Annotated in this window: 45 protein-coding genes and 2 pseudogenes; 25 read left to right on the top strand and 22 right to left on the bottom strand. The window is 70.7% G+C overall.

The features are described from left to right. The first annotated feature begins 12 nt into the window (after positions 1-12). Positions 13-840: an arylamine N-acetyltransferase gene (locus ABZ624_RS30935; RefSeq protein WP_360096215.1), complete on the top strand. Its 828-nt coding sequence runs from the start codon at positions 13-15 to the stop codon at positions 838-840. 28 nt (positions 841-868) lie between these two features. On the opposite strand, the gene ABZ624_RS30940 is transcribed toward ABZ624_RS30935, so the two are convergent. Continuing rightward, positions 869-1327 carry an ATP-binding protein gene (locus ABZ624_RS30940; RefSeq protein ID WP_360096218.1) on the bottom strand — a complete coding sequence of 153 codons (459 nt, stop codon included), beginning with the start codon at positions 1325-1327 and terminating at the stop codon, positions 869-871. A gap of 85 nt (positions 1328-1412) precedes the next feature. Between ABZ624_RS30940 and ABZ624_RS30945 the strand changes: the two genes are divergently transcribed. Genes ABZ624_RS30945 through ABZ624_RS30955 form a run of 3 tightly spaced genes read left to right on the top strand, consistent with a single transcriptional unit; the run spans position 1413 to position 3568 of the window. After that, positions 1413-2249 (top strand): helix-turn-helix transcriptional regulator, encoded by an 837-nt coding sequence (locus tag ABZ624_RS30945; protein WP_360096221.1) that lies wholly within the window; start codon positions 1413-1415, stop codon positions 2247-2249. Beyond that, entirely contained in the window at positions 2246-2503 is a 258-nt protein-coding gene (locus tag ABZ624_RS30950; RefSeq protein ID WP_360096224.1) for a DUF397 domain-containing protein, read from the top strand. The genes ABZ624_RS30945 and ABZ624_RS30950 overlap by 4 nt, the downstream gene beginning before the upstream one ends. Before the next feature lie 45 nt (positions 2504-2548). Next, positions 2549-3568, top strand: a complete 1020-nt coding sequence (locus ABZ624_RS30955) for a DUF5954 family protein (RefSeq protein WP_360096227.1) — start codon at positions 2549-2551, stop codon at positions 3566-3568. 37 nt (positions 3569-3605) lie between these two features. Here the strand turns inward: ABZ624_RS30955 and ABZ624_RS30960 are convergent, their stop codons facing one another. Then, complete coding sequence (locus tag ABZ624_RS30960; RefSeq protein ID WP_360096230.1) at positions 3606-4049, bottom strand: gamma-glutamylcyclotransferase family protein; 444 nt, start codon at positions 4047-4049, stop codon at positions 3606-3608. A gap of 139 nt (positions 4050-4188) precedes the next feature. Between ABZ624_RS30960 and ABZ624_RS30965 the strand changes: the two genes are divergently transcribed. From ABZ624_RS30965 to nirD, 6 genes are all read left to right on the top strand, one after another. Then, positions 4189-5841, top strand: a complete 1653-nt coding sequence (locus ABZ624_RS30965; RefSeq protein ID WP_360096233.1) for a M4 family metallopeptidase — start codon at positions 4189-4191, stop codon at positions 5839-5841. Positions 5842-6098: 257 nt separating this feature from the next. Beyond that, on the top strand, positions 6099-6608 hold the full coding sequence (locus ABZ624_RS30970) for a hypothetical protein (RefSeq protein ID WP_360096236.1): 510 nt from the start codon (positions 6099-6101) through the stop codon (positions 6606-6608). A gap of 294 nt (positions 6609-6902) precedes the next feature. Continuing rightward, positions 6903-7541: a class F sortase gene (locus tag ABZ624_RS30975; RefSeq protein WP_360096239.1), complete on the top strand. Its 639-nt coding sequence runs from the start codon at positions 6903-6905 to the stop codon at positions 7539-7541. A gap of 130 nt (positions 7542-7671) precedes the next feature. Then, entirely contained in the window at positions 7672-8886 is a 1215-nt protein-coding gene (locus ABZ624_RS30980; RefSeq protein WP_360096242.1) for an FAD-dependent oxidoreductase, read from the top strand. Next, positions 8886-11507: a nitrite reductase large subunit NirB gene (gene nirB / locus ABZ624_RS30985; protein WP_360096245.1), complete on the top strand. Its 2622-nt coding sequence runs from the start codon at positions 8886-8888 to the stop codon at positions 11505-11507. The genes ABZ624_RS30980 and nirB overlap by 1 nt, the downstream gene beginning before the upstream one ends. Further along, entirely contained in the window at positions 11504-11854 is a 351-nt protein-coding gene (gene nirD / locus ABZ624_RS30990; protein ID WP_360096248.1) for a nitrite reductase small subunit NirD, read from the top strand. Before nirB ends, nirD begins: the two co-directional genes overlap by 4 nt. 200 nt (positions 11855-12054) lie before the next feature. Here nirD and ABZ624_RS30995 read toward each other — a convergent pair whose 3' ends face one another. From ABZ624_RS30995 to ABZ624_RS31005, 3 genes are read right to left on the bottom strand one after another with little or no spacing between them, the layout of a single operon-like run. Continuing rightward, a complete protein-coding gene (locus tag ABZ624_RS30995; protein WP_360096251.1) occupies positions 12055-12888 on the bottom strand; it encodes a carbohydrate ABC transporter permease in 834 nt (277 codons plus the stop codon). Continuing rightward, a complete protein-coding gene (locus tag ABZ624_RS31000; protein WP_360096254.1) occupies positions 12881-13783 on the bottom strand; it encodes a sugar ABC transporter permease in 903 nt (300 codons plus the stop codon). Before ABZ624_RS31000 ends, ABZ624_RS30995 begins: the two co-directional genes overlap by 8 nt. Then, a complete protein-coding gene (locus ABZ624_RS31005) occupies positions 13780-15057 on the bottom strand; it encodes a sugar ABC transporter substrate-binding protein (protein ID WP_360096257.1) in 1278 nt (425 codons plus the stop codon). The genes ABZ624_RS31000 and ABZ624_RS31005 overlap by 4 nt, the downstream gene beginning before the upstream one ends. Before the next feature lie 202 nt (positions 15058-15259). Here ABZ624_RS31005 and ABZ624_RS31010 point away from each other — a divergent pair, with 202 nt between their 5' ends. After that, positions 15260-15790: a DUF4232 domain-containing protein gene (locus ABZ624_RS31010; RefSeq protein WP_360096260.1), complete on the top strand. Its 531-nt coding sequence runs from the start codon at positions 15260-15262 to the stop codon at positions 15788-15790. Between the two features lie 224 nt (positions 15791-16014). Here ABZ624_RS31010 and ABZ624_RS31015 read toward each other — a convergent pair whose 3' ends face one another. The 7 genes from ABZ624_RS31015 to ABZ624_RS31045 all read right to left on the bottom strand — a co-directional run bounded on the left by ABZ624_RS31015 (position 16015) and on the right by ABZ624_RS31045 (position 26166). Beyond that, positions 16015-18306, bottom strand: a complete 2292-nt coding sequence (locus tag ABZ624_RS31015; protein ID WP_360096263.1) for an FtsX-like permease family protein — start codon at positions 18304-18306, stop codon at positions 16015-16017. Further along, positions 18303-18989: an ABC transporter ATP-binding protein gene (locus ABZ624_RS31020; protein ID WP_360096344.1), complete on the bottom strand. Its 687-nt coding sequence runs from the start codon at positions 18987-18989 to the stop codon at positions 18303-18305. Before ABZ624_RS31020 ends, ABZ624_RS31015 begins: the two co-directional genes overlap by 4 nt. 63 nt (positions 18990-19052) lie before the next feature. Then, positions 19053-19352, bottom strand: coding sequence for a hypothetical protein (locus ABZ624_RS31025; RefSeq protein WP_360096266.1), 300 nt, complete (start codon positions 19350-19352; stop codon positions 19053-19055). A 310-nt stretch (positions 19353-19662) separates the two neighbouring features. After that, positions 19663-20838 (bottom strand): CapA family protein, encoded by a 1176-nt coding sequence (locus ABZ624_RS31030; RefSeq protein WP_360096269.1) that lies wholly within the window; start codon positions 20836-20838, stop codon positions 19663-19665. A 185-nt stretch (positions 20839-21023) separates the two neighbouring features. Further along, complete coding sequence (locus ABZ624_RS31035; protein ID WP_360096272.1) at positions 21024-21371, bottom strand: DUF1036 domain-containing protein; 348 nt, start codon at positions 21369-21371, stop codon at positions 21024-21026. A 446-nt stretch (positions 21372-21817) separates the two neighbouring features. Continuing rightward, positions 21818-24538: a pyruvate, phosphate dikinase gene (ppdK, locus tag ABZ624_RS31040; RefSeq protein WP_360096275.1), complete on the bottom strand. Its 2721-nt coding sequence runs from the start codon at positions 24536-24538 to the stop codon at positions 21818-21820. 407 nt (positions 24539-24945) lie between these two features. Then, positions 24946-26166 (bottom strand): ROK family protein, encoded by a 1221-nt coding sequence (locus ABZ624_RS31045; protein WP_360096278.1) that lies wholly within the window; start codon positions 26164-26166, stop codon positions 24946-24948. 131 nt (positions 26167-26297) lie between these two features. Between ABZ624_RS31045 and ABZ624_RS31050 the strand changes: the two genes are divergently transcribed. From ABZ624_RS31050 to ABZ624_RS31060, 3 genes are all read left to right on the top strand, one after another. Continuing rightward, the gene (locus tag ABZ624_RS31050) at positions 26298-28094 is read left to right on the top strand and encodes a hypothetical protein (RefSeq protein ID WP_360096281.1); all 1797 of its coding nucleotides are present in this window, start codon (positions 26298-26300) and stop codon (positions 28092-28094) included. Beyond that, a complete protein-coding gene (locus ABZ624_RS31055; RefSeq protein WP_360096284.1) occupies positions 28091-30028 on the top strand; it encodes a glycogen debranching N-terminal domain-containing protein in 1938 nt (645 codons plus the stop codon). Before ABZ624_RS31050 ends, ABZ624_RS31055 begins: the two co-directional genes overlap by 4 nt. A 284-nt stretch (positions 30029-30312) precedes the next feature. After that, positions 30313-31935: a CDP-alcohol phosphatidyltransferase gene (locus ABZ624_RS31060; protein WP_360096347.1), complete on the top strand. Its 1623-nt coding sequence runs from the start codon at positions 30313-30315 to the stop codon at positions 31933-31935. On the opposite strand, the gene dusB is transcribed toward ABZ624_RS31060, so the two are convergent. Together dusB and ABZ624_RS31070 are read right to left on the bottom strand one after the other, a co-directional pair. Beyond that, positions 31936-33111, bottom strand: coding sequence for a tRNA dihydrouridine synthase DusB (gene dusB, locus ABZ624_RS31065; RefSeq protein ID WP_360096287.1), 1176 nt, complete (start codon positions 33109-33111; stop codon positions 31936-31938). Positions 33112-33163: 52 nt separating this feature from the next. Further along, on the bottom strand, positions 33164-34039 hold the full coding sequence (locus tag ABZ624_RS31070) for a helix-turn-helix transcriptional regulator (protein WP_360096290.1): 876 nt from the start codon (positions 34037-34039) through the stop codon (positions 33164-33166). Between the two features lie 107 nt (positions 34040-34146). Between ABZ624_RS31070 and ABZ624_RS31075 the strand changes: the two genes are divergently transcribed. The 6 genes and pseudogenes from ABZ624_RS31075 to ABZ624_RS31100 all read left to right on the top strand — a co-directional run bounded on the left by ABZ624_RS31075 (position 34147) and on the right by ABZ624_RS31100 (position 39587). Next, positions 34147-35565 (top strand): MFS transporter, encoded by a 1419-nt coding sequence (locus tag ABZ624_RS31075; protein WP_360096350.1) that lies wholly within the window; start codon positions 34147-34149, stop codon positions 35563-35565. 97 nt (positions 35566-35662) lie between these two features. Continuing rightward, complete coding sequence (locus ABZ624_RS31080; protein ID WP_360096293.1) at positions 35663-37105, top strand: MFS transporter; 1443 nt, start codon at positions 35663-35665, stop codon at positions 37103-37105. 110 nt (positions 37106-37215) lie between these two features. After that, positions 37216-38172, top strand: coding sequence for an IS481 family transposase (locus ABZ624_RS31085; protein WP_360096296.1), 957 nt, complete (start codon positions 37216-37218; stop codon positions 38170-38172). A gap of 229 nt (positions 38173-38401) precedes the next feature. Beyond that, positions 38402-38716 (top strand): annotated as a pseudogene (locus ABZ624_RS31090) (MFS transporter); the annotation flags it as partial. Positions 38717-38827: 111 nt separating this feature from the next. Continuing rightward, positions 38828-39046, top strand: coding sequence for a hypothetical protein (locus ABZ624_RS31095; RefSeq protein ID WP_360096299.1), 219 nt, complete (start codon positions 38828-38830; stop codon positions 39044-39046). Positions 39047-39164: 118 nt separating this feature from the next. Beyond that, entirely contained in the window at positions 39165-39587 is a 423-nt protein-coding gene (locus tag ABZ624_RS31100) for a hypothetical protein (protein ID WP_360096302.1), read from the top strand. On the opposite strand, the gene ABZ624_RS31105 is transcribed toward ABZ624_RS31100, so the two are convergent. Together ABZ624_RS31105 and ABZ624_RS31110 are read right to left on the bottom strand one after the other, a co-directional pair. Beyond that, on the bottom strand, positions 39568-40164 hold the full coding sequence (locus ABZ624_RS31105; RefSeq protein WP_360096305.1) for a TetR family transcriptional regulator: 597 nt from the start codon (positions 40162-40164) through the stop codon (positions 39568-39570). The genes ABZ624_RS31100 and ABZ624_RS31105 overlap by 20 nt on opposite strands. A gap of 26 nt (positions 40165-40190) precedes the next feature. Beyond that, on the bottom strand, positions 40191-41213 hold the full coding sequence (locus tag ABZ624_RS31110) for an aldo/keto reductase (RefSeq protein WP_360096308.1): 1023 nt from the start codon (positions 41211-41213) through the stop codon (positions 40191-40193). Positions 41214-41383: 170 nt separating this feature from the next. On the opposite strand from ABZ624_RS31110, the gene ABZ624_RS31115 reads away from it, so the two are divergent. Further along, the gene (locus ABZ624_RS31115) at positions 41384-42499 is read left to right on the top strand and encodes an endonuclease/exonuclease/phosphatase family protein (protein WP_360096311.1); all 1116 of its coding nucleotides are present in this window, start codon (positions 41384-41386) and stop codon (positions 42497-42499) included. Between the two features lie 109 nt (positions 42500-42608). Here ABZ624_RS31115 and ABZ624_RS31120 read toward each other — a convergent pair whose 3' ends face one another. Beyond that, complete coding sequence (locus tag ABZ624_RS31120; RefSeq protein WP_360096314.1) at positions 42609-43991, bottom strand: glycine--tRNA ligase; 1383 nt, start codon at positions 43989-43991, stop codon at positions 42609-42611. A gap of 172 nt (positions 43992-44163) precedes the next feature. Here ABZ624_RS31120 and ABZ624_RS31125 point away from each other — a divergent pair, with 172 nt between their 5' ends. The 4 genes from ABZ624_RS31125 (at position 44164) to ABZ624_RS31140 (ending at position 47301) form a co-directional block, all read left to right on the top strand. Beyond that, the gene (locus ABZ624_RS31125; protein WP_360096317.1) at positions 44164-45120 is read left to right on the top strand and encodes a metal ABC transporter substrate-binding protein; all 957 of its coding nucleotides are present in this window, start codon (positions 44164-44166) and stop codon (positions 45118-45120) included. A gap of 20 nt (positions 45121-45140) precedes the next feature. Continuing rightward, a complete protein-coding gene (locus ABZ624_RS31130; RefSeq protein ID WP_360096320.1) occupies positions 45141-45908 on the top strand; it encodes a metal ABC transporter ATP-binding protein in 768 nt (255 codons plus the stop codon). A 16-nt stretch (positions 45909-45924) separates the two neighbouring features. Beyond that, positions 45925-46827 carry a metal ABC transporter permease gene (locus ABZ624_RS31135; protein ID WP_360096323.1) on the top strand — a complete coding sequence of 301 codons (903 nt, stop codon included), beginning with the start codon at positions 45925-45927 and terminating at the stop codon, positions 46825-46827. Positions 46828-46890: 63 nt separating this feature from the next. Further along, positions 46891-47301 carry a transcriptional repressor gene (locus tag ABZ624_RS31140; RefSeq protein ID WP_360096326.1) on the top strand — a complete coding sequence of 137 codons (411 nt, stop codon included), beginning with the start codon at positions 46891-46893 and terminating at the stop codon, positions 47299-47301. Between the two features lie 20 nt (positions 47302-47321). Here the strand turns inward: ABZ624_RS31140 and ABZ624_RS31145 are convergent, their stop codons facing one another. From ABZ624_RS31145 to ABZ624_RS31165, 5 genes and pseudogenes are all read right to left on the bottom strand, one after another. Continuing rightward, positions 47322-48650 carry a histidine-type phosphatase gene (locus tag ABZ624_RS31145; RefSeq protein WP_360096329.1) on the bottom strand — a complete coding sequence of 443 codons (1329 nt, stop codon included), beginning with the start codon at positions 48648-48650 and terminating at the stop codon, positions 47322-47324. Positions 48651-48690: 40 nt separating this feature from the next. Further along, on the bottom strand, positions 48691-49539 hold the full coding sequence (locus ABZ624_RS31150; protein ID WP_360096332.1) for an isoprenyl transferase: 849 nt from the start codon (positions 49537-49539) through the stop codon (positions 48691-48693). An 18-nt stretch (positions 49540-49557) separates the two neighbouring features. Next, a complete protein-coding gene (gene recO / locus ABZ624_RS31155; RefSeq protein WP_360096335.1) occupies positions 49558-50304 on the bottom strand; it encodes a DNA repair protein RecO in 747 nt (248 codons plus the stop codon). Continuing rightward, the gene (locus ABZ624_RS31160) at positions 50301-50432 is read right to left on the bottom strand and encodes a hypothetical protein (RefSeq protein WP_360096353.1); all 132 of its coding nucleotides are present in this window, start codon (positions 50430-50432) and stop codon (positions 50301-50303) included. Before ABZ624_RS31160 ends, recO begins: the two co-directional genes overlap by 4 nt. A 30-nt stretch (positions 50433-50462) precedes the next feature. Continuing rightward, positions 50463-50562 (bottom strand): annotated as a pseudogene (locus ABZ624_RS31165) (IS481 family transposase); the annotation flags it as partial.

Genomic DNA, 50562 nt, shown 5'->3' on the forward strand with positions numbered 1-50562 from the left:
TAGGTTCGAAGCATGTCCGACTTCGAACAGTTCGACCTCGACGCCTATCTGGACCGCATCGGATGGCAGGGTGGCCGCCGGGCCGGCCTGGAGACCTTGCGGGGTGTGCATCTGGCGCACGCGCTGTCGCTGCCCTTCGAGAACCTAGACGCCGTGTCCGGCCGGGCCCCCTCGCTCGCCCCGGCCGATCTGATGGACAAGATGATCCGCGGCCGGCGCGGCGGCTACTGCTACGAGCACAACACCCTGCTCCGGCTGGCGCTTCAGGAGCTGGGGTTCGGCGTGACACCGCTGGCCGGGCGGGTGGTGCTGGGTGCCGAGACGCCCGAGAGCCGGCCGCGCACCCACGCGATGCTGCGGGTCTCGGTGCCGGGCGAGTCCCGGCCGTATCTCGCGGACGTCGGCTTCGGTGCCGAGGGTGCACTGCTGGTGCCGGTGCCGCTGGTGACCGGCGAGGAGTCCGAGGGCGGCGGGCGCCGGCACCGGCTGGTGCCGCTGCCGCACGAAGGCCCGCTGGAGCTGTGGGAGTTGCAGGCCTACGACCGCCGATCGCGGGGGTGGGTGGGTCAGTACGCCTTCACGCTGGAGCCGTTCGCCGCCACGGACCTGGAGGTGTTCAACTGGTATGTCAGCACCAGCCCGCGTTCCCCGTTCACCCGCCGCCCCTACCTCCAGCGGACCACCGCCGAGCGTCATCTCGCGCTGGACGGCGACCGGTTGACCGAGACCCGCGCCGACGGCACGGTGACCGAGCGCAAGCTGACGGACGAGGCTGAGGCGCGGCGCGTGGTGGCGGAGGAGTTCGGGATCGCGGTGCCCGAGGGACTGAGGCTGCTGTGAGGGTGGTCGGCCTGCCCGGCATCGCCCGTCACCGGCCCGCGAACTCACACCACACGACCTTCCCCGGATCCCGCTCCCCCACCCCCCACTTGTCCGCGAACTCCGACACCAGCAGCAGCCCCCGCCCACCCTCGCCCGGCTCCGGCTCCCGCTCCTGGTCCGGCCCGTCCGGCTGCGGCAGGGCCGGTACACCGTCCCCGCTGTCGTGCACCTCGACACGCACCCCGCCGTCGTACGGCAGCGGCAGCAGGCGCAGCAGGAAGCCCCGGCCGGGCGGTACGCCGTGCACGAGGGCGTTGGTGGCGAGTTCGCTGACGCACAGCACGATGTCGTACGACCGTTCGCGCATGCCCCAGTCGGCGAGCGCGTCGCGGGTGAAGGCACGGGCGGCGGGGACGGACTGGCGTTCGCGCCGGTAGAAGCGTTCGCGCGGGGAAGCGTGGGGGAATTCTGCATTCACGTGACGAGAGTCACACTCCGTGGCCATGATGGAACAGTGCGTGCGGCCGTACAAGTGGCTTGTACGGCTGTGCCGCGGTGAAGGTACGGGCGCGGGTGGGGAGTTGGACCGCATGAGCAACACGACACGGTCACGGTCGAAGTCACGCAGGAACGCCTCGGCGATGAAGATGGTGGGCGCGCTGCTCGCCCTCTACCGGGAGGCGGCCGGATACACGCAGAAGGCGCTGGCCGAGCGGTTCGTGATCAGCGAGGAGCAGATCGCCTCCATCGAGCAGGGCCGACGGCCGCTGAAGCCGGATCTCGCCGAGCAGCTGGACGAACTTCTGGAAACCAAGGGGGCGTTGGCCACCGCGCTGAGCAGGATGCCGGAGGTGGACCTCATCCCTCTGTGGGCGGAGGAGTTCCTGGACCAGGAGCGCGAGGCCATCGCGATCTCGTCGTACGAGAACCAGGTGGTGCCGGGCCTCCTGCAGACAGACGCATACGCCGAGGCCGTCTTCCGCAGCCGCGTGCCTGTCTACGAGGAGGACAAGATCACACAGTTGGTGGCGACGCGTGTCGAACGGCAGGCGATCCTGCACCGCAAGGAGCCGCCGATCACGTCCTTCGTGGTCTGGGAGCCGGTGGTGCGGGCGCCCATCGGCGGGAAGGAGGTCTGGGGCGAGCAGGTGCGGCATCTGCGTGCATGCTCCGAACTGCCGGGCCTCATGCTTCAGGTACTGCCACTCGATCGCACCACCCACGCGGGGCTCAACGGGTCGTTCGTCCTGCTGGAGACACCCGAACACCAGCGGCTCGCGTACGCGGAGAACCAGCGCGGCAGCCAACTGATCGCCGACCCGCACGAGGTGGCGATCCTCACACAGAAGTGTGCGATGCTGCGGTCACAGGCCCTTACCCCTGAGGACACGAGGGACCTGCTGGACCGTCTGTTGGGAGAGCAATGAGCGGCACCGCACTTCGGTGGTTCAAGTCGAGCTACAGCGGCGACGAAGGCGGCAATTGCATCGAAGTCGCCTACACCTGGCGCAAGTCCAGCTACAGCGGCGACGAGGGCGGCGCCTGCGTCGAAGTAGCCGCCCACCCCGCCGCCATCCACATCCGCGACTCCAAGACCCCCGCCGAACCGCACCTCACCGTCACCCCCGCCGCCTGGTCCGCCTTCCTGAAGCTGAAGCTGTCCGACAACCCCGGTTGTTGAGCCGGTTCGGCCCCCGCACCCCTGCCGGTCCGCAACAATGCGTGCATGGACGGCAACTGGAAGCGACAGCTGGACGCGCTCCGCGACGACCTCGAACGCCGGGGTGACCCCGCCGCGTGGGTGAAGGAGGTCGACGCGGCGCACGCCTCGGTGCGGTATGCCCACTTCTCGGTGCGCGGGCCGGTGTTCGGGGTCGCCGTTCAGGATCCGGCGGCGGGGCCCGGGTGGCGGCTGCTGAAACCGGTGACGGACGGCATGCCGCAGATGGCCCGTGACGGCCTGAACTCCCATCTGTTCTTCACGGCGAAGGACGACACCGAGGACCGGGCCGTGCGGCGCGAACTGCTGGCCGCCGTGGCGGTGCTGGACCGGGAGCCGGTGAACGAGGTCGAGGCGTGCGGGGTCCGCTACCGGGTGGTGCGCGGGGACGAGTTCACGCGCAGCGATGACGACGGGGGTCTGGAGCCTCCCCGGCCCACCGACCCGGAGCCGGTGGAACCCTCGTGGGACCGGCAGGCGCGCGACACCCCGTACAGAGAGATCGGTTTCGCCCTCGACCCGGAGCACACGGAGGGCCCCATGGAGGGCGCGCTGAAACTGGCGCTGCGGGACTTCTCCTACACCGGCTCCCGTTACCCGGCCCGGATGCGCGCGGACTCCGAGCGCGCGGTCCGCACCCACCCGGACATCGTGCTGCTCCCGGCCGGCTTCACGGTGGCCGAGCACGAAGAGCAGGGCTGGCGCCCGCTGACCCGGCTCGCGCCCACCCCGCACGCCGCCCGGCGCTCGCTCTACAACGGGCTGGAGGAGATCTGGGCCATGCTCTACCAGTACGACGACGCCAAGAAGGCCCGCTACGCCAAGGCGGCCGAGGAGTACCGGGCGCTCGGCCGCGCCGACGAGTTCCGCGTCGACGACCGCCTCTTCCGGATCTGCCGTATCGAACGCATGATCCGTATGGGCCCGGACGGCCCGGAGACCCCACGCCCTTCGGACCACGACGAGTACGGCCCCATGAAGATCCACCCGACGATGGACGAGGACGGCACCGTCCACTACGAGTGATCCGGCGGGACTGTCGCTGCCGCGCTGATTCCCCGGCTCAGCGGCGGGACAGCCAGTCTCCGTCCTCGATCAACTTGCCCTCGGCCCGCAGCCGGGCGGCGACCCGCGGGGCGGCCAGATAGACCCAGGCCTCGACGGCGGTGCCGTCGGTGGTGTGCAGGACCTGGCGGGCGACGCGTTCGTAGAGGTTGCGCGGGTCGCCCGGCACGTACTCCTCCAGGTGGTCCAGGGCCGCGAGCAGCTCGGGGTAGGCCTCCGGTCGGGCGGTGACCAGTTCGCCCCGGACCTCGCCGCCCGGCCGCTCGACGGCGTAGGGGTAGCCGGGGCCGTCGTAGAGCGCCGCGCCGGGCAGCCGGGCCGGTTCCTCGGAGGCGGTGCGCCCCCGCAAGTACAAGTTGTGGTTGGCCTCGCCGGGCCGGAGCGTGCCGTAGACGAAGAACGGCAGCGGGGTCCCGGACCGCTCGGGCTCCTCAGTGATCACGGAAACGATTCTGTACCCCCTTCGGCTCCTCACACATCTCCATGAAGACGCTATGGACATGACATGTCATGGCCCTTTAAATCTCTGGGGACATCAGCGCCACCCCCACGCCCAGTTCGGCGCCTCCCCGAGGAGACAGATGAGCCGGATACGCCCGCACGTCCGAGGGTCCCGTCGTCTCGCCACCACCGCCGGCGTCGCCGTCACCACCGCGACCCTGCTGACCGTCGCCCTCTCCCCCGCCGCCCACGCCGACACGAGACCCAGCCGGGCCACCGCGATCGAGAACGCGGCGTCGGCGCTCCTGGCCCATGCCACGAGCCTGGGCCTGACCTCCGCCGAGCACACCAGCGTCCGTGACGTGATCGTGGACAGGGACGGCACCCAGCACGTCCGCTACGACCGCACGTACCACGGGCTGCCCGTTCTGGGCGGCGACTTCGTGGTCCACCTTGCCCGGGACGGCGCCTACCGCAGCGCCAACCGGGCGACCCGCAGCCCGATATCCCTCAGCTCGGTCCTCCCGAAGATCTCGGCCCCCAAGGCCGCCGACCTCGCCGTGAACGCCCTGCGCGCCGCCCACCTCGGCAACCCGCTGAAGCAGGTGAAGGCCAAGCCCGAGCTGATCGTCGACGCCCTGCACGGCACCCCGAAGCTCGCCTGGCGCACCAACGCGGCCGGCCTGGACTCGCTCGGCAACCCGGTCGCCCGGACCGTGCTGACCGACGCCCGCACCGGCCGCCAGATCGACGCCTGGGACAGCATCGAGACCGCCGCCGGTGACGGCAAGTCGCTCTACAGCGGGACGGTGCCGCTGGAGACGACCCAGTCGGGATCGTCGTACCAGCTCAAGGACCCGACCCGCGGCAACACCTACACCGGGGACGCGGAGGGCAAGACCGACCTGTGCTTCTTCGGCATCTGCTTCAGCCGGGCGCCCGCGACGCTGTTCACGGACGCCGACAACCACTGGGGCAGCGGCACCACCGCCGACCGTGCCTCGGCCGCCGTCGACGCCCAGTACGGCACCAACGAGACCTGGGACTACTACAAGAACGTCCAGGGGCGGAACGGCATCGCGGGCGACGGCAAGGGCTCGTACAACCGCGTCCACTACGGCAGCAACTACAACAACGCCTTCTGGGACGACAGTTGCTTCTGCATGACGTACGGCGACGGTGACGGGACCACCTTCGGGCCGCTGGTGGCCCTCGACGTCGCCGGGCACGAGATGACCCACGGGGTCACCTCCAAGACCGCCGCGCTGACCTACTCGGGCGAGTCCGGCGGGCTCAACGAGGCCACCTCGGACATCCTCGGCACGATGGTCGAGTGGTACGCGAACAACCCCTCCGACCCCGGTGACTACCTCATCGGCGAGAAGATCGTGAAGCCCGGCTTCGGCAAGCCCGCCCTGCGCTTCATGGACAAGCCGTCCAAGGACGGCAACTCGGCGGACTACTGGAGCAGTTCGGTCGGCAACCTCGACGTCCACTACTCCTCCGGCGTCGCCAACCACTTCGCGTACCTCCTCGCCGAGGGCAGCGGGCCGAAGACGATCAACGGCGTCAGCTACAACTCGCCGACGTACAACGGCTCCACGGTCACCGGCATCGGCCACGACAAGGTCGGCAAGATCTGGTACCGGGCGCTGACGGTCTACATGACCTCCTCGACGAACTACGCCGGGGCCCGCACGGCCACCCTCAACGCCGCCAAGGACCTGTACGGCGCGGGCAGCACGGAGTACAACGCAGTGGCGGCGGCCTGGAGCGCCGTCAACGTGAACTGAACCGCGTGCCTCATGAGAGGGCCGGTGCCTGGGCGGGCACCGGCCCTCTCGTCCATTCGTGTTCTCTTCGCACCGGCCTCTCGCACGGGCCCGCGCACACCCTGTGACCTGCCCGGACCTCGTGCGGGCTAGGCCGTGTGGGGGCCGCGGACGACACCCGTTCACCGCATTTCTGACGCGCCCTCAGGGAGCGGAACTCCGGGACTGCGACTTACCTCGGTAACGAACGGACCGAGACCCGAAGCCCCGGGAGCACCATGCGCCGCACCGCCCGTCTGCTGACCGGTACCGCGCTCGTCGTGGCAGCCGCGGCACCCGCCCACGCCGTCGGCACCGGCAGCCTGGACGTGTACCCCTCCACCGTGACTCCCGGCAGCCAGGTCACGGTGAACACCGCCGCGTGCGGGGACAAGGGCTCGGCGACCGGGGACGCGGGCGCGGTCGGTGCCGGCACCTTCACACTGGCGCCCAGCTCGCACGAGGGCGAGGCGATCGGCCAGTTCCAGGTGCCGCCGAGCGCGCAGCCGGGGACGTACGAGATCGTCGCCACCTGCGCGGAGGGCGACCGGCAGGTGAAGGGCGACCTGGTGGTGGCGTTGACCGCGGCGCACGAGCAGGTGCAGCCGCGGGGAAGTGTGAAGACGGGGGTCGGCGGCGCACTCGGCCCCGGCCCCGTGCAGACCACGGCGGGTGTGGCGGCACTGGCCGTCGCCGCCGCGGGCGGTACCTGGCTCCTGCATCGCCGGGCGAGAGGCGACGGGATCTGACGGACACCCTCCGCTGTCCGTCGGCCGGTACCGCATGCCCCACCCCCTCCGGGTCCGATGCCCCTCGCGGCCCGGAGGGGGAAGGGGTCTTCGGGATCCGCCCCGGGACTCGGGGTGCGGCCCGGGACTCGGGGTCCGTCTCCGGGACTCGGGGTCCGCCCCGGGACTCGGGGCGCGGCCCGGGACTCAGGTGCGGCCCAGGACTCAGGTGCTGCCCAGGACTCGGGGTCCTGTCTCCGGGATTCGGGGTCCGTCTCCGGGATTCGGGGGTCCGCCCCCGGGAGAGGGGTTGGTATGCGCAGGAGCGCCAGGCGTGACCGGCTCGGCGACACCGCGATAGCCGCGCTCACCGTCGTGGCCCTCGGTTGCGGGGTATGGCTGCTCGGCGGGGGTGCCGGGACGGACACACCACCGCAGCCGGCCGCCGCCGAGGGCCGCCCGGATCCGGGCGAGGAGCGCCTTGCGGCCCCCGCGCTCGCGCCCTCCCCGCCCCTGCGCATCCGCATTCCCGCGATCCGTGTGAACGCCCCGCTGACGGGCCTGTCCCTCACCCCGTCCGGCAGCCTGGACGTGCCGCCCGCCCGGGAGAAGAACCTGGCCGGCTGGTACGAGTCCGGCACCATGCCAGGCGAGACGGGCACCGCGATCGTCGCCGGGCACGTCGACAACACGGAGGGCCCCGCCGTCTTCTACGACCTGGGCGCGCTCAAGCGGGGCGCCCGCATCGAGGTGGACCGCCGGGACGGCAGCGTGGCCGTGTTCACCGTGGACGCGGTGGAGGTGTACGAAGCCCGCGACTTCCCCGACGACAAGGTGTACGGCGCGGCTCCCCGCCCCGAACTCCGGGTCATCACCTGCGGCGGCGGCTACTCGAAGGCCACCGGCTACCAGGGCAACGTCGTGGTGTTCGCCCATCTGACGGGCAGCCGTTAGCGCCTCAGTGCGGTGCCGGCTCCCCGCCCGGACCCCTCACACCCCCCGCCCGCCCCCGCTGAGGGCAGCGTTCCCCACGGGAAACAGGGGTGATGCGGCCGGGTAACGTCGGGACCGCACGCTCAAGGACATGACCTCGAAAACGCGTGTGGTGGTGATCGGCGCCGGCCTCGCGGGCGTACGGCTCGCCCGGCGGCTCGGTGAGCTGGGCACGCCCGCGCTGCTCGTCGGCGAGGAGGAGCACCCGCCGTACAACCGGGTACTGCTCGCGGAGGTGCTGGCCGGCCGCTACGCCCCCGAGGTGATTGGCCTCCCGGCACCGGCGGGGCTGCTCCGGGCCCGGGTCACCGGTATCGACCGGGCCGCCCGGACCGTCGACTGCGCCGACGGCACGTCCCTCGCATACGACACGCTGGTCCTCGCCACCGGCTCCAACCCCGTACTGCCGCCGCTGCGCGGTCTGTTCACCCCCGACCACCAGCTCCCCGAGGGCGTCCACGCCTTCCGCACGATGGACGACTGCCTGGGGCTGGCCAAGGCGGTCCGGCCGGGCGTGCGCGCGGTCGTCATCGGCGGCGGGCTGCTCGGCGTCTCCGCCGCCCGCGCGCTCGCCGTGCGCGGTGCGCAGGTGGTCCTCGCCCAGCAGGCCGAGCGGCTCATGGAGCGCCAGCTCGACCCGGACGCCTCCCGGCTGGTGCTGCGGCACCTCACGGACCTGAGCGTCGAGGTGCACACCGAGTGCCGGGTGCGGGACGTGCGCTGCCTCGCGGGCGCGGTCCGCTCCGTGGAGCTGGCCGACGGATACGCCCTGGACGCCGACCTCGTCGTCCTCGCCTGCGGGGCGCGCCCGCGCACCGGACTCGCCGAGCAGGCCGGTCTCGCCGTCCATCAGGGCGTCCTCGTCGACGACGCGCTGCGCACCTCCGACCCGCACATCCACGCCGTCGGCGACTGCGTCCAGCACGACGGCACGGTCTACGGCCTGGCGGCTCCGGCGCTGGAACAGGCCGACGCGCTCGCCGAGCTGCTCGCCGGAGGCACGAACGCGCGCTACCGCGGCACCCGCTCCCTGACCCGGCTGACCCTCACCGGCGCGGGCTCCCCCTTCGACCTGGCGGCTTTCGGCGAGACCGAGGCGCGCCCCGGAGACGACGTCGTACGGCTCGCCGACGCCACCCGCGGCACCTACCGCAAGGTCGTCGTCCGCGACGACCGTCTGGTCGGCGGGGTCCTCGTCGGCGAACTCGGCACCGTCGGCGCGCTCGCCCGCGCCTGGGAGGGAGCAGAGCCGCTCCCCGACGACGGCCCCCTGCTCCACCTGCTCACCAACGACGGAGGCTCCTGATGTCCACGGACACCCGCACGGACACCCCCACGATCGTGCTCGTCGGCCACGGCATGGTCGGCCAGCGCTTCCTCGAAGCGCTCGCCGAGCGCGGCCTGACCGCCACGCACCGCGTGGTCGTGCTGTGCGAGGAGCCGCGTCCGGCGTACGACCGCGTCGCCCTCACCTCGTACTTCTCGGGCAGGACGGCCGAGGACCTGTCCATGACCGACATGGGGTTCATCGCCGACCACGGCATCGAGCTGTACGTCGGCGACCCGGCGGAGACGGTCGACCGCGCGGCGAAGCAGGTCACGGCCAGGTCCGGCAAGGTCTTCGGGTACGACACGCTCGTCCTCGCCACCGGCTCCTACCCGTTCGTGCCGCCGGTGCCGAACAAGGACGCCGAGGGCTGTTTCGTCTACCGGACCATCGAGGACCTGCTCGCGATCGAGGAGTACGCGAAGACACGGGCGACGACCGGCGCCGTGGTCGGCGGCGGGCTGCTCGGTCTGGAGGCCGCCGGTGCGCTCAAGGGCCTCGGGATGGACACCCACGTCGTGGAGTTCGCGCCGCGCCTGATGCCGGTGCAGGTCGACGAGGGCGGCGGCGCGGCGCTGCTGCGGACCATCGAGGGCATGGGCCTGACCGTGCACACGGGCGTGGGCACCCAGGAGATCGTCACGGACGCCTCGGGCGCCGTCACCGGCATGAAGCTGTCCGACGGCTCCGAACTCCCCACCGACATGGTGGTGTTCAGTGCCGGCGTCCGCCCCCGCGACCAGCTGGCCCGGGACTGCGGCCTCGCCGTCGGCGAGCGCGGCGGCATCACCGTGGACGAGCAGTGCCGTACGGTCACCGACCCGCACGTGTTCGCCATCGGCGAGTGCGCACAGGCCGCGGACGGCCGGGTGTACGGCCTGGTGGCGCCCGGCTACGAGCAGGCGGAGACGGCCGCGGCCACCATCGCCGCGGACGAGGCCGAAGAGTTGACGTTCACCGGCGCCGACCTGTCCACCAAGCTGAAGCTGCTCGGCGTGGACGTGGCCTCCTTCGGCGACGCGCACGGCACCACCGAGGACTGCCTCGACGTCGTCTACTCCGACTCCCGCGCCGGCCTGTACAAGAAGCTGGTCATCGGCGCGGACGGCACGCTGCTCGGCGGCATCCTGGTCGGCGACGCCGAGGCGTACGGCACCCTGCGCGCGCTGACCGGCTCGGTGCCCCCCATCTCCCCCGAGTCGCTCGTCCTGCCCGCCGGAGCCGACTCGGGGGCCCAGCTCGGCCCGTCCGCCCTCCCGGACGAGGCGATCATCTGCTCCTGCCACAACGTCAGCAAGGGCACCATCCGCGGGGCGGTGACGGAGCACAAGTGCACCACCGTGCCCGAGGTGAAGAAGTGCACCAAGGCCGGTACCGGCTGCGGCAGCTGTGTGAAGGTGCTGGGCCAGCTGGTCGACGCCGAGCTGGAGGCGTCCGGCATCGAGGTCGACAAGGGCCTGTGCGGCTGCTTCGCCCAGACCCGCGAGGAGCTGTACGAGATCGTCCTCGCCCTGCGCATCACGTCGTACCAGGAGCTGCTGGACCGCTACGGCCGTGAGGGCGCCCGGGACGGCGACGGCTGTGAGACCTGCAAGCCGGCCGTCGGCTCGATCATCGCCTCCCTCGCCCCGGCGATCGGCGCGAGCGGGTACGTCCTCGACGGTGAGCAGGCCGCCCTGCAGGACACCAACGACCACTTCCTCGCCAACCTGCAGAAGAACGGCTCGTACTCGGTCGTGCCACGCATCCCCGGCGGCGAGATCGCCCCCGAGAAGCTGATCGTGATCGGCGAGATCGCCCGGGACTTCGGTCTCTACACGAAGATCACCGGTGGCCAGCGCATCGACATGTTCGGCGCCCGGGTCGAGCAACTGCCGCTGATCTGGTCCCGGTTGGTGGATGCCGGCTTCGAGTCCGGGCACGCCTACGGCAAGTCGCTGCGCACGGTGAAGTCCTGCGTGGGCTCCACCTGGTGCCGGTACGGCGTCCAGGACTCGGTCAAGATGGCGATCGACCTGGAGCTGCGCTACCGGGGCCTGCGGTCGCCGCACAAGCTCAAGTCCGCCGTCTCCGGGTGCGCCCGCGAGTGCGCCGAGGCCCAGTCGAAGGACTTCGGGGTCATCGCCACCTCCAACGGCTGGAACCTGTACGTCGGCGGCAACGGCGGCGCCACCCCGCGCCACGCGGACCTGCTCGCACAGGACCTGTCCGACGCCGAACTCGTGCGCCTCATCGACCGGTTCCTGATGTTCTACATCCGCACCGCCGACCGTCTGGAGCGCACCAGCACCTGGCTGGAGCGGATCCCCGGTGGCCTGGACCACGTACGGGACGTGGTGGTGCACGACTCGCTCGGCATCTGCGACGAACTGGAGCAGCTGATGCGGGCCCACATCGCCCACTACCGCGACGAGTGGGCCGAGACCATCGACGACCCCGAGAAGCTCGCCCGGTTCGTGTCCTTCGTCAACGCCCCGGACACCCCCGACCCGGTCGTCGCCTTCGTCCCCGAGCGCGACCAGATCAAGCCCGACCTGCCGCTGCTGTCCATCGGCATGCGGCCCGCCGACGACGTCCTGGAAGGAAGCGCCCAGCGATGACCCTGACTCTTGAGACCACCGGTCTGAAGGTCCAACTCCGGCTTGCCGACGGCTGGTTCACGGCGTGCGACCTGAGCACGCTCACCCCCGGCCGCGGGGTGGCCGCCCTGCTGCCGGACGGCCGTCAGGTGGCCGTCTTCCGCGACCGCGCCGACCGGCTGTACGCCGTCGACAACCGCGACCCCTTCACCGGCGCGGCCGTCCTCTCCCGCGGCCTGACCGGCACCCACCAGGGCCGCCCGTTCGTGGCCTCACCCCTGCTGAAGCAGCGCTTCGACCTGATCAGCGGCCAGTGCCTGGACGACGAGGCGGTACGGGTGGCGGCGTACGAGGTACGGGCGCTGTAGCGGCGGCAGGGGACGCGGGGGGCGGGGCGCCGGTGCGCCGTGCGCGCCGTCACGCGGTTTCACCCGACCACATCGCCGACGGTGTGCGCATCAACGCCGTCAGCCCCGGCCCCACCGCCACGGACAGGGCCTCGGACGACGCGGCCTCGGTCGTCGGCACCGACCTGGTGGTGGACGGCGGCTCGACGGCCCGACCCGGTTCAGTCGATCCCGGACCGCTCCACCCCCGCCACGATCCACCGCTGGAAGCACAGGAACACCAGCAGCAGCGGCAGGACGGACACGACGGCCGCGACGAACAGCTCGTGCAGCCGGATGACCTGGGACGTCGTGAACGACGACAGCGCCACCTGGACCGTCCAGGCGCTCCGGTCCTGTCCGATCACCAGCGGCCACAGGAAGGAGTTCCACGCGCCGAGGAAGACGATCGTGCCCACCGCCGCGAACACCGGCCGCGCGTTCGGTACGACCACCAGCCAGTACGTGCGCCAGTACCCGAGTCCGTCGACCTGCGCCGCGTCCTCCAGCTCCCGTGGAAAGCCAACGAAGTACTGCCGGAAGACGAAGCAGGCGAACGCCGAGAACAGCGTCGGGACGATAAGCCCGCGCAGGGTGGAGATCCAGCCCAGCGACGACACCAGCACGAAGCTCGGTACGAAGGTGACGGCGGCCGGGACCAGCAGGGTGCCGAGGATGCCGTAGAAGACCTTGTTCGCGTGCCGGTACGGGATGCGGGCGAGGCCGTAGCCCGCGAGGGACGCGAGGAACAGGGTGCCCAGGGTCGTCGCGATGGCGATCAGCGCGGAGTTGAGCAGCGAGCGGGCGAACGGAACGGACGGATCGTCGAACAGCTCCCGGACGTTCCCCCACCTCAGCTCGCCGGGGAAGAGGGTCCATTCGGGCGAGGTGATGTCCTGCTCGCTGGACAGCCCGTTGCGCACCAGCAGATAGAAGGGAACGAGGAAGAGGAGAGCGAGCACGACGAGCAGCGCCAGCCGCAGCGCCCGCCCGGCCCGCACCAGGGCGTCATCCATCGGCGTCCGTCCTTCCCAGCCTCAGCCACCGCGCCTGCCCCACCGTGACGACCGCGATGACCAGCGCGAGGATCACCGCTCCGGCGCTGCCGAGCCCGAGGTTCTGCCCCTGCCCGAGGGCGGTGTAGTAGAGGTAGACGAGCGGCGGCCGGGCGTACGGCGGATACCCCCGCGCATCGGACAGCAGGTTGTAGAACTCGTCGAAGGCCTGGAAGGCGTTGATGACGAGCAGCAGTACCACCGCGACCGAGGTGGCCCGCAGCTGGGGCAGGGTGATGTGCCGCAGCACGGTCCACCCCGGCCGGGCCCCGTCCACGGCGGCGGCTTCGTACAGCACCGGATCGATCCGCTGCAGCCCGGCCAGGAACAGGACCATGTAGAACCCGGCCTGCAGCCAGAGCCGTACCGTGACGATGACCAGCCAGTACCAGGGCGGATCGGTGCCGGCCAGCCAGGCGACGGGATCACCCCCGAACCACCCGAGGACCGTGTTCGCCAGCCCGAACCGCACCCCGTTGAAGATCGACATCTTCCACACCAGCGCGGCGACCACATAACTGCACGCGGCCGGAAGGAAGAAGACCGACCGGAAGAACGCGCGAGCGCGCTTCAGCCGGTTCACCATCAGGGCGAGGGAGAGCGAGCACCCGTAGGTGACCGGCACGATGAAGGCGGTGAAGACGAGGAAGGTCCGCAGACTGCCGACGAACGCGTCGTCCCGCAGCATCGCCGTGTAGTTGTCCAGCCCCACGAAGTGCGTCGGCGTGACCGTGTTGTGGGCATCGAAGAAGCTGAGGCCCACGCTCCACAGCAGCGGAACGTAGGTGAACAGCGCGAGCCCGAGCGTGAACGGCCCCACGAACACCCAGAACCACAGGGCCCCGCGGCGCCTCACGATGTCTTCTTCGCCTTCTTCGCGTTCCTCACCCGGTCGAGCTCGCCGGCCACCTTCCGTACGACGGACCGCAGTTCACTCGCCGGATCGGCCCCGCTCGTGATGATCCGGCTGAGCGCGTCCTGGTAGGCGGTCTGCGAGGCGGGCGTCCACAGCAGGGGCTGGGCGTAGCCGTGGTCGGTGGTGAAGCGGACGGCGTCGGCGGCGGCGCCCGACCGCAGCGTGGCCGCCTTCCTGGCCAGGGAGATCCGGGCCGGGATGTGAAAGCCGTAGGACAGCGCGAAGTCCTCCTGGTAGTCGGCCCGTTCGACCCACAGCCACTTCACGAACTCCTTGGCGGCCTCCTGGTGCCGGCCGCGCGCGCTGACGGCGGCGCCGTAGGCTCCGACGGGTACGGCGGGCTTCCCTTGGCCGCCGTCCTTGGGAAACGGCAGCACGCCGAAGTCGTCACCGAGTTCCTTCTTGATCAGGGGCAGCGCCCACAGCCCGGACCACTGCATCGCGGTCAGCCCCTGGATGAAGGCGGAGGGGTCGGACCAGTCGGCGGGCGCGCCGAGGAGGAGGGACTTGTCGGCGTACAGCTGGTGCAGCTTGCCGAGGGTGCGGGCGGCGGCGGGGTCGTCGAAGCCGGCCTTGCCGTCCTCGGTGACGAGCTGGAGCCCGGCGGCGTACAGGGGCGTACCGCCGAGCACACCGGCTCCCCCGTCGTTGCCCAGGAACAGCCCCTTGACCTTGCTGCCGGTGAGCTTCTTCGCGGCGTCCACGAGGGCGTCGAGCGTGGCGGGCGGCTCGACCCCGGCGTCCTTCAGCAGGCTCTTCCGGTAATAGAGCATCTGCATGTCGATGACCTGCGGAATGCCCCAGACCCTTCCGTCGTAGGTCTTCGGCGTGAGCACGGCCGGATTGAAGTCGTCCTTGACGCCGTCGATCAGGTCGGTGAGGTCGACGACCTGACCGCCCTGGATCTGGTCGAGCGTGGGCCCGTTCACCTCGAAGACGTCCGGCCCCGAGTCGGTGAGCAGGGCGGCGGCGGTCTGCTGGTCGTAGTTTCCGGGCCGCCACTGCACCGTGACCCGTGCCTTCTGGTAGGCGGCGGCGTACCGCTCGACGGCCTGCTCGGTGCCGGCCTCGCCGTACTGGTGGTACCACTGCGACAGCTCCGTGCCGCCGGCGCCCCCGCCCCCACGCCCGGTGTTGGACCCGCAGCCGGCGAGTAATCCGGCACCTGCCGCCCCGGCTCCCGCGGCCAGCAGTGCTCTGCGGCTGATCGTCATCGTCGGTGCCCCCTGACGTCGGTCGTCTTCGTCATCGATGCACGGCCCAACGATCAACCATGCACGCCGATTACGAAAGAGGGGTTGCGGCTGTGTGTCGGGGAACGCGGGGAACGGACACCCGGGCAACTTTTCCGAGCCGGAGTGCATCCAACACAGTGACCCTTCATCCACCGATTCGCCCGATGGAAGCGGATACGACATGTATGCATCTGCGCGAGGCACGGCCGCCGCACTGACCGCCGCTCTCCTGGGACTGACGGCCGCGGGAGCCGCGTGGAGCGCGACCCCGCCGGCACCCGCGACGGCGCCCCGGGCCGCGACCGCCGTCCGGACCTGCACCACGAGTGATCTCTACCTCTCCATGGGCCGCAAGGAGGGCGCGGCGGGGTCGCTGTACTGGTCGATCCGGTTCACCAACACCGGTACGACCGGCTGCGCCCTGCGCGGCTATCCGGGCGTCAGCGTCCTGGACACCACGCACCACCAGATCGGCCCGGCCGCCACCCACAGCGGCAGCCCCTACGGCACCGTCACCCTCGCCCCCGCCCACTCGGCCTCGGCGACAGCGCGCACCACCAACGGCCCGGTGGGCGGACCCTGCCTGCGCACCGGCACCTACCTGCGGGTCTACCCACCGGCCTCCCACACCGCGACCCTGCTTCCGGCCCCCTGGCAGACCTGCTCCGGCGTCTTCCAGGTCGGCCCGGTGAACACACAGGGCAACTTCTGAGGGAGGAGTTCTGAGGGAGAAGTTCCGAGGGAGAATTCCGAGGGAGGGCTACTGAGGGAGGAGGCAGGAGAGCCGAAGGCGAGGTATCGAGCCGCTGGGCCCCCTGAACGCCGGGGGCACGTACACCTGCGGCCTTCGCCCTGCCGAACGGCCTCCTGACGACCGCCGGCCAACTCCTTGGGGCGGCGCCCACACCGGGCACCGCCCCACGCCGCTGTCGGCTCTCAGTCCCGCCGAATCAACTCCGGATCGATCCGCCGCCCGACGAGGGGCAATGAGCCCAGGGCAGCGACGACGACGGCCCCGAGCGCACAGGCGAGCAGCAGCGGCAAGCCCTTCCCGTCCCAGAAGATCGCACCGCCCCCCGTGACGAGGTAACTCGACTCGGCTGCCTTCCCGGTGACGACTGCCGACACCAGCCCCACGGTCAACGGCACCACGACCTGCACCACCTGCGCGGCCCGCAGGGTGCGGGGCCGCGCGCCGAGCAAGGCCAGCGCCGTGACCTGCGGCTTCCGTTCCATGGCCCGGTCCGTGGCCGCGACCAGGTAGGCGGCCACTCCGATGACCAGACCGAGCACCATGCCGATGGCGAGCAGGGTTTTGACGACAGCGATCTGCTGGAGGGCGGTTACGTTGATGCCGTAGGGGTCTACGGCGATGGTGGGGTCTACGGAGCCGATGCCGTCCAACACGTTTCGCACCGTCTCCGGGTCAGAACTGCTGAGAAGGATGAGAGAGGCATGCTCGGGCCGATAGCCCGTGGGCAGGAACGACGGTGGAAGCAGAACGTCGGCATCGAGCGCTGGGATACCGTCCCAGTCGCGGTAACGAAGGGTCTCTTGCGGAACCCTCAGGTGCACGAAGCGGCCATGCCCCGCCTTCTGCAGGTGGAAAGCAAAGGTGCTTCCCCGCTTACCGTCCGAGCCGCCTCCTTGGGCCCAGTTCAGGAGCCGAACGGGACGGCCGTCCACGCATCCGTCGGCATTCAACACCAACTCGTGCAACTGGCCGCACGTGGCGATCACCGCGTCCATGATGGGCTCGAATGCGTCGGAACGGGGATCCATCCAGGAGCTCATTTGAACGGCGTGCCCCCGGATGCCTGTAATGCTCTCCAAAGCATGCTGTTCCTCGGCCGTCACACCGCCGAGTTCGATGCTGTAGATCTGCACGGGGGACTCATGCTTGGACACCTGGTCGAGTTCGATCAGGACCCCTTGGACGAGCGAGGCCGCGTACACCAACAGGACTAGGCCCGTCGCCACGCGGAGAGCACCGCCGGGTTCCGCCTCGTTGCGACGCATGGCCAGGCCCAAGGACAGCGAACCACTGGAGCGGGCCACCCGGCGGGCGAGGACCTGTGAGAGCAGCGGAAGCGCCAGTACGAGACCGGCACCGACCAGTACGACGGCAAGCGGCATGAGGACGGCCGACACTCCAGTATCCCGCGGCGCATGGCCGGTCGCACCCACCACGCAGTACCCGGCGACGATGCCCAGCCCGGGAACGAGCGGGAGCAACCCCCACTTGCCGGGTGGTTTCTGTACGGCACTGCGCCGTACGGCCAGCGGGTTCGCCGCCGCCTTCCGAGCACTCGCCCGCCCCACGAACCATGCGAGGGCGGGACAGCCGAGCAGACAGACGAGGATCGTCGAGAGGCTGAGGGCGCCGTCACCCGGATACCACTTGAAGCCGGGCAGGCCCGCACGGCTGATCACTTGGTTGACCAACTCATAGGTTCCGAGACCGAGCACCGCACCGAGCAGTACGGCAGCCACCGTCTCGGCCGCATTGACCCGCTGAACAGCCTTTGTACTCAAGCCGAGCAGTCGTAGAGCGGCCAACCGCCGTACTCGGACGGCCGCGGAGAGCCTGGCGCACACGGAGAGGAAGACCGCCAGAGGCAGGAGTACGACGCCGGCGAGAGTGAACCGCACAATGTCGAGGGTCGAATTCTCCACTGTGGGGCTGGGCGGGTAGGGCTTGCCGAAGAGTGTTACAACATCGGCGTCTCTGAGCTTGTCCGGTGCGACGCCGATGTACGCGTACAGCTCATCGGGATGCGCGAGGCCCTGGGGGCCGATGATTCCTCGCTCCCGCCCTGGGAGGAGTCGGGCGAGCCCCGGCTCTCCGTGCAGCACCTCGTGCAGCCGCGGAGACAGGAAGATCTGGCCTGGGCGCGGAAGTGTCACCAGTCCCGGTGGCGGTTCGATGTGCTTGGTACCGACTGCGAGGAAGACGCGGGTCATGGGCCGGGAGCCGAGCGGATCCGTCATGGTCAGTTCCCGTGGGGCCCCCTTGGCGTCGGTGCAGTGCCCCTGTGAGTTCCTGGCGCAGGTCGGCTGACGCGCCGCCATGCGGGCGTCCTGGGCTGCCAGGATTCCCGGGATGGTCAGGACCACGGCGAGGCAGCTCACGCCGATCGCGCTGCCCAGGCTCATGAGGAGGAACCTCACCCGGTTCCCTCGCCCGCTGCCCAGGAGCAGGCGCAGCCCGAGGAACAGTTCTCTCACGTCGCCTCCCGGCCCTGGGTGGCGAGAGCGCCGTCGCACATCGTGTAGCGGGTGTCCGCTCGGGCTGCCACCTGCTGGTCGTGCGTGACGAGCACCACGGCCGTCCCCTGGGACCGCGCGAGCGCGAGGAACTCCTCCAGTACGGCCGTGGCGTTGGCGCTGTCGAGTGAGCCGGTGGGCTCGTCGGCGAACACAACGGCCGGCTGGTGGACCAACGCGCGGGCGACTGCGACGCGTTGGTTCTGTCCCCCGGACACCTGCGAGGGCCGGCGGCTCCGCAGATCCGCGAGGCCGAGCCGACCGAGTACCTCGCCGGCGGCGGCGAGCGCGGGGGCCTTGCGTTGTCCGGCCAGGCGAAGGGGCAGGGCGGTGTTCTCCTCGATGGTCAGCTCGGGGAGTAGTTCGCCGTACTGGAAGACGAATCCGAACCGCTCTCGGCGGAGGGCACTGAGTTCCTCGTCGGGCAGCTCAGCGAGGACGCGCCCCTCGAATCGGACCTCGCCGCGGGCGACGGGCAGCACTCCGGCCAGGCAGTACAGCAACGACGACTTGCCCGAGCCGCTCTGTCCGGTGATCGCCGCGACCTCACCGCGACGGAGGGAGATCTTCGCGTTCCGGACCGCGGGGGTGTCACCGTAGAAGAGTTCGACGCCCGTGGCGGACAGGACTTCTGACGTATTGATGGCTTCCCCTAGGGAGAGTGCGAGCCCGGATGCGGGGATCCGGGCTCTGCGTGTCGGTAAGTCCTAGTGGTTGGCGAAGTGCTGCCCGGGAGAGCAGTTGTCCGGACGGAGGCTTCCCCGGTCGCGGCACGCGCGCATGTACGCGTCCATGGTGTAGCGCTCAGCACCGTCCCAGTTGGAGTGGTGCATCCACACCGACTGCTTCTGCTTGCCGTAGTACCGGACCCAGTCGTGGCCCTCGACGCGGACCTGCATGTAGACGTTGTGGCCATCGCCCAAGTCGAAGTCCGAGAGCCGCCCCTGCCACTCGAAAGCTCCGTGATTGATGCCCGCCGGGTTGAACTTGTATTGCCCCTCCGTCAACCTGACACCCTCCGACTTGAGCTTCGGGATCGGTGAGCCCCAAGCCGCGGCCGCCGTCCCCGCAGCCGTGAGGATCACACCGGCCGCCGCCAAGCCCGCCAACGCCTTCTTCATCCTGATACCTCCGTCATCACCGGGCAGCTCGGACAGCCACCGCGTGATCACGGAATGTAACGCTATGAAAGCGCAAAGAAACGATCTGCCCTCCCCATCACCACCACATCAGGTGATCCGCAACCAGACACCGGCCGAAAGCCACTCCCTCGGCTGCCCGGTGAAACGCCGGAGCCGAGCCGGCGCCGGCGCCCGGCTACGGGCGCTGGATGGTCCCGTCCGCCGAGATGTGGGCGGCCTGCGAGCCGAAGTCCTCCTCCGACACGCTGGAGACGAGGTCGATCGCATCGCCGCCCGGCTCCGGCGTGCCGGGCTCCACGATCCGGGTCGGGCGCAGGCGCCCGGAGACATAGGTGCCGTCGGAGCGGAGGGTCAGTTGCAGCACGCCGCTGGTGGAGAGTGTGCCGCCGAGGCCGAGCACCTTGTAGCCGGAGAAGTTCCCCAGGCTGTAGGCGATCAGTCGGCCCTTGTAGAACTCCATTCCCCGCATCACATGCGGGCCGCTGCCCACGACGAGGTCGGCCCCTGCGTCGATCACCGCACGGCTGAAGCGGTAGCTGTCGCCGCGGTCCTCGCCGAGGAAGTACTCGGTGCCGGGCTCTACGTGGGTGCGGTCCGAGCCCTCCGCGCCGGCGTGCATCATGACGATCACGATGTCCGCCATCGTCGCGGCGCGGGCGGTGAGTCGCTTTGCGGCGGGGATGTCCGTGAGGTCGTTCGCCCCTCGGTCGGGAGCGAACCCGATCACTGCGACCCGGATGCCGTGTAGCCGCTGGATGGTGATCTGGCCCAGGCGGCCGGTGAACGGCAGGTTCACGGAGCGCAGGGCGGCGAACGTCTCGCGCCGCCCCTCCGCCCCGAAGTCGTCGACATGATTGTTCGCCGTGTTCAGGACCGTGAACCCGGCCTTCTTGAGCCAGCGGCTGTACGACGGTGGGGCGTGGAACGCGAAGCAGTTCGGGCTGTCGTTGTCGTCGCACTTGCTGGAACCGCCGGTGGTGAGTGTGCCTTCCAGGTTCCCCAGCACCACATCGCCGGCGAGCAGGTCGTCGACGGGGTCGAAGAACGAGGCGCCGCCATCCGGCGGCAGGTCGTCCGGCAGCGAGCCCATGACGATGTCTCCCACGGCGGCGATCCGCACGTTGACGGCAGGGCGCGGCGCCCCCGGCGCACCGGACGTCGTCGTCCCGGTCGCCCGCAGGGGGGCTTGGCCGGAGCCGATGGCTGCGTCCTCGGAGCCGGCGCGAAACACGAACACCGCGACAACCACCAAGCCGGTCCCGACCAGACCGAGGGCGAACAGGCGGTGACGGCGCACCGGCTTCTGCCGCTCGCGCCGCTGCTGGGGGCGCTGTTCGACGGACCCGATCATTGGCTCATGTTACGAAACGGACGCCCTTCCTCCACGGAGGGTCATCGGCTGGCGTGTTCCCGGCGGCGTTCCCGTTCGCGCACGAACGCCTGCATGGCACCCGGACGGCGAGCCCGACCAGACCACCCCGCCCACGTGGCGCGGGGGCGGGCGGTCCGGATCGGTCGGTCGCCCGGGTCTGCCGGCTACGGGTTGAAGTTGAACGTGAAGTCCGCGGCGGTCACGGTGAACTCCAGCATGAGGATCGTCCGCGAGCTCGTGTCCGAGACGTTCGAACACCACTCGAAGACAGTTTGCGGGACCGTCTCCTGGAATTTGTCCCGCCACTCGGTGCCGTCGCCTGCGTAGGCGTAGCAGTACCAGATCGGGTTGACGGCATGTGCGTCACCGCCGTAGACGACGGCGGTCTCCCCGGGGCCGATCTTCCACCAGCCCTCCTTCAGCCAGTTGCTGCTGGCCGAGCAGTTGGGCTGGTACCGCTCGAACATCGTCCAGATTTCGCGCTCGTAGTTGTTCTTGAACCTCAGTGCCACGGCGCGCCTCCTACTCCCCGCTCGGTTGCCTGCGGGCAGCCGGGCTTCCGTCGGACCGGGTCAGAGCATTGTGCGGTCTCGAATTGTCGATCCCGCCGGGCTGAGCGCCGGACCGGCCCGCTGCGATGGCACGCTCCAGTGCCTCTTCGTCCGCATCGGTTTTCGGATCGACCGTCTCGGCAGCCTCCTGCGACATGGGACCTCCTATCTCCGTCGGTCAGGTGCGCAGGAGAGGTTCCCGGGAGAAGGCACGGCGTACCGCAGCGGGCGGGGAGGTGCCCCGTACGGGGTTCCGGCATAGGGTCTGATCAGGCTAAATAGCCGCATGCACCGAGAGGCGGCACCCCCGCACAGGGTGTCGCCTCTCCTTTTCGTGCGCCGGAGCCGCCGCCGATCGGTGAGGGTCGGGGACCAGCGGCGGCTCCGGGGTCAAGGGCCCGGAGGGCCTAGCGGTGGTCGCTGCCCGCCGAGTTCGTCGCCGCGCGGCCCGCTTCGAGGCGGGCGACCGGGATGCGGAACGGGGAGCAGGAGACGTAGTCCAGGCCGACCTCGTGGAAGAAGTGGACGGACTCGGGGTCGCCGCCGTGCTCGCCGCAGACGCCGAGCTTCAGGTCGGGGCGGGTGCGCCGGCCTGCCTCCGCCGCCGACTTCACCAGGGAGCCGACGCCGTCCTTGTCGATCGTCTCGAAGGGGGAGACGCCGAAGATGCCCTTCTCCAGGTACGCCGTGAAGAAGGAGGCTTCGACGTCGTCGCGGGAGAAGCCCCACACCGTCTGCGTCAGGTCGTTCGTGCCGAAGGAGAAGAACTCCGCCGCCTCCGCGATCTGACCGGCGGTCAGGGCGGCCCGCGGGAGTTCGATCATCGTGCCGATCGCCAGCTTCAGCGCCGTACCCGTCGCCGCCTCGACCTCCGCGATGACCTTGTCGGCCTCCTCGCGGACGATCTCCAGCTCCTGGACCGTGCCGACGAGCGGGATCATGATCTCCGCGCGCGGGTCGCCCTTCGCCGCCTTGCGCTCCGCCGCCGCCTCGGCGATCGCCCTGACCTGCATCGTGAACAGGCCGGGGATGACCAGGCCCAGGCGCACGCCGCGCAGACCCAGCATCGGGTTCTGCTCGTGCAGACGGTGCACCGCCTGGAGCAGGCGCAGGTCGTTCTCGTGCGGCTCCTGGCGGGACTCGGCCAGGGCCACGCGGACGGAGAGTTCCGTGATGTCGGGGAGGAACTCGTGCAGCGGCGGGTCCAGGAGGCGGACCGTCACCGGGAGGCCGTCCATGGCCTCGAACAGCTCCACGAAGTCCTTCTTCTGGAGCGGCAGCAGCGCCTTCAGGGACTTCTCGCGCTCCTCCTCCGTGTCCGCCAGGATCAGGCGCTCGACCAGCTCGCGGCGGTCGCCGAGGAACATGTGCTCCGTGCGGCACAGGCCGATGCCCTGGGCGCCGAAGCGGCGGGCGCGCAGGGCGTCCTCCGCGTTGTCGGCGTTGGCGCGCACCCGCAGGCGGCGCTTGCGGTCGGCGAAGGCCATCATGCGGTGGACGGCCTCGACCAGCTCGTCCGCGTCGTCGGCGCCCGGGTGCATCCGGCCTTCGAAGTACTCCACCACGGGGGACGGGACGACCGGGACCTCGCCCAGGTAGACCTTGCCCGACGAGCCGTCGATCGAGATCACGTCGCCCTCCTCGACGACGTGACCACCCGGCACCGTCATCCTGCGGCGCTTGGTGTCGACCTCCAGCTCCTCGGCGCCGCACACGCAGGTCTTGCCCATGCCTCGGGCGACCACGGCCGCGTGGGACGTCTTGCCGCCCCGGCTCGTCAAAATACCCTCGGCCGCGATCATGCCGTCCAGGTCGTCGGGGTTCGTCTCGCGGCGGACCAGGATGACCTTCTCGCCCGAGCGGGACCACTTCACGGCCGTGTACGAGTCGAAGACCGCCTTGCCGACCGCCGCGCCCGGAGACGCCGCGATACCCCGCCCCACCTGCTCGACCTTCGCCTGCTCGTCGAAGCGCGGGAACATCAGCTGGGCCAGCTGGGCGCCGGTGACGCGCTGGAGCGCCTCCGTCTCGTCGATCAGGCCCTGGTCGACCAGCTGGGTCGCGATGCGGAAGGCGGCGCCCGCCGTGCGCTTGCCCACGCGGGTCTGGAGCATCCACAGCTGGCCGCGCTCGATGGTGAACTCGATGTCGCAGAGATCCTTGTAGTGGTTCTCCAGGGTCTCCATGATCTGCATGAGCTGGTCGTACGACTTCTTGTCGATCTGCTCCAGCTCCGCCAGCGGGACGGTGTTGCGGATGCCCGCGACCACGTCCTCGCCCTGGGCGTTCTGCAGGTAGTCGCCGTAGACGCCCTGGTGGCCGGAGGCGGGGTCACGGGTGAAGGCCACGCCGGTGCCGGAGTCCGGGCCCAGGTTGCCGAAGACCATCGAGCAGATGTTGACCGCCGTGCCCAGATCCCCGGGGATGCGCTCCTGGCGGCGGTAGAGCTTGGCGCGGTCGCCGTTCCAGGAGTCGAAGACCGCCTTGATGGCGAGGTCCATCTGCTCGCGCGGGTCCTGCGGGAAGTCCCGGCCGGCCTCCTTCTTGACGATCTTCTTGAAGGTGGTGACCAGCTTCTTCAGGTCGGCGGCCTCCAGGTCGGTGTCGACCGTGACCTTCTTGGCCTCCTTCGCCTTGTCGAGGGCCTCCTCGAAGAGGTCGCCGTCGACGCCGAGGACGGTCTTGCCGAACATCTGGATGAGGCGGCGGTAGGAGTCCCAGGCGAAGCGGTCGTCGCCGGCCTGCTTGGCCAGGCCCTGCACCGACTTGTCGGAGAGGCCGATGTTCAGGACCGTGTCCATCATGCCGGGCATGGAGAACTTGGCGCCCGAGCGGACGGAGACCAGCAGGGGGTTGTCGGGCTGGCCGAGCTTCTTGCCCATGCGGGACTCGAGGGCGTCGAGGTGCGCACTCACCTCGTCACGCAGTGCCACGGGCTCCGCACCGCTCTCCAGGTAGACCTTGCAGGCCTCGGTGGTGATGGTGAAGCCGGGAGGGACCGGCAGACCGAGGTTGGTCATCTCGGCGAGGTTGGCGCCCTTGCCGCCGAGGAGGTCCTTGAGGTCCTTGTTGCCCTCGGTGAAGTCGTAAACGAACTTCACTACGTGGGGTTCTTTGTTTTCCGACACGGGTCTCGACTCCTTGAGGCCACGGTGGCTGCCCTGACGGCCAGGAACATACCCAGATCGAAGGAACATGGGTACGTCCACTTGTGCGTCATGCGCCTGTAACCAGTCGTCCGCCAGCGGATCGAAAGTCAAAGCTTGGCAAGCCAAGACGGGCGCATGTTTTCATTTCTTGAACACACTCACCTCCCGCGGGGTGGGTTTTCCGCTCAGATGAGCGAGCCTCGGCACGTCTGATTTCGATCGATGAACGATCAAGGCGTGGCACTCGGTGCCACCCCTTGGAGAAGTGCAGTCGCCCAAGATCCGCTCATCTGAGCGCAGCCCTTATCAAGGGTGGCGAGAATCACGCTGCCACAGAGCGTCGGATTTCACCATGCGGACGCTGGAGCGGGGCTGAAACGCCGACGTCACACGCCCAGCGCCAGCAGTCGTTCCTCGACCCGCTCCGGCGCGTAGAGGTGTTCCACGACCAGCGCCCCCGCTCCGATGAGCGCGGCCCGCTCCCCCAGCCGGGAGGTGACGACATCGAGGTGGGCCGTGGAGCGCGGCAGCGCCCGCTGGTAGAGCAGTTCGCGCACCCCGGTGAGGAACGGGGTTCCGGCCAGGTCACCCGCGATCATCAGCACACCCGGGTTGAGCAGGGTGACGACGGTGGCCAGGACGTCCCCCACCTGCCGGCCCGCCTCCCGGGCCAGCGCCGCCGCCCCCGGATGCCCGGCGGCCAGCAGGTCCCGCACATCCGCGCCGGAGGCGGCCCGCACGCCGCTCTCCGCCAGCCGCCGGGCCACGGCGCCCCCGCTCGCGACGGCGGCGAGACAGCCGTACGAACCGCAGCGGCACAGCGCGTCCGTGCCGACCCGGATGTGCCCGATGTCGCCCGCGCCGCCGTCGGTCCCCCGGTAGACCGCGCCGTTCACGACCACTCCGGCGCCGATGCCCGTGGAGACCTTGACCAGCACGAAGGCCGCGCAGTCGGGGTGCCCGGCGCGCTGTTCGCCGTAGGCCATCAGGTTGGCGTCGTTGTCCACGAGGACCGGGACCGGGCCGGCGCCGGTGTGCTCGGTGAAGGCGCGGGAGAGGCGGCCCCGTATGTCGTAGCCGTCCCAGCCCGGCATCATCGGCGGCTGCACCACCCGGCCGGTCACGCTGTCCACCGGGCCGGGTACGGCGAGCCCGATGCCGCAGACGTCCGCCGGCGCGTGGCCCGCCTTCTCCAGCAACGCACCGAACCAGCAGCCGAGTTCACCGAGCACGGCCTCCGGGCCGTCCTCGACGACCAGGGTCCCCGAGTGCTCGGCGAGGATCTCGCCGGTCAGCGTGAGGACGGCCGCGCGGGCGTGCCGGGTGTCCAGGTCGCCGGCGAGGACGACGGCGTGGGAGCCGTCGAACTCCAGGGTGATGGAGGGGCGGCCGCCGAGCGGCGAGTCGACCGGGCCGCCGGCGCCCTCGCGCAGCCAGCCGGCCCGGAACAGCCGGTCCAGGCGCTGGCCGACGGTCGCGCGGGACAGTCCGGTCGCCTGCTGGAGCGCTCCGCGCGTCACGGCCCGCCCGCTGCGGACCAGTTCGAGCAGCTCTCCTGCGCCGGCCTGCCCGCCGGCTCGTGCGGTCCTTCCCGGACGCCCGTTCATGCGCACCCCCTTGTGTTTCCCAAGCCTGCATTACATAGTGAGTTTTGCGTGTTAAATAGACGTAACTCTACGGTCGTTGCCACCTAACCCGGCCGGGTCGGCCGGGCGTCTTCGTCTTCGGGGAGCCCCGAGTGGATCACAGCACGCAGCTCACCGCCCGTCCCACGGAGTACGAGAGCGCATACGACCCCCCGCCCCCGGGCACGTCGCTGCAGGTCGCGGCGGCCCGGGTGCTGAACGGGAACTGGACGGGCCGCTCGACGGTCCCCTCCCGGAACCTGTATCCCCACCAGTGGTCCTGGGACAGCGCCTTCATCGCGATCGGGCTCCGGCACCTCTCACCGCTGCGGGCCCAGACCGAGCTGGAGACGCTGCTGACCGCCCAGTGGGCCGACGGGCGCGTCCCGCACATCGTGTTCAATCCCTCCGTACCGCTCGACGCCTACTTCCCCAGCCCCGACTTCTGGCGCTCCATCACCGCCGGCCACACCGCAGGCGCCCCGCGCACGGTACAGACGTCGGGCATCGTGCAGCCACCGGTGCACGCGCTGGCGGCCTGGCTGGTGCACCGCGCCGACCCCGGTCTGTCCCGGGCACGCGGCTTCCTGGCCCGGGTGTACCCGCGGCTGGCCGCCTGGCACCGCTATCTGCTGCACCGGCGGGACCTGGGCGGCGCGGGACTGGTGTCGGTCGTCCACCCGTGGGAGCAGGGCATGGACAACAGCCCCTGCTGGGACGCCCCGCTCGCCCGGGTCACACCCGCCCCGGCCCGCTCCTTCCGGCGCGCCGACCTCGACCACGGCGCACCCGAGGACCGGCCGACGGATCTCGACTACGGACGGTATGTGCGGCTGGCCGCCGACTACCGGGACGCGGAGTACGCCGATGGCGGCGGGGAGTTCGCGGTCGAGGACCCCGCCTTCAACGCCCTGCTCATCGCCTCCGAGCATGCGCTGGCCCGGATCGCCGAGGAGCTGGGCGCGGCCGGCACCGCGCGGCACGCACGCGCCGAACGGCTGACGGCGGCGCTGGTGGAGCGGCTGTGGGACCCGGCGGCCGGCATGTTCCTGTGCCGGGACCTGCGGGCCGCCACGCGGGGCGGGAGCCCGGTCCGCGCGGGAGACGGCTCGGGCGACGGCCGCGGACCAGCCCCGCAAGCGCACAGCTCCGGCACGGCCCTGGAAGCACACAGCTCCGGCACCGCCCTGGAAGCACACTCCGGCACGGCCCTGGAAGCGCACGCCTGCGGACCGGCCCCCGAAAGCCACGACTTAGGACCGGCCCAGGAAAGGCGCCGCTCAGGACAGGCCCCGGAAAGGCGCGGCCCCGGACCGGCCCCGGAAAGGCGCGGCTCCGGGCCCGTCCCGCAGTGGCCCAGCCCCGACCCGGCCCACGGCCAGGGCACCCCCGACCCGGCCCACGGGCCCGGTGCCTTCGGCCTGATCCGTGAGCGGAGTGTCTCCGGGCTGGTGCCGCTCGTGCTCCCCGGTCTTCCGCGCGAGACCGCCGCCGCGCTCGTCCGTACCCTGTGCGGGCCGCACTTCGGGCTCGGCGACCGCACCCGGCTCGTCCCCAGCTACGACCTCCTCGGCGAGGCCTTCGAACCGCACCGGTACTGGCGCGGCCCGGCCTGGTTCAACACGAGCTGGCTGCTGGAGCGGGGCCTGCGGGCGCACGGCGAGCGGGAGCGGGCCGACGCACTGCGCGCGGCCGTGCTGCACCTCGCCGAAGCCACCGGTTTCGCGGAGTACGTCGACCCCGGCACCGGCGAGGCCTGCGGCGCGACCGGCTTCGGCTGGACCGCCGCGCTCGCCCTCGACCTGCACCACGAGCTGCACCAAGACCTTCTCAAGGGCGCCCGGGAGGGCGTGTCCAAGGCGGCCACCGGCACGTTCGACACAAGTGACGAAGGAGGCGACCGGGGATGACGGACCGGCATCATCTGCTCGTGCACGGGGCGACGTTCGCCGCCGTGGGCGACCGGGGCGACATCAGCGGGGTCCGGGGCAGCGGCTCCCCGGACGGCTTGTTCGTACGGGACGCCCGGCACCTCAGCCGCTGGCAGCTCACCGTCGACGGCGCCGTACCCGAGGTGCTCACCCCGGTCGCCGACGCCGAGGCGGCCCGCTGTGTGCTGGTCCCGCGCGGCGGCCGGCAGGAGCCTCCCGCGCACACCCTCTTCCGCCACCAGGCCGTGGGCGACAGCTCGTTCGTCGAATCGCTCCGGGTCACCAGCAACCGCCCGGTGCCGACGACGGTCCGCCTCGCCATCACCGCCGACGCCGACTTCACCGACCAGTTCGAACTCCGCTCCGACCACCGCACCTACGCCAAGGCCGGCGCCGTACGCTCCCGCGAAGTCCTCGACGACGGCATCGAGTTCACCTACCGCCGCGCCGAATGGCGGTCCTGTACGACCATCACGGCCGACCCCGCCCCCGACGCCGTGGAGGAGACCGGCACCGGCGCCCGCCGCCTGGTGTGGACCCTGGACCTCGCGCCGCACGGCACGACCGAGCTGGTGCTGCGCGTCATCGCCCGCCCGCACGGCGAGAAACGCGCCCTGCGCGTGCCCCGCGACCCGGCATCCGTCCTGGAACAACTCGCCGTAGCGGAAGGGGAGTTCGTAGAAGGCGTGGCCTTCCCCACCGGCTGGCCGGAACTGGCGGAGGCCTGCGCGCGAGGCCTCGCCGACCTGGCCGCGCTCCAGGTGCCGGCCACCGGACCGGACGGCGAGGAACTGCGCGTGCCGTCCGGCGGCGCCCCCTGGTTCCTCGCCCTCCTCGGCCGGGACGCCCTGCTCACCTCCCTGTTCGCACTGCCGTACCGTCCGGAACTCGCCGCCGCCACGCTGCCCGCGCTCGCCGCGACCCAGGCGACCGGCACCGGCCTGTCCCCGGTCGCCCAGCCCGGCAAGATCGTCCATGAGGTACGCCACGGCGAGCTGGCACACTTCGGGCAGGTGCCGTTCGGGCGGTACTACGGCTCGGTCGACGCGACCCCGCTGTTCCTGGTCCTGCTCGGCGCGTACGCCGAGCAGACGGGGGACGCGGATCTGGCCCGCCGCCTGGAACGGCACGCGCGTGCCGCCGTCGCCTGGATGCTCGACCACGGCGGCCTGACCTCGCGCGGCTACCTGGTCTACCGCGCCGACGAGGGCGGCCTCGCCAACCAGAACTGGAAGGACTCCCCCGGCGCGATCTGCTGTGCCGACGGCACGCGGCCCACCGGCGCGGTGATGGCGGCGGGCGCGCAGGGCTACGCCTACGACGCGCTGCGCCGCACGGCATGGCTGGCGCGCGCGGCGTGGGCAGACGAGACGTACGCGGCGCTGCTGGAGCAGGCCGCGGCGGATCTGCGGGACCGTTTCCAGCGGGACTTCTGGATGGAGGAGCACTCCTTCCCGGCGCTCGCGCTGGACGGGGAGGGCCACCGGGTCGACGCGCTGGCCTCCGACGCCGGGCATCTGCTGTGGTCCGGGCTGCTGGACAAGGAGTACGGCGAGGTGGTGGGCCGACGGCTGCTGGAGCCGGACTTCTTCTCCGGGTGGGGGGTGCGGACGCTGGCCGCGGGGCAGGCGGCGTACCACCCGCTGTCCTATCACCGGGGCTCTGTGTGGCCCCACGACAACGCGCTGATCACGTTGGGGCTCGCGCGGTACGGGCTGCACGACGAGGCGCGGGCGGTGGCGCATGCGCTGGTGGACGCGGCGGTGGTGGCGGGGTACCGGCTGCCGGAGGTGCTGGCCGGGTACGGTCGGGACACGCATCCGGAGCCGGTGCCGTATCCGCATGCGTGCGTGCGGGAATCCCGGTCGGCTGCGGCGCCGTTGGCCTTGTTGACGGCGGTGGGCGGGGTTTAGCGCCGTTGGGGTTCTGTCCGGTGGTGACGTTTGCCAGGTGTTTGCCCGGTGCTGATGAACACGGGTTGTGAGGGGGCCGTACCCGTGGGCGTCACGGTGTCGTACGGAAGGACCTTCGGGTGTCTCAGGACACGAGCACGCGCCAGCTGGAAGCCGGAGCGCCGGAAGACGACGCCCCCGCCGCAGATGTCGCGCCCACTCCCCGCCCCTCCCGGCGCCCCTGGACCGCGCTGTCGGCGCGCGTGCGGCGGTGGCGCGAGGCGCATCCCACGGCTGCCCGGGTCATGTCCGTCACCGTGACCGTGCTCGCCGCCGCGCTCGTCGTCGCCGCGCTCGTGATGCCGGACTCGGTGGTGCGGCTGGGGCCCGGGAAGTTCTTCCGGATACCGGCCGAAGCGGTCATCGGCGCGGCGGTGATGCTCGCGCTGCCGCGCCGGCCGCGGGTGGTGCTGGCTGCCGTGTCCGGGGTGGCGCTGGCCGCGATGACCGTGCTGAACGCTCTGGACATGGGTTTCAACCAGTACCTCGGCCGCCCGTTCAACGTCGTCCTCGACTGGAGCCTGTTCGGTGACGCGGAGTCGTATCTGGAGGACTCCCTCGGCCGTACGGAGACCCTCGCGGCCGTGGCCGGTGTGATCGTGGCGGTCCTGCTGCTGTGCGTGCTGCTGGCGCTGGCCATGGTCCGGCTGGGCAATCTGCTCGCCCGGCACCCCGGCACCGCGACCCGGGGCACCCTGGTCGCGGGCGTCGTCTGGATCACCTGCACCTCGCTCGGCCTGCAGGTATCCGGCGTGCCGATCGCCTCCGACACCACCGCCACGGCGCTGAAGACCCAGGCCCAACGCATCTCCGACACCCTCAAGGACGAGGCGGAGTTCCGGAAGGTGGCCAAGGTCGACGCCTTCGGCAACACCCCGGGCAGTCAGCTGGTCCCGGATCTGCGCGGCAAGGACATGATCTTCACCTTCATCGAGAGCTACGGCCGCAGCGCGATCGAGGACCCGATCATGGCGCCCGGCGTGGACAGCACGCTCGACGCCCGCACCAAGGCGCTGGCCAAGGCGGGCTTCCACGCCAAGAGCGGCTGGCTGACCTCGGCGACCTACGGCGGCAGCAGCTGGCTCGGCCACTCCACCACCATGTCCGGCCTGTGGATCAGCAACCAGCAGCGCTACCGCACGGTCATGGCCAGCGACCACCTCAGCCTCACCGAGGCGTTCAAGAAGACCGGCGCCTTCGACACGGTCGGGGTCATGCCGGGCGTGCAGAAGGCCTGGCCGGAGCAGAAGTGGTACGGCCTCGACAAGGTCTACAACGCCTTCGAACTCGGCTACAAGGGACCGAAGTTCAGCTGGTCGACCATGCCCGACCAGTACGCGCTGCAGCAGTACCAGGACCGGGTGCACAGCAAGCAGCCCGCCGACGGCAAGGCGCGGATGTCCCTGCTCATCCTCACCTCCAGCCATCAGCCCTGGGCGCCGATCCCGAAGATGGTCGGCTGGGACCAGCTGGGCGACGGCTCGGTCTTCAAGGGCATCCAGGCGGCGGGCAACAATCCGGCCGACGTCATCGCCGACACCACCAAGTCCCGCCAGGAGTACGGCAAGACGATCCAGTACTCGGTGACCGCGCTGACCCAGTGGCTGGAGCGCTACGGCAGCAAGGACACGGTGCTGGTCTTCCTCGGCGACCACCAGCCGATCGCCCGGGTCAGCGGCAACCACGCCAGCCGTGATGTGCCGGTCTCGATCGTCGCCAAGGACCCGAAGGTGCTGGACCGGATCGCCGGGTGGGGGTGGACGGACGGCCTGCGCCCGGCCCACAACGCCCCGGTCTGGAAGATGAGCGCCTTCCGCGACCGCTTCCTGACGGCGTACGGCTCGACACCGCACCCGAAGAAGGGCTGATCAGCCCCCGGAGGTGTCCAGCTCCGCGTCCTCGCTCACGCCCGCGCAGTCGTACGGGTCCTTCAGCCAGCCGTCCGGCAGCACCACCCGGTTGTTGCCGGACGTACGGCCGCGAGGCCCGTCCGCGCCGGCCGGCCACGGCTGGTCGAGGTCCAGCTCGTCGAGCCCGGCCCGCAGCTCCGTCAGCGAGGAGGTGATCGCGAGCCGCTTGCGCATCTCCGAGCCGACCGCGAAGCCCTTCAGGTACCAGGCGACGTGCTTGCGGAAGTCGACGACGCCCTTGGACTCGTCGCCGATCCACTCGCCGAGGAGGGTGGCGTGCCGGACCATGACGTCGGCCACCTCACGCAGGGTCGGGCGGGCGAAGGACGTACGCCCCTCGAAGGCCGCCACGAGGTCCGCGAACAGCCACGGCCGGCCCAGGCACCCGCGCCCGACGACCACCCCGTCGCAGCCCGTCTCCCGCACCATCCGCAGCGCGTCCTCGGCCGACCAGATGTCACCGTTGCCGAGCACCGGAATCTCCGGCACGTGCTCCTTCAGCCGGGCGATGGCCTCCCAGTCGGCGGTGCCGCCGTAGTGCTGGGCGGCCGTACGACCGTGCAGCGCGATCGCCGTGACGCCCTCCTCGACGGCGATGCGGCCGGCGTCGAGGTAGGTGATGTGGTCGTCGTCGATGCCCTTGCGCATCTTCATGGTGACGGGGAGGTCGCCGGCGCCGCTCACGGCCTCCCGGAGGATCGCCCGGAGCAGGTTCCGCTTGTACGGCAGGGCCGAGCCGCCGCCCTTCCTGGTGACCTTCGGGACCGGGCAGCCGAAGTTCAGGTCGATGTGGTCGGCCAGGCCCTCCTCCGCGATCATGCGGACGGCCTTGCCGACGGTCGCCGGGTCGACGCCGTACAACTGGATCGAGCGCGGCTGCTCGCTCGCGTCGAACCTGATCAGCTGCATGGTCTTGTCGTTGCGCTCGACCAGCGCCCGGGTCGTGATCATCTCGCTCACGAACAGGCCCTTGCCGCCGGCGGCTCCATCCCTTGCTTCGCCTCCGGCGAAGGCTCCGCCTCCGGCGAAGTGCCTGCACAGGGTGCGGAAGGGGGCGTTGGTGATCCCCGCCATGGGTGCGAGCACGACGGGCGGTGCGACGGCGTGCGGGCCGATGGAGAGCGGGTGGGTCATCGTCAGGGCTCCGGGACGGATGTACGGCACAGGGGCGAGCCCCCATTGTCCCTCACCCGTCCGCCAGCTCCGCCAGCCGCTCCAGCCGCTCCTCGGTCTCCTCGTCGGCGGGGATGTACGCGACCACCCGGTGGGCCGGTGACTGCGGGGCCAGCCACATGGTGCGGTGTTCGAGGCGGACCAGGCCGACCACCGGGTGCCGGTACCGCTTGACGTGCGGGGACAACGGCGCGACCTCGTGCCGTTCCCACAGCGCGCGGAACTCCCCGGAGGCCGCCAGCAGCCGGTCGCGGTGCTCCTTCCACACGGGTTCGGCCACATGCTCGGCCATGGCCACCCGGTACTTGGCGACCAGGTCGCGCAGCATCTCGTCCCGGTCGAGGAAGTCCCGCTTCCAGCGCTCGCTGGTGGCCAGCAGCCACAGACAGTTGCGGTCGGCCACGGGCAGCGCGGTGAGGTCGCCGAAGAGCTGGGCGAAGGGGCGGTTGGCGGCGAGGACGTCGTAGCGGGCGTTCTGCAGGGAGGCGGGGTAGGGCGCGAGCCGTTCGACGACCTTCCGCGCGGAGGTGGAGACGACCGGGCACTCGGGGTCGATGCGTGGGTCCGCGGTCCCGGCGAGGGCGAAGAGGTGGGCGCGCTCGGTGGGGTCCATGAGCAGGGCGCGGGCGACGGCGTCCAGTACCTGAGCGGAGACATGGGTGGCGCGGGCCTGCTCGATCCACGTGTACCAGGTGACGCCGACCGCGGAGAGCTGGGCGACCTCCTCGCGGCGCAGGCCGGGGGTGCGCCGGCGCGGGCCGCGCGGCAGGCCCACCTGCTCCGGGGTGACGCGCTCGCGGCGGCTGCGCAGGAAGGCGGCCAGTTCCCGGCGCCGGACGTGCTGCGCCCTGGGCTGCTCGGTGCGGTGTTCCCGCGCTGCGATGGTCATGCCCCAAGGGTGCCGTCCCGTCGTACGCGGATTCCAGTTGGTGCCGGTACCTGGATGACCACCGCCTGGTACCCGGCTGGGAGCTGCCGGAGAGTCGGGGCGTGACCATGACGACCACCTCTCTGCGCCCCACAGCGCCGCCCCGCGGCCTCACGGCCCTCGGCCTGCTCACGCTCCTTCTCGGGACCGCGCTGCCGATGATCGACTTCTTCATCGTCAACGTCGCCCTGCCGACGATCGAGCACGATCTGCACGCTCCGCCCGCCACGCTGGAGATGGTGGTGGCCGGGTACGCGGTGGCGTACGCCGTGCTGCTCGTGCTCGGCGGCCGGCTCGGCGACACCTACGGCCGGCGGCGGTTGTTCCTGTGGGGCGTGGCCGCCTTCGGGCTGACCTCGCTGGCCTGCGGACTCGCGCCGGACGCCTGGTGGCTGGTGGCGGCGCGGGCCGCGCAGGGTGCCGCGTCGGCGGCGCTGCTGCCGCAGGTGCTGGCCACCGTCCACGCGACGACGTCCGGCGAGCGCAGGGCCCGCGCGGTCGCCCTGTACGGCTCGGTCGGCGGGGTGTCCGTCGTGCTCGGGCAGGTGCTGGGCGGGGTGCTGGTCGCCGCCGATCTCGCGGGCACCGGCTGGCGTGCGGTGTTCCTGGTGAACGTGCCGGTGGCCGTCGCCGCCCTGGTCTGTGCGCTGCGGTCGGTGCCGGACAGCCGGGCCGAGCGGCCCGCGCGCGGCGATCTCGCCGGTACGGCGCTGCTGGCGGCGACCCTGATCGCGCTGCTGCTGCCGCTGACCGAGGGCCGGGCGGCGGGCTGGCCGCTGTGGTCGGTGCTGCTGCTGTGCGCGGCGCCGCTGCTCACGGCGGGGTTCTACGGCGTGGAGCGGCACGGGGAGCGGGCCGGCGGAAGCCCGTTGCTGCCGCCGTCCCTGCTCACCGCGCCGGAGGTCCGCCGGGGCCTGCTGCTGGGTCTGCCGGTGTTCGTCGGCTTCGCCGGCTGGATGTTCGTGAGCGCGGTGACCCTGCAGCAGGGTCTCGGGTACGGGGCGCTGCGGGCGGGGCTGACGCTGGTACCGATGGGGGTCGCGCAGTTCGCGGCGTCGATGCTGGCGCCGCGTGCCGCACGGTGGTTCGGCGGGCGGGCGGTGACGCTGGCCGCGGCGGTGCACATCGCGGGGCTGGCGACGGTGACGGCGACCGTGCTGCTGGGCCCCTGGCCGCGGCTGAGCCCGCTCGCCCTCGCCCCCGGTCTGGTGCTGTGCGGGCTGGGCCAGGGCCTGCAGCTGCCCCTGTACTACCGGCTCCTGCTGGCGGCGATCCCGGCCCGGCTGGCGGGCGCGGGCAGCGGGCTCGCGGCCACGCTGCAGCAGTCGTGCCTGGCGGTCGGGGTGGCGACGCTCGGTTCGCTGTTCCTGTCCCTCGTCCCCGGTCTCGGCATGCGCCGGGCGCTGGCGGTGGTGCTGGCGGTGCAGGCGGCGGGATTGCTGGGGCTGGGGTGGCTTGGTCTGCGGCTGCCCCGGGTACTGGGATAGCCGCCGACAAGGGGCCACCGCGATGATCGTGTAGTGCACATCAATTAGGCACACTATTAGTTAGACGCACTATCGAAGTAGGCGTACGATCCCATCCATGCCCGAGTTGACCCACCGCCGCCGTCTGCTCGTCCTCGCGATCTGCTGCATGAGCCTGCTGATCGTGAGCCTGGACAACACCGTGCTGAACGTGGCGCTGCCGTCCCTGCAGCGCGATCTGCACGCCACCACCTCCGGCCTCCAGTGGACGATCGACGCCTACACACTGGTGCTCGCCTCGCTGCTGATGCTCGCGGGCTCGACGGCCGACCGCATCGGCCGCAAGCGGGTCTTCATGGCCGGTCTGGTGGTCTTCTCCATCGGCTCGCTGCTGTGCTCGCTCGCGCCGAACCTGACCCTGCTGGTGGTGTTCCGCATGGTGCAGGCGATCGGCGGCTCGATGCTCAACCCGGTCGCCATGTCGATCATCACCAACACCTTCACCGACCCCCGCGAGCGCGCCCGCGCCATCGGCGCGTGGGGGGCGGTGGTCGGCATCTCGATGGCGGCGGGCCCGCTGGTGGGCGGCCTCCTCGTGCAGTCGGTGAGCTGGCGGGCGATCTTCTGGATCAACCTCCCGGTCGGCCTCGCCGCCCTCCTCCTCACCCTCCGCTTCGTCCCTGAGTCCCGCGCACCGAAGGGCCGCCGGCCCGATCCGGTCGGCCAGCTCCTGGTCATCGCCCTGTTCGGCTCGCTGACGTACGCGATCATCGAGGCCCCGGACTCCGGTCCGACCGCGGTGGCCCCGTTCATGGCGATCGCCTTCGCGGCCCTCGTCGGCCTGCTCCGGTACGAGCCCCGGCGCGCCGAACCCCTCATCGACCTGCGCTTCTTCCAGTCGGCCCCGTTCAGTGGCGCCACGGTGATCGCGATCAGCGCGTTCGCGGCGCTGGGCGGCTTCCTGTTCCTGTCCACGCTCTACCTGCAGAACGTCCGCGGTCTGAACGCCCTGCACGCCGGCCTGTGGATGCTGCCGATGGCCGCCCCGACATTCCTGTGCGCGCCTCTGTCCGGCCGCCTGGTGGGCAGCCGCGGCCCGCGCCTTCCCCTCCTGGTGGCCGGTACGGCGATGACGGCGAGCGGCGTCCTCTTCGCGGCCTTCGAGGCGGAGACGTCCAACGCCACCCTCCTCATCGGCTACGTCCTGTTCGGCATCGGCTTCGGATTCGTGAACGCCCCGATCACCAACACGGCCGTCTCCGGCATGCCGCGCGCCCAGGCCGGGGTCGCGGCCGCGGTCGCCTCCACGAGCCGGCAGCTGGGCCAGACCCTCGGTGTCGCGGTGGTCGGCGCGGTCCTGGCCTCCGGCGTCGGCTCGTCGCCCATGAAGCAGGCCTTCGTCTCGGCGGCCCGCCCCGGCTGGTGGATCCTCACCGCCTGCGGCCTGGCCGTCCTCCTCCTCGGCCTCCTCACCAGCGGCCGCTGGGCTCACGGCACCGCACAACGCACAGCCGAGAAGCTGGAGTCACCGGACATCCGCCAGCCGGTCGGAGCGCCCTGACGCGCCTAGGTGTATTGACCACGAGCGTTGTTGACAGTCACGGTGCTTGATCATGGCGAAGACCTCCGGTGTGGTGGAGCTGTCTAGGACTGCACCGCACGGAGGTCTTCGTGTCCCACCGTAATGCCCGGCTGACCGTTCACGGCAGGCGGCTGCTGGTAGAGCGTGTCCGCTCCGGCCGTCCCATCGCGCATGTCGCGGCCGAGATGGGCATCTTTCGGGCCACGGCCCACAAGTGGCTGCGCCGCTGGCGGGCGGAGGGCGAGGCCGGGCTGCACGACCGGCCCAGCCGACCGCACACCACACCGCACCGGACCCCGGCAGCAGTAGAGGAGCAGGTCTGCCGCCTGCGACAAGAGCGGAAGCTGGGCCCGGCCCGCATCGGGCCGATCCTGGGCCTGCCCGCCTCGACCGTCCACCGGGTCCTGGCCCGGCACGGCCTGAACCGTCTGGCCTTCCTGGACCGGCCCACCGGGCAGGTCATCCGCCGCTACGAACGCAGCCGGCCAGGCGAACTCGTCCACGTCGACGTCAAGAAACTCGGCCGGATTCCTGACGGCGGAGGCTGGCGCGTCCACGGCCGTGCCGCCTGCCCCGACCGCCGCCGCACCACCGGCTTCGACTACATCCACTCCGCAGTCGACGACCACAGCCGCCTCGCCTACAGCGAAGTCCACCCGGACGAGAAGGCCGCCACCTGCGCAGCCTTCCTGAAACGGGCCGCAGCCTTCTTCGCCACCTGCGGCATCCTGCGCATCGAGCGAGTCCTGACCGACAACGCCTGGCCCTACCGCAAAAGCTTCGCCTGGCAGCGGGCACTGGCCGACCTGGACGCGACCGGCAAACTCACCCGCATCTACCGGCCGCAGACCAACGGCAAGGTCGAACGCTTCCACCGCACCCTGCTCGATGAGTGGGCCTACCTGCGGCCCTACACCAGCAACGACGAACGAACCGCCGCCCTGGCAGACTTCCTGCACACCTACAACCACCACCGCTGCCACACCGCACTCGGCGGCCACCCACCGATCAGCCGTGTGAACAACGCTTCAGGTCAATACACCTAGGCCCTGTCCAGACGGAACGGGGCGCCCGGCGTCGTCGGGTGCCAGCCATGGTGCAGTGCCTGGTGGATGGCGCGGGCCGCCTCGGAGGGGAGGACCGGGACGGCGTCGTGGCCGAGCAGGTTGCCGGGGCGGGGGCGGTCGGTGGTGAGGCGCGGGCCGCGGCGCCGAGGGCGAGGTCGTACAGGCGCTCCAGCCGCTCGCGGGTCACCTCGTCGTCTCGCGCGGCCGGCCGCAGCTGGGCGTCGGCTCGCTGCTGCCCGGCTTGGCCGTGGCCGGCGCCGGGCAGGGGCGCCAACTGCCCGACGTGATGCGGCTCGTGATGTCGGAGATACCGCCGTCCCGGGCCGGTGTCGGCAGCGGTGTGATGGTCACCACCCAGCAGTCCGCGCTCGCCCTCGGCGTGGCCACCCTCGGCACCCTGTTCCTCACCCTGTCCGCGAGCACGGGCATGCGGGACGCGCTGGTCACCACGCTGCTGGTGCAGCTGGCCGGGATCGCGCCGACCGGCCTGCTCAGCCTGCGTCTGCCCCGCGAGGTCGGCTGAGCCGAGGCCCACGGCTTGGACAACTGCGCGGGAAGCGCCCCGTTGATGTTCGTCTTGCTGCACACTCCTGTCCCGGTCGGGAGTGCCGGACTTGAGGAGACGTGAGGCGTCATGCCGCAGGGCAACAGCACGAGCAAGGTCAGCAGATGGGACGGGCACGGCCGGGAGCATGTCGTCCGGGTGCAGCGCACAGGGGTGCAGCGCACGATCAGATGCGACACATGCGGCTGGCGCAGGGGCGCCCAGTTCCTGCCATGGCTGAAGGCGGCGGAGCATCTGGCCGAGGCCCATCAGGCGACGGTGGATCCGGCGGCGGCCCGGCAGCCGTGAAGGCGAGCGCCCCGGCCGTGGGACACCCCGTCTGACCTGCGCTCCCACCCGTTCGAGTGGCCGCTTTCGCAGAGCCGGTTCAGCCTGGGAAAGGTTCATCGAGCGACAGGAGACGACCATGACCTGGGTACTCCGCCACCGCTGCGGCCGCGCGCTCGGCGCCGGTCTCCTCTCCGTGGCGCTGCTCTCCGGTGGGACGGCCGGAGCCTTCGCCGCCGGCAGCGCCGCCCCGAGCGCCGGCAGCGCCCCGCCCAGTCCGACCACCGGTATGGCCTCGATCACCATCAACGTCAACAAGTCCGCGGTGAAGGCCGGGCAGATGGTGAAGTTCACCGGACGCACCAAGGGCCTGAAGATCGGCACCCCGCTGGTCCTCCAGCACGAGAAGAACGGCAAGTGGACGAACCTGAAGTCGACCGCGAAGGTCAGGAAGGGCAGCTCGTACGAGCTCCTCGCCAGGCTCAACACCAAGGGCACCGAGCATCTGCGGGTCGCGGCCGGGCACGTCTACTCGCCCGCCGTCACCGTGAAGGTGAGCTGAGTCCCCGTATCAGCAGGTCGACGACGGCCGTGAACTCCTCGTCGACGCCGGGAGCGGTCCACTCCCGGGCGTAACAGGGGTCGTGGAAACGGCCGGTGGCCTGGAAGACGGCCCGCGCCGCGGCGGCCGGGTCGGGTACGAGGAAGGCGCCCGCCCCGGCCCCTGCCGTGATGATCCGGGTCAGCTGCGCGGTCAGGTCGGCGATGTGCTCGCCGACCGCCGTGCCGTTCTCGTCGGTCAGCACCGTGTAGGTGGCGAAGAGCTCGGGGTCGTCGCCCGCCTTGTGCCGCTTGGCCTCGAACAGGGCGCCGAGCCAGGCCCGCAGCCGCTCCTCGGGAGTGCCGTCCCCGGCGACGATGACGGCCAGTTTCTCCGACGTCCGGTCCAGCCAGCGTTTGGTGACCGCCTCGCGCAGGGCCGCCTTGGTGCGGAAGTGCCGGTAGACACTGCCGTGGCTGACGCCCAGCGCGCGGGCCACGTCGACCACGGTGGCCTTGGCCGGGCCGTGCCGGCGCAGCACCTCCTCGGTGGCTTCGAGGATGCGCTCGGCGGTCAGGGTCTCGGTGGGCGGTGCCATGCCTTAGACCGTACCTGGCGCCACGGTCAGCGCTCGCTGTCGAGGTGTGCCATCTGCGCGGCCGGATAGCGGTCACCGGCCGCCGCGTCCGCCGGTACGGCCTCCTCGATCGCCGTCAGGTCGGCCGCGTCCAGGGTGACGTCCAACGCGCCCAGCGACTCGGAGAGCCACTCCCGCGTACGGGCCCCCACGAGCGGAACGATGGTCGTGTCCTGCCGCAGGCCCTGGGAGATCACCCAGGCGACGGCGATCTGCGCGACCGTCACGCCCTTCTGCTCGGCGATCTTGCGGAGGGCCTCGACCAGGTCCAGGTTGTGCTGGAGGTTCTCGCCCTGGAAGCGGGGCGAATGGGCGCGGAAGTCGTTCGCGGCCAGCTGCCGGTCGCGGGTGAAGTGGCCGGAGATCAGGCCGCGGGAGAGCACACCGTACGCGGTGATGCCGATGCCCAGTTCGCGGGTGGTGGGCAGGATGTCCCGCTCGATGCCGCGGGAGATCAGCGAGTACTCGATCTGCAGATCGGAGACGGGCGCGGTGGCGGCGGCCCGCCGGACGGTGTCGGCGCCGACCTCGCTCAGGCCGACGTGCCGGACGTATCCCTTCTCGATCAGTTCGGCGATCGCGCCGACGGTCTCCTCGATCGGCACGTCCGGGTCGAGGCGGGCGATCCGGTAGACGTCGATGTGATCGACGCCGAGGCGCTGCAACGAGTAGGCGGCGAAGTTCTTCACGGCGGCCGGGCGGCCGTCGTACCCGCTCCAGTTGCCCTCCGGGTCGCGCAGGGCGCCGAACTTCACGCTGAGCAGCGCCTGTTCGCGGCGGGCGGCCGGGGCGGTGCGCAGGGCCTCGCCGATCAGCATCTCGTTGTGCCCCATGGCGTAGAAGTCGCCGGTGTCCAGCAGGGTGACGCCCGCCTCCAGGGCGGCGTGGACGGTCGCGACGGACTCCGCGCGGTCGGCGTCGCCGTACAGCGCGGACATACCCATGCAGCCGAGGCCGAGGGCGGAGACCTGGGGTCCGGTGGTTCCGAGGGTTCGGGTTCGCATCGTCATGCCTCCACCTTGCCATGACAGATGACAGATTTCAATATCTGTCATTCCATAGCTGTCACATGCGCGGTGCCCTTCGTCCGTGGACAATGGGAGTTGTCGGCGAGCAGTCACTTCGGCGGCGCCTGCCGCCGGCCCCGCGGTGCCCTCGCGCCGCCCGGAGGAGGGCCGCCATGGTCGTCCGTATCGCCACCTTCAACACCGAGAACCTCTTCCGCCGCCCCTCCGTCTTCCGTCTCTCCGACGCTGCCCAGCGGAAGCAAGTCCTCGACGACTTCGACAAGTTGGTCACCCTCCTGGACAAGCCGGCGTACGCCGAGCCGGACAAGAAGGAGATCGCGGACCTCGTCCTCACCTACCAGGCCTACAGCAACGACCCCGACGACCCGCCGCTCATCTACGTCAACCAGAACCGCCCCGGGAGGGGCAGCGGGCTCTTCGACACGCCTCCGCCGGGGTCCCACCCCACGGAGCTGCAGATCCGCGCCGACGGCCGCGGCGCGTGGGCCGGCTGGGCCGAACTCGGGCAGGACGACCTGGACATGGCAGCGGTGAAGAACACCGGGCGGGTGGTCACCGAGGTCGACGCCGATGTCCTGCTGGTGCCCGAGGTCGAGGACCGGCTCACCCTGGAGCGCTTCAACCGGCACGTCCTGGGCCTGGGCGGACAGCCGTACCCCTTCAGTCTGCTGATCGACGGCAACGACCCGCGGGGCATCGACATCGGGATCCTCAGCCGCCTCCCGGTCACCTCGGTCCGGCCGCACCTCTTCGACCCGAACCCGGCCGACCCGACGAAGCCCCTGTTCAGCCGCGACTGCCCCGAGTACGAGATCCAGCTCGGCAGCGGGGAGAGTCTGGTGCTCCTCGGCAACCACCTCAAGAGCAAGTTCAACGACGACCCGGAGCTGCGCCTGCACCAGGCGGAACGGGTCGCCGGGATCTACCGGGCCGCGCTGCAGCGCACCCCGAACGTCGTGGTCGCCGGCGACCTCAACGACACCCCGGACAGCAAGCCGGTCGGAATGCTGCTGGGCGCCGACCCTCCGCTGCGCGACGTGATGAGCCACCCCTCGTACCAGGGAGACCCGGGCACCCATGGCACCTGCCACTCGAAGCGGGACAAGCTCGACTACCTCCTGCTTCCGCCCGGTCTGTGGTCGAAGGTGCAGCAGGTGGGCCTGGAGACACGGGGCGTCTTCGCGCACCCGAACCACTTCGACAGCGTGACGTCGAAGACCGACGAGGCGTCGGACCACGCCGCGCTGTACGTGGTCCTGGACCTGTAGTCCTGGACCTGTAGTCCCGGACCTGTAGCCCTGGACCTGTGAGCAGAACGCCCGTCCTCCGGCCGGCCGAGTCGGACGGAGGACGGGCGTACGGCACCGGCAGGGGGCGTCAGCAGCCCAGCAGACGGGCGGCCAGGTAGCCCTCGATCTGGTCGAGGGACACCCGCTCCTGCTTCATCGAGTCCCGCTCGCGCACCGTGACGGCGTTGTCCTCGAGCGTGTCGAAGTCGACGGTCACGCAGTACGGCGTACCGATCTCGTCCTGGCGGCGGTAACGGCGACCGATCGCACCGGCGTCGTCGAACTCGATGTTCCAGTGCTGGCGCAGCGCCTGCGCGAGACCCTTGGCCTTCGGGGACAGCTCGGGGTTCCTCGAAAGGGGCAGAACCGCGGCCTTCACCGGGGCGAGGCGGTGGTCGAGGCGCAGCACCGTGCGCTTCTCCATCTTGCCCTTGGCGTTCGGCGCCTCGTCCTCGACGTAGGCGTCGAGCAGGAAGGCCAGCATCGTACGACCGACACCCGCCGCGGGCTCGATGACGTACGGCGTCCAGCGCTCCTGGGCCTCCTGGTCGTAGTACGCGAGGTCCTGGCCGGAGGCCTTGGAGTGGGCGCCGAGGTCGTAGTCGGTGCGGTTGGCGACACCCTCCAGCTCGCCCCACTCGCTGCCGCCGAACTGGAAGCGGTACTCGATGTCGGCGGTGCGCTTGGAGTAGTGGGAGAGCTTCTCCTTCGGGTGCTCGTACCAGCGCATGTTCTCCTCACGGAGACCCAGGCCGGTGTACCAGTTCCAGCGCTGCTCCATCCAGTATTCCTGCCACTTCTCGTCCTCGCCCGGCTTGACGAAGAACTCCATCTCCATCTGCTCGAACTCACGGGTGCGGAAGATGAAGTTGCCCGGCGTGATCTCGTTGCGGAACGACTTGCCCATCTGGGCGATGCCGAACGGCGGCTTGCGGCGCGAGGTGGTCTGCACCTGGGCGAAGTTGGTGAAGATGCCCTGGGCGGTCTCGGGGCGGAGGTACGCGACCGAGCCGGAGTCCTGGGTCGGGCCGAGGTGCGTCGACAGCAGACCGGAGAACTGCTTGGGCTCGGTGAACTGGCCCTTGTTGCCGCAGTTCGGGCAGTTGATGTCCGCCAGGCCGTTCGCCGGGGCGTGGCCCTTCTTCTCCTCGTACGCCTCTTCCAGGTGGTCGGCGCGGAACCGCTTGTGACACGCGGTGCACTCGGTCAACGGGTCCGTGAAGGTGGCGACGTGGCCGGACGCGACCCAGACCTCGGAGGCCAGGATGACGGACGAGTCGATACCGACCACGTCCTCGCGCGACGTCACCATGTAGCGCCACCACTGGCGCTTGATGTTCTCCTTGAGCTCGACACCCAGCGGTCCGTAGTCCCAGGCGGCACGCTGTCCGCCGTAGATCTCACTGCACGGGAAAACGAAGCCACGGCGCTTGCTCAGGCTGACGATGGTGTCGATCTTGTCGGCGGCCACGGTGCTCTCTTCATGACGGTTACGGCGACTGGCGGTGAAGCGAGATGCTTCCAGCTTGCGAATGATTCAGGTTACCGGCGCAGGCTCCCCCACGGCCAAATCGGGGCCCCTCCCAAGCAGCCCGGACAAGGCTTTTTGACAACGGTTTCCATGTCTGTTGAAAATGACTGTCATGAACGTACGACGACGCCTCATACCCGCCGCCGCGATCACCGCCGTGACCGCCCTCGGCCTCGGCACCCTCACCGCCTGCTCCGGGGACACGGCAGCGGCGAACACCGGCAGGTTCGACGTCGTAGCGTCCTTCTATCCCATGGCCTTCCTCGCCGAGCGCATCGGCGGGGACCACGTCCATGTGACCAGTCTGACCTCCCCCGGCCAGGAGCCGCACGACCTGGAGCTCAGCCCGAAGCAGATCGGGGGTCTCGAGGACTCCGACGCGGTCCTGTACCTGAAGAACCTCCAGCCCTCCGTCGACGACGCGGTGGCCCAGTCCCCGGTCACGACGAAGATCGACGCGGCTTCCCTGACCACGCTGGAGGACCACGGCAACGAGGTCGGCGGCCACGCGGCCGCGCACGACACCCACCAGGGCGAGGAGTCGGCGGGCAAGGACCCGCACATCTGGCTCGACCCGGTCCGCTACGCCCAGGTCGCCGAGGGTGTCGGCAAGGCCTTCGAGAAGGCCGACCCCGAGCACGCCGCCGACTACAAGAAGAACACCGCGGCCCTGGTCCGGCAGCTGAACGGCCTGGACCGGCAGTTCAGGGACGGACTGGCGCACCCGAGGACCAAGGTCTTCGTCACCACCCACGCCGCCTTCGGCTATCTCGCCGAGCGCTACGGCCTGACCGAGGAGGCCATCAACGGCCTCGACCCCGAGTCGGAGCCCAGCGCCGCCCGGATCAGGGACCTGGAGACGATGGCCAGGGCCGACGGCGTCTCCACCGTCTTCTACGAGACGCTCGTCAGCGACAAGACCGCGAGGACCGTCGCGAACGACGCCGGCCTGAAGACGGACGTCCTGGACCCGATCGAGGGCATCACGGCCAAGTCCCGCGGCAAGGACTACTTCTCCGTCCAGCGGGCCAACCTCAAGGCGCTCCAGCAGGCGCTGGGCGCCAAGTGACCGACAGGGAGGGCAGGATCATGGGAGAGCCCGTCATAGCTCTGCACGGGGTCACCGCCGAACTCGGCGCACGTCCCGTGCTGCGCGGCATCGACCTCACCGTCGGCCGCGGCGAGGTCGTCGCACTGCTCGGCGCCAACGGCTCCGGCAAGTCCACGGCGGTCCGCACGATCATCGGCCAGGTACCGGTCAGCGGCGGCACGGTCGAGCTGTTCGGCACCCCGCGCCGCTCCTTCCGCGACTGGGCGCGCGTGGGCTACGTACCGCAGCGCACCACGGCCGCCGGCGGCGTCCCCGCGACGGTCACCGAGATCGTCTCCTCGGGCCGGCTCTCGCGCACCCGCTTCGGCGTCTTCCGCAAGGCCGACCGGGCGGCCGTGCACCGGGCCCTGGAACTGGTCGGCATGGCGGACCGCGCCAAGGACTCGGTGAACGCCCTGTCCGGCGGCCAGCACCAGCGGGTGCTGATCGCCCGCGCGCTCGTCGCCGAACCCGAACTGCTGATCATGGACGAGCCGATGGCGGGCGTGGACCTGGCCAGCCAGGAGGTGCTGGCGCACACGCTCCGCGAGCAGGTGGCCGCCGGCACGACGGTCCTGCTGGTCCTGCACGAACTCGGGCCGCTGGAACCCCTGATCGACCGGGCGGTCGTCCTGCGCGACGGCTGCGTGCTGCACGACGGCCCGCCGCCGCGCGCGGTCGGCCAGCACGCCCTGCCCGGCCACGACCACGTACACCCGCACGCGCCCGCGGGCGCCGAACCGATCCGCACGGGACTGCTGAGTTGATGGGGCTTCTGAGCTGATGGACTTCCTGAACTACGCCTTCATGCAACGGGCGCTCCTCGCCGCCGTCCTGGTCGGCATCACCGCGCCCGCGATCGGCATCTACCTCGTCCAGCGCCGCCAGCCCCTGATGGGCGACGGCATCGGGCACGTCGCGATGACCGGCGTCGGCCTCGGCTTCCTGCTGCACGCCTCACCGGTGTGGATGGCCACGGCCGTCTCCGTGCTCGGCTCGGTCCTGATGGAACTGATCCGCTGGTACGGCAGGACACGCGGCGACATCGCCCTCGCGATGCTCTTCTACGGCGGCATGGCCGGCGGCGTGATGTTCGTCAACCTCGCGCCCGGCGGTTCCAATGCCAACCTGACCTCGTACCTGTTCGGTTCGCTGTCCACGGTCTCCCCGTCGGACATCACGGCGATCACCGTGCTCGCCGCGTTCGTCGTCGTGGTCACCCTCGGACTGCGCCGCCAGCTGTTCGCGGTCAGCCAGGACGAGGAGTTCGCCCGGGTCACCGGGCTGCCGGTGCGCGCCCTGAACCTGCTCACCGCCGTCACCGCGGCCGTCACGGTCACCGTCGCCATGCGGGTGGTCGGCCTGATCCTGGTCTCCGCGCTCATGGTGGTGCCGGTCGCCGCCGCCCAGCAGCTCAGCCGCAGCTTCGCGGTGACCTTCGCGATCGCCGTCGCCATCGGCGTCGGCGTGGCGATCAGCGGCACGATCACCTCGTACTACCAGGACGTCCCGCCCGGCGCGACGATCGTCCTGCTGACCATCGCCGCGTTCGTCGCGCTCACGGTCCTGGCCACCCCGCTGGCCCGTCGACGCGCCCGCGCGGCCGCCGCGGCACACCCCGCCGGGGACCCGGCGGAGTGCACCATTCCGGCCACGAGAGGGGCCGCGGACGAGATCGGCGTCTGACCGCTGACAGTCCGGGCTGGCACAATGGCCGCCCGGGCACAAGCGAGACGTGAGGAGACAACGGTGACGACCGCTGGACCGCCCGTGAAGGGCCGCGCGACCCGCCAGCGTGCAGCGGTGGCGGCGGCCCTGAACGAGGTCGAGGAGTTCCGCAGCGCGCAGGAACTGCACGACATGCTCAAGCACAAGGGCGACTCGGTCGGGCTCACCACCGTCTACCGCACGCTGCAGTCCCTCGCCGAGGCCGGCGAGGTCGACGTCCTGCGCACGTCCGACGGCGAGTCCGTCTACCGCCGCTGCAGCACTGGTGAGCACCATCACCACCTCGTGTGCCGTGCCTGCGGCAAGGCGGTGGAGGTGGAGGGCCCGGCGGTGGAGAAGTGGGCCGAGGCCATCGCGGCGGAACACGGTTACGTCAACGTGGCGCACACGGTGGAGATCTTCGGCACATGCTCTGACTGCGCCGGGGGCTGATTCCGGGGCGCTGCCAGAGCTCAGCCGCGCCCGAAGCACCGCTCCAGTTCGTCGAGGTCATAGAAGGTGCTCCCCTTCTCGATCGGGCGGCAGCCCGTCCTGAACGCCGTCTCCTTCTCGTTGTAGAGCATGCGGACCAGGTACCGGTCGCCCCTCCTGAAGACGTCCCACTGGATGTTCGCGCCCAGCGGAGCCACCGACGCCCCCCGCCAGGGATTGCCGGCGTACGTGTACGCCTCCCCCGGCGTCGCCGGCCCCGTGCTGCCCGGCAGCCCCATCAGCGCGGCCAGCGGAATGATCTCCTCGGCGTGGGTGAAGCGCAGCTCGGCCCCGAGCTCGCTGGTACCGGCCCGCTTGGCCTCGGCCTGCTGGAAGAAATCGTCGAGCAGGACGCCCGCCATCCTGTAGGTGATGTCGCTGTCGGAGAAGCCGGGACCCTTCTCGTAGAAGTCCTCGGCGTCGGACAGATACCCGAACCACTCGGCGTCCGGCCGGGAGACGAAGCGCTCCATCCCCCAGCCGTCGCCGTCCGGGCTCTCCTCGCTCATCGCGGGGGCGATGGCGTACAGGCGGTAGACGGCCTGTGCGGCGCCGACCTGGTCGGTGATCCGGTCGACGAAGGCTTCCGTGAAGATCCGGCGCAGGACGCTGTGCGCGGCCTCGTGTGTCCGGGGCTGGTCCTCGATCGCGTTCAGGGTGTCCTTGAGACGCTGGTCGTTCGCGAGGTAGTCGCGGTACGCGGCGCCGCCCGCCGCCTTGTGGAAGTACAGCAGGTCCTTGTCCGTCCGGGTCGCCCCGATCAGTGGCTTCAGCGCCGGGTCGGCCGCCACGAGCGCCCCGGTGAACTCCTCCGCGCTGTCCACGGCCCGCCCCTGCCCGGAGCTGACCACGTCGATCTTCTCGCCCTGGCCGGCGATCTCCGCGAACAGGGTGGGCAGCCGGCGCTCCATGCGCGTCGCCGTGTCCCGCATCTCCTGCCGCCCGCGCCCGCTGAGGTCGCCGTACCCGGCCTTCTCCATGGCGGCCGTCAGCGCCCGCACACACGGCCCGAACTCCTCACCCTTCCCGGTGAGTTCACCCTGCTCCCGCGCCTTGTCCCAGAGGGCGAGGACCAGGTCGCCGTCCTCCCCGTCCGTGGCCGCACGCGAGCCGTGCCGGGAGACGTTCTCGGTGAAGACGGCGGTGTAACCGGCCGGGGGCCGCTGATAGGTGTGCGCGCTCTGCTGAGGCTCGTACGGGGCCTTGGTGCCGTAGCTCGCGCGGTGCGCGGGACCGTCGTCCACGGCGTGCGCGGGCAGCGCGGTGAGCAACAGGGCGCCGAGGGCGAGGACAGGCGTGAGACGTCTCATGAGTCCCGCATCCTCGGCGCCCCGGTTGAACCGCCGGTGGCTACGAGGTGGAATCGCCCTTCATGGCGGCCTCCATGGCGAGGAGTTCCTCGTTCGGGACGGCACCGCCGAACCGCCGGTCGCGGGAGGCGAATTCGAGACAGGCCCGCCACAGGTCACGGCGGTCGAAGTCGGGCCACAGCACGTCCTGGAAAACCATCTCGGCGTAAGCGCTCTGCCACAGCAGGTAGTTGGAGGTGCGCTGCTCGCCGCTCGGCCGCAGGAACAGGTCCACGTCCGGCATGTCCGGGTAGTACAGGTACTTCTGGATGGTCTTCTCGCTGACCTTCGCCGGATCCAGCCGCCCCGCCTTCACGTCCTCGGCCAGTGCCTTCGCCGCGTCGGCGAGCTCGGCCCGGCCGCCGTAGTTCATGCAGAAGTACAGCGTGAGCAGATCGTTGCCCTTGGTCTGCTCCTGGGCGATCTGCAGCTCCTTGGCGACCGACTTCCACAGCTTGGGCATACGCCCCACCCAGCGCACCCGGATCCCGAGTGCGTCGAGCTGATCGCGGGTCTTCCGGATGAAGTCGCGGTTGAAGTTCATCAGGAAGCGGACCTCGTCGGGCGACCGCTTCCAGTTCTCGGTGGAGAAGGCGTACAGGGAGATGTTGCGCACACCGATCTCGATGGATCCCTGGAGGACGTCGAGCACCCGCTCGGCCCCCACCTTGTGCCCCTCGGTGCGCGGCAGCCCCCGCTCCTTCGCCCACCGTCCGTTGCCGTCCATGACGATGGCCACGTGGTTCGGCACCAGCTCGCCGGGGAGCTTGGGCGCACGCGCACCGGACGGGTGCGGCTCCGGCGCCCTGTACTCGCGCCGCTGGCGCCCCAGGATCCCGCGTACGACCATGCGCTTCTCGTCTCCCTCTTATTTCTCGACGTACCTGAGCGAACGCAGCCCGCGTTCCAGATGCCAGTGCAGGTAGGCGGACACCAGCCCGCTGCCCTCCCGGACGTACCGGGCCTCGCACGCGTCCGCCGTCTCCCAGTCTCCCGTAAGCAGCGCCCCGAGGAGTACCAGGGTCTGCGGCGACGGTACGACACTCCCGGGCACCCGGCAGTCGACGCAGACCGAGCCGCCGGAGGCCACGGAGAAGAACCGGTTCGGTCCGGGCATGCCGCACTTCGCGCAGTCGGTGAAACTCGGGGCGTACCCGTTGACGGCGAGGGAGCGCAGCAGGAAGGCGTCGAGCACCAGATGGGGAGCGTGCTCTCCCCGGGCGAGCGTCCGCAGGGCGCCCACCAGCAGCAGGTACTGCTGCACGGCCGGCTCGCCCTCATGATCGGTGAACCGCTCGGCGGTCTCCAGCATGGCCGTCCCGGCGGTGTACCGGGCGTAGTCGGTGACGATGCCGCCGCCGTACGGAGCGATGGTCTCACTCTGCGTACACAGCGGCAGTCCGCGCCCGACCAGCTCACTTCCCCGCGCGAAGAACTGCACGTCGACGTGAGAGAAGGGTTCCAGCCGGGCCCCGAACTTCGACTTGGTCCGCCGCACGCCCCGGGCCACGGCCCGCACCCGCCCATGCCCCCGCGTGAGCAGCGTGATGATCCGGTCGGCCTCACCCAGTTTCTGGGTGCGCAGCACGACGCCGTCATCCCGGAACAGACTCACAGCCGACCCCCGCTTCCCACCGGCCGGGGGTCCGGGGGTCGCCCCCCGGGACAGCACAGCATGATCCGGTCCGCCTCACCCGGCTTCTGGGTGCGCAGCACGATGCCGTCGTCGCGGAACAGAGTCATGGCACCATTCTCGCCCATGCCGGGGAGCGGCTAGATGTATTGACCTGAAGCGTTGTTCACACGGCTGATCGGTGGGTGGCCGCCGAGTGCGGTGTGGCAGCGGTGGTGGTTGTAGGTGTGGAGGAAGTCT

The organism is Streptomyces sp. NPDC007205 (assembly GCF_040634095.1).
Classification (GTDB): Bacteria; Actinomycetota; Actinomycetes; order Streptomycetales; family Streptomycetaceae; genus Streptomyces.

Bases quoted from the DNA above. Each gene is read 5' to 3' on its own strand.
- ABZ624_RS30965 (WP_360096233.1), top strand. From the start codon at position 4,189: ATGAGCCGGATACGCCCGCACGTCCGAGGGTCCCGTCGTCTCGCCACC.
- ABZ624_RS31055 (WP_360096284.1), top strand. From the start codon at position 28,091: ATGACGGACCGGCATCATCTGCTCGTGCACGGGGCGACGTTCGCCGCC.
- ABZ624_RS30955 (WP_360096227.1), top strand. From the start codon at position 2,549: ATGGACGGCAACTGGAAGCGACAGCTGGACGCGCTCCGCGACGACCTC.
- ABZ624_RS30935 (WP_360096215.1), top strand. From the start codon at position 13: ATGTCCGACTTCGAACAGTTCGACCTCGACGCCTATCTGGACCGCATC.
- ABZ624_RS31125 (WP_360096317.1), top strand. From the start codon at position 44,164: ATGAACGTACGACGACGCCTCATACCCGCCGCCGCGATCACCGCCGTG.
- ABZ624_RS31075 (WP_360096350.1), top strand. From the start codon at position 34,147: ATGACGACCACCTCTCTGCGCCCCACAGCGCCGCCCCGCGGCCTCACG.
- ABZ624_RS31060 (WP_360096347.1), top strand. From the start codon at position 30,313: ATGTCCGTCACCGTGACCGTGCTCGCCGCCGCGCTCGTCGTCGCCGCG.
- ABZ624_RS30940 (WP_360096218.1), bottom strand. From the start codon at position 1,327: ATGGCCACGGAGTGTGACTCTCGTCACGTGAATGCAGAATTCCCCCAC.
- ABZ624_RS31010 (WP_360096260.1), top strand. From the start codon at position 15,260: ATGTATGCATCTGCGCGAGGCACGGCCGCCGCACTGACCGCCGCTCTC.
- ABZ624_RS31130 (WP_360096320.1), top strand. From the start codon at position 45,141: ATGGGAGAGCCCGTCATAGCTCTGCACGGGGTCACCGCCGAACTCGGC.
- ABZ624_RS31110 (WP_360096308.1), bottom strand. From the start codon at position 41,213: ATGACGATGCGAACCCGAACCCTCGGAACCACCGGACCCCAGGTCTCC.
- nirD (WP_360096248.1), top strand. From the start codon at position 11,504: ATGACCCTGACTCTTGAGACCACCGGTCTGAAGGTCCAACTCCGGCTT.
- ABZ624_RS30950 (WP_360096224.1), top strand. From the start codon at position 2,246: ATGAGCGGCACCGCACTTCGGTGGTTCAAGTCGAGCTACAGCGGCGAC.
- ABZ624_RS31145 (WP_360096329.1), bottom strand. From the start codon at position 48,650: ATGAGACGTCTCACGCCTGTCCTCGCCCTCGGCGCCCTGTTGCTCACC.
- dusB (WP_360096287.1), bottom strand. From the start codon at position 33,111: ATGACCCACCCGCTCTCCATCGGCCCGCACGCCGTCGCACCGCCCGTC.
- ABZ624_RS31105 (WP_360096305.1), bottom strand. From the start codon at position 40,164: ATGGCACCGCCCACCGAGACCCTGACCGCCGAGCGCATCCTCGAAGCC.
- ABZ624_RS30975 (WP_360096239.1), top strand. From the start codon at position 6,903: ATGCGCAGGAGCGCCAGGCGTGACCGGCTCGGCGACACCGCGATAGCC.
- ABZ624_RS31160 (WP_360096353.1), bottom strand. From the start codon at position 50,432: ATGACTCTGTTCCGCGACGACGGCATCGTGCTGCGCACCCAGAAGCCG.
- nirB (WP_360096245.1), top strand. From the start codon at position 8,886: ATGTCCACGGACACCCGCACGGACACCCCCACGATCGTGCTCGTCGGC.
- ABZ624_RS31030 (WP_360096269.1), bottom strand. From the start codon at position 20,838: ATGATCGGGTCCGTCGAACAGCGCCCCCAGCAGCGGCGCGAGCGGCAG.
- ABZ624_RS30945 (WP_360096221.1), top strand. From the start codon at position 1,413: ATGAGCAACACGACACGGTCACGGTCGAAGTCACGCAGGAACGCCTCG.
- ABZ624_RS31115 (WP_360096311.1), top strand. From the start codon at position 41,384: ATGGTCGTCCGTATCGCCACCTTCAACACCGAGAACCTCTTCCGCCGC.
- ABZ624_RS31045 (WP_360096278.1), bottom strand. From the start codon at position 26,166: ATGAACGGGCGTCCGGGAAGGACCGCACGAGCCGGCGGGCAGGCCGGC.
- ABZ624_RS31095 (WP_360096299.1), top strand. From the start codon at position 38,828: ATGCCGCAGGGCAACAGCACGAGCAAGGTCAGCAGATGGGACGGGCAC.
- ABZ624_RS31135 (WP_360096323.1), top strand. From the start codon at position 45,925: ATGGACTTCCTGAACTACGCCTTCATGCAACGGGCGCTCCTCGCCGCC.
- ABZ624_RS31070 (WP_360096290.1), bottom strand. From the start codon at position 34,039: ATGACCATCGCAGCGCGGGAACACCGCACCGAGCAGCCCAGGGCGCAG.
- ABZ624_RS30980 (WP_360096242.1), top strand. From the start codon at position 7,672: ATGACCTCGAAAACGCGTGTGGTGGTGATCGGCGCCGGCCTCGCGGGC.
- ABZ624_RS31005 (WP_360096257.1), bottom strand. From the start codon at position 15,057: ATGACGATCAGCCGCAGAGCACTGCTGGCCGCGGGAGCCGGGGCGGCA.
- ABZ624_RS31150 (WP_360096332.1), bottom strand. From the start codon at position 49,539: ATGGTCGTACGCGGGATCCTGGGGCGCCAGCGGCGCGAGTACAGGGCG.
- ABZ624_RS31080 (WP_360096293.1), top strand. From the start codon at position 35,663: ATGCCCGAGTTGACCCACCGCCGCCGTCTGCTCGTCCTCGCGATCTGC.
- ABZ624_RS30970 (WP_360096236.1), top strand. From the start codon at position 6,099: ATGCGCCGCACCGCCCGTCTGCTGACCGGTACCGCGCTCGTCGTGGCA.
- ABZ624_RS31100 (WP_360096302.1), top strand. From the start codon at position 39,165: ATGACCTGGGTACTCCGCCACCGCTGCGGCCGCGCGCTCGGCGCCGGT.
- ABZ624_RS30995 (WP_360096251.1), bottom strand. From the start codon at position 12,888: ATGGATGACGCCCTGGTGCGGGCCGGGCGGGCGCTGCGGCTGGCGCTG.